Origin of the sequence: Corallococcus macrosporus, from assembly GCF_017302985.1 — a bacterium.
In the GTDB taxonomy this organism is placed as follows: Bacteria; Myxococcota; Myxococcia; order Myxococcales; family Myxococcaceae; genus Corallococcus; species Corallococcus macrosporus_A.
In genome coordinates this window covers 514394-571554 of the sequence record NZ_JAFIMU010000009.1, presented here as the reverse complement: position 1 = coordinate 571554, position 57161 = coordinate 514394, and the positions used below count along the sequence as shown (strand labels likewise).

Annotated in this window: 47 protein-coding genes (2 of these 47 running past the window's edge); 33 read left to right on the top strand and 14 right to left on the bottom strand. The window is 70.5% G+C overall.

Features of this window, described 5'->3' with window-relative positions:
• The 3 genes from JYK02_RS30405 to JYK02_RS30395 form a co-directional block, all read right to left on the bottom strand.
• Positions 1–174, bottom strand: the 5' portion of a protein-coding gene (locus JYK02_RS30405; protein WP_207056227.1) for a hypothetical protein. It extends 135 nt beyond the left edge of the window; the window shows 174 of its 309 coding nt (coding positions 1–174); it begins with the start codon at positions 172–174; its stop codon lies off the left edge, out of view.
• A 205-nt stretch (positions 175–379) separates the two neighbouring features.
• Entirely contained in the window at positions 380–3334 is a 2955-nt protein-coding gene (locus JYK02_RS30400) for a choice-of-anchor D domain-containing protein (protein WP_207056226.1), read from the bottom strand.
• A gap of 206 nt (positions 3335–3540) precedes the next feature.
• Positions 3541–4194 (bottom strand): CDP-alcohol phosphatidyltransferase family protein, encoded by a 654-nt coding sequence (locus JYK02_RS30395; RefSeq protein ID WP_207056225.1) that lies wholly within the window; start codon positions 4192–4194, stop codon positions 3541–3543.
• A 140-nt stretch (positions 4195–4334) separates the two neighbouring features.
• Here JYK02_RS30395 and JYK02_RS30390 point away from each other — a divergent pair, with 140 nt between their 5' ends.
• Positions 4335–6899, top strand: coding sequence for an acylase (locus tag JYK02_RS30390; protein ID WP_207056224.1), 2565 nt, complete (start codon positions 4335–4337; stop codon positions 6897–6899).
• A gap of 369 nt (positions 6900–7268) precedes the next feature.
• Positions 7269–7721, top strand: a complete 453-nt coding sequence (locus tag JYK02_RS30385) for a DofA protein (protein WP_207056223.1) — start codon at positions 7269–7271, stop codon at positions 7719–7721.
• 67 nt (positions 7722–7788) lie between these two features.
• On the opposite strand, the gene JYK02_RS30380 is transcribed toward JYK02_RS30385, so the two are convergent.
• The gene (locus JYK02_RS30380; protein ID WP_207056222.1) at positions 7789–8622 is read right to left on the bottom strand and encodes a ThiF family adenylyltransferase; all 834 of its coding nucleotides are present in this window, start codon (positions 8620–8622) and stop codon (positions 7789–7791) included.
• Between the two features lie 11 nt (positions 8623–8633).
• Complete coding sequence (locus JYK02_RS30375; RefSeq protein WP_207056221.1) at positions 8634–9350, bottom strand: class I SAM-dependent methyltransferase; 717 nt, start codon at positions 9348–9350, stop codon at positions 8634–8636.
• Positions 9351–9786: 436 nt separating this feature from the next.
• Between JYK02_RS30375 and JYK02_RS30370 the strand changes: the two genes are divergently transcribed.
• Positions 9787–11157 carry an alpha/beta hydrolase gene (locus tag JYK02_RS30370; RefSeq protein ID WP_207056220.1) on the top strand — a complete coding sequence of 457 codons (1371 nt, stop codon included), beginning with the start codon at positions 9787–9789 and terminating at the stop codon, positions 11155–11157.
• A gap of 12 nt (positions 11158–11169) precedes the next feature.
• On the opposite strand, the gene JYK02_RS30365 is transcribed toward JYK02_RS30370, so the two are convergent.
• Positions 11170–12963, bottom strand: coding sequence for a sigma 54-interacting transcriptional regulator (locus tag JYK02_RS30365; RefSeq protein ID WP_207056211.1), 1794 nt, complete (start codon positions 12961–12963; stop codon positions 11170–11172).
• A gap of 621 nt (positions 12964–13584) precedes the next feature.
• Here JYK02_RS30365 and JYK02_RS30360 point away from each other — a divergent pair.
• The gene (locus JYK02_RS30360) at positions 13585–14805 is read left to right on the top strand and encodes a heparin lyase I family protein (RefSeq protein WP_207056210.1); all 1221 of its coding nucleotides are present in this window, start codon (positions 13585–13587) and stop codon (positions 14803–14805) included.
• 81 nt (positions 14806–14886) lie between these two features.
• On the top strand, positions 14887–15453 hold the full coding sequence (locus JYK02_RS30355; protein WP_207056209.1) for a hypothetical protein: 567 nt from the start codon (positions 14887–14889) through the stop codon (positions 15451–15453).
• Positions 15454–15462: 9 nt separating this feature from the next.
• Here the strand turns inward: JYK02_RS30355 and tesB are convergent, their stop codons facing one another.
• On the bottom strand, positions 15463–16332 hold the full coding sequence (gene tesB / locus JYK02_RS30350) for an acyl-CoA thioesterase II (RefSeq protein ID WP_207056208.1): 870 nt from the start codon (positions 16330–16332) through the stop codon (positions 15463–15465).
• A gap of 160 nt (positions 16333–16492) precedes the next feature.
• Between tesB and JYK02_RS30345 the strand changes: the two genes are divergently transcribed.
• Both JYK02_RS30345 and JYK02_RS30340 read left to right on the top strand, forming a co-directional pair.
• Positions 16493–17962, top strand: a complete 1470-nt coding sequence (locus JYK02_RS30345; RefSeq protein WP_207056357.1) for an ArnT family glycosyltransferase — start codon at positions 16493–16495, stop codon at positions 17960–17962.
• Positions 17963–18100: 138 nt separating this feature from the next.
• Entirely contained in the window at positions 18101–21673 is a 3573-nt protein-coding gene (locus tag JYK02_RS30340) for an endopeptidase (RefSeq protein ID WP_207056207.1), read from the top strand.
• 68 nt (positions 21674–21741) lie between these two features.
• Here JYK02_RS30340 and JYK02_RS30335 read toward each other — a convergent pair whose 3' ends face one another.
• Entirely contained in the window at positions 21742–22143 is a 402-nt protein-coding gene (locus JYK02_RS30335; protein ID WP_207056206.1) for a VOC family protein, read from the bottom strand.
• A 220-nt stretch (positions 22144–22363) separates the two neighbouring features.
• Here JYK02_RS30335 and JYK02_RS30330 point away from each other — a divergent pair, with 220 nt between their 5' ends.
• Both JYK02_RS30330 and JYK02_RS30325 read left to right on the top strand, forming a co-directional pair.
• Positions 22364–22687, top strand: a complete 324-nt coding sequence (locus tag JYK02_RS30330; protein ID WP_207056204.1) for a hypothetical protein — start codon at positions 22364–22366, stop codon at positions 22685–22687.
• Between the two features lie 299 nt (positions 22688–22986).
• The gene (locus tag JYK02_RS30325; protein WP_207056203.1) at positions 22987–25020 is read left to right on the top strand and encodes a M20/M25/M40 family metallo-hydrolase; all 2034 of its coding nucleotides are present in this window, start codon (positions 22987–22989) and stop codon (positions 25018–25020) included.
• 3 nt (positions 25021–25023) lie between these two features.
• On the opposite strand, the gene JYK02_RS30320 is transcribed toward JYK02_RS30325, so the two are convergent.
• On the bottom strand, positions 25024–28023 hold the full coding sequence (locus JYK02_RS30320; protein ID WP_207056202.1) for a hybrid sensor histidine kinase/response regulator: 3000 nt from the start codon (positions 28021–28023) through the stop codon (positions 25024–25026).
• 239 nt (positions 28024–28262) lie between these two features.
• Between JYK02_RS30320 and JYK02_RS30315 the strand changes: the two genes are divergently transcribed.
• From JYK02_RS30315 to JYK02_RS30260, 12 genes are all read left to right on the top strand, one after another.
• Entirely contained in the window at positions 28263–29330 is a 1068-nt protein-coding gene (locus JYK02_RS30315; protein ID WP_242589336.1) for a putative zinc-binding metallopeptidase, read from the top strand.
• A gap of 2 nt (positions 29331–29332) precedes the next feature.
• The gene (locus JYK02_RS30310) at positions 29333–30370 is read left to right on the top strand and encodes a D-alanine--D-alanine ligase family protein (RefSeq protein ID WP_207056201.1); all 1038 of its coding nucleotides are present in this window, start codon (positions 29333–29335) and stop codon (positions 30368–30370) included.
• A 106-nt stretch (positions 30371–30476) separates the two neighbouring features.
• Positions 30477–32699, top strand: a complete 2223-nt coding sequence (locus JYK02_RS30305) for an FUSC family protein (protein ID WP_347402620.1) — start codon at positions 30477–30479, stop codon at positions 32697–32699.
• A gap of 49 nt (positions 32700–32748) precedes the next feature.
• Positions 32749–34641, top strand: a complete 1893-nt coding sequence (locus JYK02_RS30300; protein WP_207056200.1) for an RICIN domain-containing protein — start codon at positions 32749–32751, stop codon at positions 34639–34641.
• 210 nt (positions 34642–34851) lie between these two features.
• Entirely contained in the window at positions 34852–35979 is a 1128-nt protein-coding gene (locus JYK02_RS30295; protein WP_347402619.1) for an ATP-binding response regulator, read from the top strand.
• A 22-nt stretch (positions 35980–36001) separates the two neighbouring features.
• A complete protein-coding gene (locus JYK02_RS40815; RefSeq protein ID WP_207056198.1) occupies positions 36002–37627 on the top strand; it encodes an ATPase domain-containing protein in 1626 nt (541 codons plus the stop codon).
• Positions 37624–37980: a response regulator gene (locus tag JYK02_RS30285; RefSeq protein ID WP_207056197.1), complete on the top strand. Its 357-nt coding sequence runs from the start codon at positions 37624–37626 to the stop codon at positions 37978–37980. Before JYK02_RS40815 ends, JYK02_RS30285 begins: the two co-directional genes overlap by 4 nt.
• A gap of 120 nt (positions 37981–38100) precedes the next feature.
• The gene (locus JYK02_RS30280) at positions 38101–39483 is read left to right on the top strand and encodes an MATE family efflux transporter (protein ID WP_207056196.1); all 1383 of its coding nucleotides are present in this window, start codon (positions 38101–38103) and stop codon (positions 39481–39483) included.
• 162 nt (positions 39484–39645) lie between these two features.
• A complete protein-coding gene (locus JYK02_RS30275) occupies positions 39646–40869 on the top strand; it encodes a glutathione-independent formaldehyde dehydrogenase (protein ID WP_207056195.1) in 1224 nt (407 codons plus the stop codon).
• Between the two features lie 56 nt (positions 40870–40925).
• Entirely contained in the window at positions 40926–41309 is a 384-nt protein-coding gene (locus tag JYK02_RS30270) for a response regulator (protein WP_207056193.1), read from the top strand.
• A 112-nt stretch (positions 41310–41421) separates the two neighbouring features.
• Positions 41422–42447, top strand: coding sequence for a hypothetical protein (locus JYK02_RS30265; protein WP_207056192.1), 1026 nt, complete (start codon positions 41422–41424; stop codon positions 42445–42447).
• A gap of 76 nt (positions 42448–42523) precedes the next feature.
• Positions 42524–42916, top strand: coding sequence for a hypothetical protein (locus JYK02_RS30260; protein ID WP_207056191.1), 393 nt, complete (start codon positions 42524–42526; stop codon positions 42914–42916).
• Positions 42917–42987: 71 nt separating this feature from the next.
• Here JYK02_RS30260 and JYK02_RS30255 read toward each other — a convergent pair whose 3' ends face one another.
• Both JYK02_RS30255 and JYK02_RS30250 read right to left on the bottom strand, forming a co-directional pair.
• A complete protein-coding gene (locus tag JYK02_RS30255) occupies positions 42988–44553 on the bottom strand; it encodes a carboxylesterase/lipase family protein (protein WP_207056190.1) in 1566 nt (521 codons plus the stop codon).
• Positions 44554–44691: 138 nt separating this feature from the next.
• Positions 44692–44919 carry an AcvB/VirJ family lysyl-phosphatidylglycerol hydrolase gene (locus JYK02_RS30250; RefSeq protein WP_347402618.1) on the bottom strand — a complete coding sequence of 76 codons (228 nt, stop codon included), beginning with the start codon at positions 44917–44919 and terminating at the stop codon, positions 44692–44694.
• A gap of 318 nt (positions 44920–45237) precedes the next feature.
• On the opposite strand from JYK02_RS30250, the gene JYK02_RS30245 reads away from it, so the two are divergent.
• The 5 genes from JYK02_RS30245 to JYK02_RS30225 all read left to right on the top strand — a co-directional run bounded on the left by JYK02_RS30245 (position 45238) and on the right by JYK02_RS30225 (position 50006).
• Entirely contained in the window at positions 45238–47418 is a 2181-nt protein-coding gene (locus JYK02_RS30245; protein WP_207056188.1) for a methyl-accepting chemotaxis protein, read from the top strand.
• Between the two features lie 28 nt (positions 47419–47446).
• Complete coding sequence (locus JYK02_RS30240) at positions 47447–47665, top strand: hypothetical protein (protein WP_207056187.1); 219 nt, start codon at positions 47447–47449, stop codon at positions 47663–47665.
• A 24-nt stretch (positions 47666–47689) separates the two neighbouring features.
• Positions 47690–47833 carry a hypothetical protein gene (locus JYK02_RS30235; protein ID WP_207056185.1) on the top strand — a complete coding sequence of 48 codons (144 nt, stop codon included), beginning with the start codon at positions 47690–47692 and terminating at the stop codon, positions 47831–47833.
• A 108-nt stretch (positions 47834–47941) separates the two neighbouring features.
• Positions 47942–48580, top strand: a complete 639-nt coding sequence (gene trhA / locus JYK02_RS30230; RefSeq protein ID WP_207056184.1) for a PAQR family membrane homeostasis protein TrhA — start codon at positions 47942–47944, stop codon at positions 48578–48580.
• Between the two features lie 115 nt (positions 48581–48695).
• Positions 48696–50006: a PQQ-dependent sugar dehydrogenase gene (locus JYK02_RS30225; protein WP_207056182.1), complete on the top strand. Its 1311-nt coding sequence runs from the start codon at positions 48696–48698 to the stop codon at positions 50004–50006.
• Between the two features lie 10 nt (positions 50007–50016).
• Here the strand turns inward: JYK02_RS30225 and JYK02_RS30220 are convergent, their stop codons facing one another.
• Positions 50017–50352, bottom strand: coding sequence for a hypothetical protein (locus tag JYK02_RS30220; protein ID WP_207056180.1), 336 nt, complete (start codon positions 50350–50352; stop codon positions 50017–50019).
• Between the two features lie 253 nt (positions 50353–50605).
• Here JYK02_RS30220 and JYK02_RS30215 point away from each other — a divergent pair, with 253 nt between their 5' ends.
• The gene (locus JYK02_RS30215; protein WP_207056178.1) at positions 50606–51031 is read left to right on the top strand and encodes an OsmC family protein; all 426 of its coding nucleotides are present in this window, start codon (positions 50606–50608) and stop codon (positions 51029–51031) included.
• A gap of 16 nt (positions 51032–51047) precedes the next feature.
• On the opposite strand, the gene JYK02_RS30210 is transcribed toward JYK02_RS30215, so the two are convergent.
• Entirely contained in the window at positions 51048–51293 is a 246-nt protein-coding gene (locus JYK02_RS30210) for a hypothetical protein (RefSeq protein ID WP_207056177.1), read from the bottom strand.
• Between the two features lie 103 nt (positions 51294–51396).
• On the opposite strand from JYK02_RS30210, the gene JYK02_RS30205 reads away from it, so the two are divergent.
• The 6 genes from JYK02_RS30205 (at position 51397) to JYK02_RS30180 (ending at position 56820) form a co-directional block, all read left to right on the top strand.
• Positions 51397–51972, top strand: a complete 576-nt coding sequence (locus JYK02_RS30205) for a sigma-70 family RNA polymerase sigma factor (protein WP_207056175.1) — start codon at positions 51397–51399, stop codon at positions 51970–51972.
• Between the two features lie 3 nt (positions 51973–51975).
• The gene (locus tag JYK02_RS30200) at positions 51976–52770 is read left to right on the top strand and encodes a hypothetical protein (RefSeq protein ID WP_207056173.1); all 795 of its coding nucleotides are present in this window, start codon (positions 51976–51978) and stop codon (positions 52768–52770) included.
• Positions 52767–54413, top strand: coding sequence for a caspase family protein (locus tag JYK02_RS30195; RefSeq protein ID WP_207056172.1), 1647 nt, complete (start codon positions 52767–52769; stop codon positions 54411–54413). The genes JYK02_RS30200 and JYK02_RS30195 overlap by 4 nt, the downstream gene beginning before the upstream one ends.
• Positions 54413–55135 carry a hypothetical protein gene (locus JYK02_RS30190; protein ID WP_207056170.1) on the top strand — a complete coding sequence of 241 codons (723 nt, stop codon included), beginning with the start codon at positions 54413–54415 and terminating at the stop codon, positions 55133–55135. Before JYK02_RS30195 ends, JYK02_RS30190 begins: the two co-directional genes overlap by 1 nt.
• 170 nt (positions 55136–55305) lie before the next feature.
• Positions 55306–55803: a hypothetical protein gene (locus JYK02_RS30185; protein ID WP_207056169.1), complete on the top strand. Its 498-nt coding sequence runs from the start codon at positions 55306–55308 to the stop codon at positions 55801–55803.
• Positions 55804–55878: 75 nt separating this feature from the next.
• Complete coding sequence (locus JYK02_RS30180) at positions 55879–56820, top strand: DUF4382 domain-containing protein (RefSeq protein WP_207056168.1); 942 nt, start codon at positions 55879–55881, stop codon at positions 56818–56820.
• A gap of 19 nt (positions 56821–56839) precedes the next feature.
• Here JYK02_RS30180 and JYK02_RS30175 read toward each other — a convergent pair whose 3' ends face one another.
• Positions 56840–57161, bottom strand: partial view of a YceI family protein gene (locus JYK02_RS30175; protein WP_207056167.1) — the 3' portion only. The gene runs 224 nt beyond the window's last position; only the last 322 of its 546 coding nucleotides appear in the window; its start codon lies off the right edge, out of view; it ends in the stop codon at positions 56840–56842.

The following is a 57161-nucleotide window of genomic DNA, read 5'->3' as shown; positions in this document are numbered from 1 at the left end:
GCGCTCGATCTCCTGCGCCCTCACGGTGCTGATGCGCTTGAGCAGGAGGTCCGCTCCGGCCTCCATCAGGACCCGGGCCACCGCGTTGCGGTCCGCCAGGGGCTCTTGCTTGCGCTGGCCCTCGCCACGGATGACCCGCAGCCCCGGCGCACCGGCGCGCGGAGGGGACTTCATGGGCTCATCAGGGGTCCAGGTGCTCACAGCGCCTCCAGGGCAACAGCGTGCAGACGCTCCGCAGGGTACACACCGAGGGAGCGCCTCCAATTTTCTGGTCATCCGCACAGGCAGATGCAGTGCTGTAGCACCGGGGTCTGACACCCCCGTTCGGGGCCGGATGGCCGGCCCGTCACGAGGTCCACAACCACGGGTTTCCCACCGTTCAGTCGTTGGCGCAGGCGCGGCGGTAGGTGATGGCCACCTTGCTGCCGGGCGGCGGCACCGTGGTGAACACCACGCTGTTGGACGCCGCGTCGTAGGTCCACCCGCTGGTGGTGGCGTTGCCGTTGACGGACACCACCACCGTGCCCGCGTCGGGCTCCTCGCTCAGCGGGAAGCGGTCCTGCGCGCTGAACGCCTTGTTGGCCACCTGGCGGAGGAGCGGCGCGTAGTCAGACGCGCAGACGTTGAGGACCTCGCCGCCCGTCTGGGCCGCCGCGTCCGCGTACCGGGTGCCGGTGCCGCCCGCCGTGGCGCAGGACGTCTTCGTGGGCGCGATGGCGAAGAACGTGGCCCGCTGCGGCTGGTTCTCACCCTTGCGCGCCTGGGCCCACTGCACGTACGTGGAGACCGCGTCCGGCGAGTGGTCATCCTCGTCGCCCACGAACACCACCACCAGCGCCGCGGAGTCGCGCAGGAAGCCCGCGTTGCCGTCGTTGGCCAGCGCCGTGCGCGGATCATCCACGTTGTTCACCAGCGGCGAGGTGAGCGCGCGGCGCATCGCCTCGAAGCCCTGCTCCACCTGGGCGCACTGGCCCACCTGCACGTTCTGCTGGAGCAGCCCCGTCACGTTGGGCGTGCCCAGCGTGAGGATGCGCTGGCGGCTGTTGTCCGCCGGGAAGAAGCGGCCGGCCTCGCCGCCCAGCGCGCCGCCCGGGCACGCGCCGGACACCGCGGAGATGCCCGTCGTCGTCACCGCCATGTTCACGTCCACCGCCTTGTTGCGCGCGGCGTCCACGAAGGACGGGATGGCGGACACGAGCTTCGGGTGCTCCTCCACCATGGAGGCCGTGTTGTCCACGACGAAGAGCACGTCCACCTTGCTCACGTCCTGCTGCACGAAGGTGTCCGTCTTGTCCGTCTTCTTCGACGACTCACCGATGAGCGGCACCATCAGCGGGATGGGCAGGTCGCTGGAGTCCACGTAGAGCGGCGACAGGTTCATGCCCGTCACCTGCGCCAGGTAGTCCACGCCCACCGTGAAGGACTCGCCCGGCTGGAGCTGGAAGGCGGGCGGCGCCGGGTGATCCAGCAGCTCGAACTCGGAGTCCGTCGTGCCCGGCCCGATGAAGACGTTGGACACCGTGACGGGCGTGGTGCACGCGTTGAGGTAGTTCACCTCGCGCGGCGCCGGGCGGCAGTCCTTGCGGCCCAGGCCGAAGTCCAGGTACCAGGGCGACGCGACCAGGCACGTCTCCTGCGAGTTCGCCAGGAGCGGCACCTGCCGCACCGGCGTCACCGGGTTGTACTGCTCCACCTGCAGCTCACCCGTGAAGCCGCCACCGGTGAAGGGCGCCTGGAAGGCGACCTGGAAGCTGAACCAGTCCCCCGGGTAGATGATGCCGCCGAAGAGCTCGCCGCCGGGCATCTTGAAGACGCCGCCGCCGTCGTTGGCGATGCGGATGTTCTTCACGGGGCACAGGTCCGTGCCCTTGTTCTCCAGCTTCACGCCCAGCACCGCGCCGCGGCCCGGCGGGATGGTGCCGAAGTCCACCAGCTCCGGGGTGACGGTCAAATCACAGGGCGCGTGCGCCTTCGCGTTGCCGAAGAAGTCCAGTTGCACGGTGGCCGCGGAGAACGCGCTCGTGGTCATCACCAGCGCGCCGGACGCGCTGCCCTCGCGCATGGGCTCGTAGAAGACCTCCAGGTTCAGCTCGCCGTTGGCCGGCAGGGTGAACGGCAGCGTCACGGGCTTGTGGTTGAACTGGAGCTGGGCGCCCGTCGCGTCCGGCGTCCAGTCCAGCGTGTTGATGGTGAGCGGGCCCGCGTTGTCCGTGCCGCAGTTCTTCACGTTCACCACCACGCGCACCTTGGAGCCCAGCGGCTGCTCGCCGAAGTCCCACATCATGGGCGACACGCACAGCTCCGACGCGCCACCGAAGCCGCGCAGCGGCACGGGCAGCGTGGGGTGGCGCTTGCTCACCACGGAGTAGACGGCGCGGTCCGTCGCCGCGCCCATGTGGCTGGGGCTGTAGCGGATCTCGAAGGCGCGCACCTCGCCGGGCTGGAGCACCAGCGGCAGGCCGGTGTTGGCCTGGCTGAAGGACGCGTCCGTGCCGTCCAGCATGAGCGACGTCACCGTCACCGGCTCCGTGCTGATGTTGCGCAGGCTGGAGGCCTTGATGGCGTCGCGGTCCACCGGCACCGCGCCAAAGTCCACCACCTCCGGCTCCGCCACCACCGCGCGGTCCAGCGCCTCCGCGGTCAGTTGCACCGGCACGTCCGCGCACCCGTTGCAGGGCGAGATGGCCAGGGCGATCTGCTTCTTGCCCACGCGCACCGGGTTGAAGGTGACGGGCAGTTCCACGCGCTCGCCCGGGTTCACCGTCAGCGGCGCCGCGACGAACTCATCCTTGTCCGCGCCCACCAGCTTGGGCGTCACCATCACCGGCAGCTCGGTGGGGTTGTCCAGCGTCACGCCCAGCGTCTTGGTGGAGTCCGCTTCGATGCGGCCGAAGTCCAGCGCGCGCGGCGTCACCCGGGCCCACGCGTCCACGCCGGCGCCGTTGAGCGGAATGCGCATCAGCGGCTCGATGCGCGTGTCCGAGCGCACCACCAGCACCGCGGGCAGCCCGCCCTGCGCCAGTGGCGCGAAGCGCACCTTCAGCGTGCACTCGCTGCCCGGCACCAGGCTGTGCGGACCTTCGTGGGTGAACTCGGCCTTGTAGGCGCCTTCCGGCCCCTCCACCCAGGCCTCGTCCACCGTGATGCGCGCGCGGCCCACGTTGCGCAGCGTCACCGTGGATTCCCGAGCGTCGAAGACGGCGACCCGTGCGAAGTCGACGCCGCCTGGCGTCGCCGTCAGCCGGCCATCCGCGAGCGACGAACGCTCCCGGTCCGCGCATCCCGACAGCAGCCCCACCACCACCAAACCCAGCAGGCCCCAGCGCCCCGTCATGGCACCCACCCTTCCCTCCCGCCTCGCCCAAAAGCCTTGAAGCCGCGGACCTGGCCACACCTTCGTGTGTGGCCCTCGCGGATCAGGTGGCGAAGCTAGGCACCCACCCCGGGACTGCCAACCGCCTCACCGTGGGAAAAACAGTGGAACTGCCCTCCAGAACGTCCACTGGATGGCACCTGCCCTGCCCACGGCGGCGGAAGACTTCAGAATTTCGGAATCCGCAACGTCTTGCTGATCATCGCGCTGCCGCTGGCCACATAGAGCAGCGCCAGCGGGTGCAGCGTGAGGGGCCCCAGGTTCCACACCCCGCCCCACAGCGCGTCGCCAATGCGGCCCTGCCAGGTGGCCGCCGCCAGCACCATCACCAGCAAGAGGCTGGTGGGGATGGGGGTGCCCTCGAAGTACTTCACCTTGCCGGTGCCGTCGGACAGCTCCGCGGAGGTGACGTTGAAGCGCGCCAGGCGGCTGATGCCGCACGCGACGAAGTAGAGCAGCGCCGCCACGTCCAGGTTGCCGCGCAGGCCCACCGCGAACGCCAGCGCCGCGGGCGCCATGCCAAAGGAGATGACGTCCGCCAGCGAGTCCAGGTCCGCCCCCAGCGGCGACTTGCGGAAGCGCCACCGCGCGATGCGGCCGTCCGCCACGTCCATCACCAGCGCCACCGGCATCAGGCAGAAAGCCACCCACAGCCAGCGTGGGTTGCCCGTCGCCAGGGACTGCATGGCCGCCAGGATGGCGCCCGCCCCGGAGAAGCCGTTGCCGAGCGTGACGAAGTCCGCCAGCACGAAGGTGCGAATCATGGAGAAGTGGCGGCGCTGGCGGCGGGCCGCGGGCGGCGACGAGGGCTCGGGCGTCATGGCTCCCGTGTAACACACAGCGTCTTTCCGGCTTTCCCAAACCCACGACGCAATGCATCCGCACGTTCCAGCTCCGTGGAAAAGTCAAATCCCAGAAACATTGACCGGCGAATCGCCACCTTCCTAGTCTCCGGGCCGCCATGCCCGAGCACATCCCCGAGATTCTTCCTCCCCGCGGAGGGTTCCGTGCTGTCCGGACCCGCCGTCTTTCACTCACCCTCCTCGCCTCCCTGGCGCTCTTCGCCGGATGTGACGACAAGGAGGATCCGAAGCCCACGGATCCGCCTCCCGCCGCGCCGAAGTACACGGCGAAGATCAAGCGCACCTCCTTCGGCATCCCGCACATCACCGCGGACAACTACGGCAGCCTGGGCTTTGGCCAGGGCTATGCCTTCGCGCAGGACCACGTCTGCACGCTGGCGGACCAGGTCCTGAAGGTGCGCAGCGAGCGCGCGCGCTTCCTGGGCCAGGGCACCGGCAACAGGAACGTGGGCTCCGACCTGGCGTACCTGGCCATGGACGTGATGGGACGCGCGCAGGCGGCCTTCCCCACGCTGTCCCAGGAAGTTCAGGACATGCTCACCGGCTACGCGGCCGGCTACAACAAGTACCTGGAGGACACGGCCCCGGAGGCCCGTCCCGCCGAGTGCGCCAACGCCCCCTGGGTGCGCCCCATCACCCCGGTGGAGCTGCTGGCGTACAACACGGACCTGACGCTCATCGCGGGCATCAACGCGCTGGCGCTCACCATCCCCGTGGCCACGCCTCCCACCGTGAGCGCGCAGTCCGTGGACCCGAAGCAGGCCGCGCTGCGTCCCCAGATGCCCGCCCTGGAGGAGCTCCAGAAGCTCAAGACGGCGGACTTCGGCAGCAACGGCTGGGCCATTGGCGCCGAGCGCACCGACAACGGCAAGGGCATGGTGATGGCCAACCCGCACTTCCCCTGGGAAGGCGAGCTGCGCCTGTGGGAGAGCCAGCTGACGGTGCCGGGCCAGATGAACGTCTACGGCGTGGGCCTCATGGGCGTGCCGGCGGTGCTCATCGGCTTCAATGAGAACCTGGGCTGGACGCACACGTTCTCCGCAGGCCAGCGCGCGACCATCTACCAGCTGCAGCTCGTGGAGGGGAAGCCGACCGTCTACAAGTACGGCAACGAAGAGCGCGCCATGACCTCCAAGACCTTCACCATCCTGGTGAAGCTGCCGGAGGGCTCGCTGACGAACTACTCGCAGACGCTCTACTTCAGCCACTACGGCCCGATGATGGCCATCCCGGATTCCAACCTGCCGCAGGGCGTTCCCCCGGGCACGCTGGGCTGGAACACCAAGACGGCGCTCACCATCCGCGACGCCAACATCGACAACACGAAGTTCCTGGACCAGTTCCACGGCATGAACAAGGCCAGGTCCCTGGCCGAGTTCAAGGACGTCTACGCCACCCAGCAGGGCCTGCCCTGGGTGAACACGATGTACGCCGACAAGGAGGGCAACGCCTGGTACACGGACGCCACGCCCACGCCCAACCTCACCCCGGACGCGTACAAGAAGTGGTTCACCGACGCGAACACGCCCGGCCTGAGCGCTTCCTACCTCATCTACCAGGCCCTGGGCTTCGTGGCGCTCAACGGCAGCGACCCGGCCAATGAGTGGCAGCCGTCCCCCAACCCGGCGCGCAGCCCGGGCCTGGTGGGCTTCAAGGACGTGCCGCAGCTGGACCGCAAGGACTTCGTCTTCAACGCGAACGACAGCTACTGGCTGGCCAACCCCGCGGCGCCCATCACCGGGAAGTCCCCGCTGCACGGCCTGGAGGGCGTGCCCCAGTCGCCGCGCACGCGCATGAACGCCAAGGTCCTCACGGAGGTCTCCGAGACGGGCGCCTCCGGCGCGGACGGCAAGTTCACCTTCGAGGAGCTGAAGGCCGCCGTGTTCAGCAACCGCAGCAGCCTGGAGGAGCTGCTGCGCGCGGGGATCGTGGAGCGCTGCACGGGCAAGACGACGGTGACCTACAACAACACCGCCGTGGACATCAGCCAGGCGTGCGCCGTGCTGGCCGGCTGGAGCGGCCGCTACGACGTGGACCAGAAGGGCGCGTTCGTCTTCCGCGAGTTCCTGGGCGCCTACCCCGGCGCGAACCTGCTCAACGCGGGCGCGCTGTTCTCCGTCCCGTTCGACCCGGCCAACCCCATCGCCACGCCCAACACCCTGACCCCGGCCCCGGCCACCGGTGACGACCCGGTGCTCACGAAGCTGGCGCAGGCCGTGGCCACCATCGGCCGCTCCGGCAACGCGGTGGACAAGACGCTGGGCGAGGTGCAGTTCACCACCCGCACCGGCGCCCCCATCCCCCTGCAGGGCGGCATGAGCCGCGAGGGCGTCACCAACGTGCTGTCCTTCGGCGTCGCCAAGTCGACGCTGTTCGACTTCTCCCAGCCCCACACGGCCGCCTTCAACAGCACCACCCTGCTGGCGAAGGAGGGCTACCCCATCAACAACGGCAGCTCCTTCGTCATGGCGCTCCAGTTCACCGACGCGGGCCCCAACGCCAACGCCGTGCTGACCTACAGCCAGTCCGGCGACCGCAAGTCCCCGCACTACGCGGACCAGACCCAGCTGTTCTCGCAGAAGAAGTGGCGCCCCATCCTCTTCACGGACGCCCAGATTGCCGGCGACGCGAACCTGGCGGAGACCACCGTCTCCGGCGGGTAATCCCCACCGTCTGACGGCCTGAAGCCGCTTGAAGGCCCCGGGAGCCGCCGTGCTCCCGGGGCCTTCTTGTTTTCATGGGGAGTCACCGTTGAAAAGTGTCATTGGCATTGGAATAGGCAGACAGGGGTGCCGGCCCTGGCGTCTGGGTTCAGCATCCGCTAGCGGACATCCAACGGGCCTGTGAGGCGAACACACAGTCCGTGACGCCGTCAGGCGTCAACGGATGTGTCGTCTCAGCAATGTCAGCCTTCAGGGCTAGTTTCTTGACCGCGGCTGAAGAGCAGGATGTCCCCCAGGCCCAGGGAGAACGCCCGGACGCGTACCGACCGGGACGGCCGCTGGGTCCGACACGAAGGAGTCGCGAACGCCATGGCACTTCCGGTCTACAAGACAGACGTCATCGACAAGGTGTTCTTCCTGCGCTGGGACGCTCCCCCCACGCCGGATGAGATTCAGGCGGTGTTCCAGAAGATGCAGACCGCCTACCAGCAGCACCAGCAGCAGCAGCTGGTGCTCGTCACGAGCGCGGGAGCGAAGTCCGCGGTCCCCAACAGCGAGCAGCGCCGGCACCTGTCCAACATGCTGTCGGACGCGCGGGCGCTGTTCTCGGAGATCCACGTCGTCATCGAGGGCAACGAGCTGCAGCACAACCTCCAGCGCGTCATCGTGTCGGGGATGCTCATCGTCACGCGCACGTATGACGACCAGTTCATCCGCGTGCACAAGAACGCGGATGGGGCGGCGGGCTTCATCGCCCGGCGGCTGGGCGTGGATGGCACGCAGGTGGTGAACGAAGCGCGGTCGCGCGGCGTGGTGATGTAGTCCCCGGGGGGATTCGGGGGCCCTGTGAAGGGCCCCCGGCCCCGGAAGCGTGGCGAGCGGGCTTTTTTCAGCCCCGGGCGCCCTGCCCCACCGGCCGGACCGGGCGGGCGGCGCTGACGGAGCCGCGCACGTAGCGGTGGTCGAAGAGGTCCACGTAGAGGTACTCGGGCCAGGACACCATCGCGCGGGTGCCCAGCATCACGCCCCGCATGATTTCACTCACCATCAGCCCCGCGGCGGTGGTGGCGCCAATCACGCACGTGGGGGCGTGGCCCTTTCCCCGGTAGCAGGCGTCCATGTACTCCTGGAGCATGTAGCTGCCCAGGTGCGGGATGATCTTCGGCAGGTCGATGCGGCCGTCCGGGAGGATGAAGAGCTCCTCGTAGAGCGGCGCGTCCGGCTGGAAGACGTGGAGCGCGGCGCCAAAGCCCAGCATCAGCCCGGTCATGATGGGGATGCCCAGCTGCCGGCACGTCTGGTGGAGCGACTCCTTGGCGCGCGCCCCCGCGATGTCGATGACCTCCACCACGTAGTCCACCGGCGGCAGGCCGCCCAGGCCCTTGAGCACGTCCGCCACGTTGGCGTCGGTGATGCCCTCCTTCACCTTGTTCACGCGCAGGTCCGGGTGGATGTCCCGGCACATGCGCTCCACCACGTCCACCTTGTGCTGGCCCAGCGTGCTCTCGAAGCAGCCAATCTGCCGGTTGATGTTGTGGCGCTCGTAGACGTCGAAGTCCGCGAGCGTCAGGCAGCCGAAACCCAGACGCGCCAGGTCCACCGCGCACTGGCCGCCGGCGCCGCCCACGCCGGCGACGAGCACGTGGGTGGTGGCGAGCTTGTCCATCGTCTGCGGGTGGAGGACGCCCAGGTTGCGCTGGAAACGGGGGTTCACGTTCGTCATTGGAGGGCTCCCTACTTGCGCATGCAGACGTAGAAGTTCTCGCCGTAGTAGTCGTCACCGTCGGCCACCAGCGCCTCGCTGAAGCCCACCTTCTTCAGCAGCTTCACCGCCTGGTCCGTGTCCAGGAAGGTGACCATCTCGTTGGGGTCCGTGGTGAGCCGCTGGGCACAGGTGCGGTGGTGGTTCACCGCGCGCTGGAGGGTCTCCGACCACCGGCCCTGGGACTCCCACTCCCGGATGGAGTTCTTCAGCACCTTCTCCAGGTCCGGCCGGGGGCGCTTGTTGCTCGTCATGCACAGCACGCCGCCGGGCTTCAGGTGCGTCCAGGCCTCGCGCAGCACGGCCTCCGGGTCCCTCACGTAGAAGAGGACGTTGTTCATCACCACCGCGTCCGCGCCCTCCTCCACCTCCACGGGGAACTGCGTCACGTCCCCCGGCAACAGCGTCCAGCGGGCGCGCACCGCCTCCGGCTCCCGGGCGCGGCGGCGCACCGCCAGGGCGAGCATGGCCTCGTTGTTGTCGAAGCCCACGACGCGCTGTCCCCGGCGCACCAGCGGCTCGCTCACCAGCCCCGTGCCGCACCCCGCGTCGATGACGTAGGCCCGGTCCCGGGTGTCTCGGAGGATCTTCTCGCGCTGCCGCTGGTAGCACGGCAGTTCGGGGATCATCTGGTCGTAGCTGTGCGCGAAGTCGTTCCAGATGTTGTCGACAAAGACGGTTTCGGGCATGGGTCCCCCTCTTGGGGAGTCAGGGTGAGACCCGGTGTTTTCCCCCGTCCCACCCTCTTCCCGCGATTGCCCCGCCGTCTTCCCCTACCATTCAGGACTTGCCTGTTTCAGATGTATGTGTTGGATTGAGTGAACAAATACACCCTGGCGGGCCGGAGGGGTGTTCGTTCAGTCGGGAAGGTCCCGCGCCATCCGTGGTGCGCATGTCTCAGCATTGAAGCACGCCCGGGGATGCGTGTTTTTCACTCGGGGCCGGCCGGGAGTGTCTTCTGGCGGCCTTCACCGTTGAAGCCTGCCCTGCGGGGCAGAACCAATGAAATCAATGGCTTGGACCCTGGCGCGGAAGGTGCTGTTGGGGAGGCCTGCATCGGAAGCGCGGGATGTCAGGGCCGTGCGCTTCTCTGCGTGGGGGACCCTCATGCGAGTCGAGGTCGGTATGCGTAGGACGTGGGTGGTGATGGTGGCGTTGTTCGTGATGCTGAGCGCGAATTCGGGGGAAGCGCGCGAGGTGTCGTTGCAGGCGGAGCAGTGGACGCGCGCGGTGGTGGCGGCGGGGCTGACCGCGTCCAGCACGACGCGCGAGGCGCTGGGCGGCGGGCTGGCGCACTACACCTGGAAGGTGCGGGTGGGGACGGGGAAGTACGACGCCATCACGGTGCACCGCGTGGTGCGCGAGGCGCGCCCGTGGCTCCCGGCGCGCAGCAGCCGGGCGGTGTTCATGGTGCACGGGGACCTGTGGGGCTTCGCGCCCGCGTTCCTCACCAACACGTGCGTGTCCACGATGCCGGAGGACCGCTCGCTGGCGGCGTTCCTGGCCAGCCAGGACGTGGACGTCTGGGGCCTGGACCTGCGGTGGGTGGGCGTGCCGGAGTCCGAGACGGACTTCAGCTACATGGCGGACTGGAGCCTCCAGACGCACGTGAAGGACGTGGGCACGGGCCTGGCGCTGGCGGACGTGGTGCGGCGACTGTCCGGCAACGGCGGCGGCGACCGGATGTTCCTCCTGGGCTGGAGCCGCGGCGCCACCATCGGGTACGCGTACCTGGACGCGGAGTCGCAGCGGCCGCGCGGGCTGCGGCGGGTGGACGGCTTCGTGCCCATGGACATGGTGCTGCGCTTCGGGCCGGACGCGACGGAGCAGCGCCAGTGGGCCTGCGACCGCTATGAGGCGCTCCAGGCCGCCCGCGACGAGGGGCGCACGGAGGGCGGCCTCCTGGGCCCCGCGCCGGGCACGCCCGTGAAGCTCATCGGTCAGCTGGCGACCCAGGCACCCAACTCGCCCTCCCCGCTCGCGCCGACGGGGCTCGCGGCGCCGACCCGGCCCACCAACCGGCAGTTCGCGGTCATCGCCGCCGGCAAGACGGCGGCGCTCTTCGTGCCGCTCCAGCCGCTGACGCCGGGCTACCACCTGGCGGGCAGCGTGCCGGACGCCGCGGGCCTGCCCACCAGGACGGCCTTCACGCCGGAGCCCACCCTGTTCGACTACCTCCAGCTGGCGGTGCCCTACCAGAGCCTCAACGAGGTGGTGGAGACGGAGAAGCAGCTGTGCGGCCTGGACGTGCCCTACGACGACCACCTGCAGGACGTGAAGGTGCCCGTGCTGTACGTGGGCGCGGCGGGCGGCGTGGGGCGCTACGGGGAGTACTCCACGCGCCTGCTGGGCAGCACGGACGTCACCCGCATCATCGTGCGCAGCCGGCCGGAGTCGGAGCGCGCGCTGGACTTCGGGCACGCGGACCTGTTCCTCGCCCGGGACGCGCGCGTGCGCGTGTGGCAGCCCATCCTCCAGTGGCTGCGGGCGCACTGAGGAAGGCGGGGGCTACTCCGGCTTCCACAGCCCGTGGCGCCGGGCCCTGCGGCCCAGCGTCACGGGGTCCATGCCCAGGGCCACGGCCGCGCGGCGCAGGACGCCGCCGTGGCGCTCCAGGGCCTCGCGGATGAGGTCGCGCTCCACCTGGTGGAGCCGGGCCCGGAGCGAGCCGTCCCCCGTGGGGTCCGCGCGGGGCACGGTGTTGTTGAGGAGCGCGGGCGGCAGCAGGCGCCGGGTGAGCATCTCCCCGGGCCTGGACAGCAGCACCGCCCGCTCCACCACGTTGCGCAGCTCGCGCACGTTGCCCGGCCAGCCGTAGCCGTGCAGCACCTCGTCCGCGTCCGGCGCCACGCCCGTGGCGGAGCGCTTGAGGGTGCGGTTGAACTGCTCCACGAACGCGCGCGCCAGCTCCGGGATGTCCTCCGGGCGCTCGCGCAGGGGCGGGATGTCGATGGTGAAGCTGTTGAGCCGGTAGAAGAGGTCCGCGCGGAAGCGGCCGGCGCGCACCTCCTCGCCCAGGTCCCGGTTGCTCGCGGCCACCACGCGCACGTCCACGTGGCGCACCTGGGTGCCGCCCACCGGGCGGATGTCGCCCGTCTCCAGCACGCGCAGGAGCTTCGCCTGGAGGTTGGGCGTGGTGTTCTCAATCTCGTCCAGGAAGATGGTGCCGCCGTTGGCCAGCACGAAGAGGCCCGGGTGGTCCGACACCGCGCCGGTGAAGGCGCCCTTCACGTGGCCGAACAGCTCGCTCTCCAGCAGCGTCTCCGTGAGCGCGCCGCAGTCCTGCACCACGAGCGGCAGGTCCCCCCGGCCGGAGAGCCGGTGGAGGATGCGCGCCAGCACCTCCTTGCCGGTGCCCGTCTCGCCCTGCAGCAGCACCGCCACCCGGTGGGGGGCCACCAGGCGCACCATCTCCATCACGCGCTGCATGGGCGGGCTGCGGAAGCCCACGTCCTCCCCGTGGCGGCCCGGGCCGCCCACCGGGGCCTGGGCCAGGGCGCGCTCGCGCATGAGGTTGCGCTCCAGCTCCAGCGCCATGCGCCACTGCTCCGTGCGGAAGCCGTGCTCGCGCCCGGCCTGGAGCACCGCCTCGCGCATGACGTCCGGATCCGGCCACGGCCCCAGCGCCCGGTAGATGCGGCCGGTGTTGAAGAGGGCCACCAGCCGCTCCGGGGCCGCCGGGGCGCAGTAGACGATGCGCGAGGCCAGGTCGCTGGGCGGCCCCGCCCCCGTGGGGTCCACCTCCGCGCGCAGCTCCGCCAGGGACTCCACCAGCGCGAGCGCCCGCGACTCGTCCTGGCCGCACACCAGCAGCGCCGCCATGTCCCCGCGCGTGAGCAGCGCGTGCACGTCCTCCGCGGTGGCGGCGAAGTGCGGCGTGGCCACGCCGTCCAGGGACTGGCGCACCGCGCGGGACTCGTCCTCCGACGCGAAGGCGGTCACCACCTGCAGGTGGGACGTGGCCAGGTAGCGCGCCAGCTTCACGCCATCCGCGGCGTCGAAGGCGCCGAAGCTGATGCCCAGCGCCGCGACGGTGCCCCCGCCGCTCGCCGTGTCATGACGCCAGCGCACCACCCCGTGGACGCGCACGTGGGCGCCCGTGTCCGGCAGCGAGAAGGCCATCTCCACCGGCTCGTTCTCGTGCGGGCCCTCCGACGGCCGGCGCGGCGTGGCGATGAGCCCGATGCCCGTCTCGCTGATGTTGACGGACCAGCAGCCATGCAGCGCCGGCTGGGTCACCACCTTCACGTACAGCGGCTTGCGCTCGCTCCGAGGCACCTGCTCGGACCCGGGGCGCGTCATGGGGTGCGTCACTCGACCGGCCTCATGGCCGCGGCGCGGCGGGCTTCCTGGCAGTCCACGGACATTTCAGGAGGGGTTCTGCCTGATTCTTCCGTCATCGCAAGTCGGCGGCAAAGGGGGTGTCCGCCACTCACGTCGCCACCGGACACGGGTCCGAATTGCCCTGCCCGTAACACAGCGTGCGTGTCCCCACACCGCACCACAAGCCGCGGCGTGAAACGGGCCCGCGCTCCGCCGGTACGCCTCCCACGCGACGCGCCGTATCGCCCCTGCCGGTGGGTTGAAGGATTCCAACCGGGCCGTCTGAAATTGATGTCTGTCTTTGGGCGCTGAACCTGCCCGGCATGCAAGCGGGCTCAACGTCGCTTGTGTTCGAAATAAAACTTCGCTATTCCGATTGTCACCTTGGAGCACGGCAGCCTTCCCCGCTGCCGGATGGAGCAAAACCCACACACGTCACGCTGTCTTTCTCCTCCCGTCGACACGGCCCTGTCGCACAGGTCCGGAAGCACGCGAGGGGACTGCCCCGCCGTAAAGCCAGACATTTCCCGGCCACGCCCCCGTCTCCTGTCCTGGGAGCATGGCTTTTTTCTGCCTGTCCTTTCCCCCTGGGCCTCCCCCTTGAAGAAAACCCTCCTCCTGGTTGAAACGTTGTTCGTCCTGGGCGCCGTCGGTTGTGGCGCCGCGGACGGTTCGCTTCCGGATGAAGACCGCACGCCGGCGCTCGAGTCCTCCGGCGAAGACCTCGCCACCACGAGCTGCACGCAGCTCACCCCCAGCAGCGTGAAGGCCAGCGGCGACGACGGCACCGGCAGCGTCGCGGCGAACACGCTGGACGACCTGCTCACCACGCGCTGGAGCAGCCTGGGCAAGGGCCAGTGGATTGACTACGACCTGGGCGCCACGAAGACGGTGGGCGCCATGGCGGTGGCCTGGCACCAGGGCGACACGCGGGTGAACACGTTCACCATCTCCGTGTCTCCGGACGGCTACACCTACACGCAGGTGTACAGCGGCAAGAGCAAGGGCACGACGGCCGCGGCGGAGACGTATGCCTTCACGGCGGTGAGCGCGCGCCGCATCCGCGTCACCGTGCAGGGCAACACCCTCAACGACTGGGCCAGCATCTCGGAGGCGCGTCCGTGCGCCGGCACGACGCCGTCCCCCGCCCCCAGCGGCATCGTGTGGCGCGGCGACTTCGAGTCCGGCGACCGCAGCCAGTGGGACGGCACGCAGATGATGTCGTCGGACCGGCTGCAGGTGATTCCGTCGCCGGTGCGCGAGGGCGGCTACGCGCTCAAGGCCACGGTGAAGCAGGGCGACGACCCCATCAACTCCAGCGGCAACCGGAACGAAATCTTCAAGCAGACGAAGGAGGCGGCGGGCTCCGAGTACTGGTACCGCTGGAGCACGCGCTTCGCGTCGGACTTCCCCAGCGTGAACACCTGGCAGCTCTTCACCCAGTGGCACCACGACGGCTGCTGCGGCTCACCGCCGGTGGAGTTCTACGTCTACGGCGAGGAGATGCGGCTCAACATCGGCGGGGACCCGGGCGTCATCGTCTGGAAGACGCCGCTGGTGCGCAACGCGTGGCATGACTTCATCTTCCACGTGAAGTGGTCCCCCAACGCCACCGTGGGCTTCGTGGAGCTGTACTACAATGGCAACCTGGTGCTGCCCAAGCGCTACATCGCGACGCAGTACTCCGGGCAGCTCAACTACCTGAAGATTGGCCTGTACCGGAACGACACCGTCGCGCCGGTGGGCGTCGTCTACCACGACGGCTGGGTGATGGGCCGCTCGAAGGCGGACGTGCTGGATGCCAACTACCAGTTGAAGTGAGACACCTGACCCGCGTGCCCCGGTAGTCGCCGGGGCACGCCCCGGGATAGGCTTTCCGTGCCCATCCCGAGGAGCCGTCTCATGCGCCTGTGCGCCGCGCTGACCGCCGTAGCCCTGCTGGCGTCCTGCACCACGACCTATGCCATTCCCAAGCCGGAGCTCGCGCGGCTGGACGGCTTCAAGGACGAGAACGCGGCGCTGATGGTGGAGCTGGGGGACGTGATGCTCAACCGCCCCACGGAGCGCCGGCGCACGGTGCGGGACGTGGAGGGCAAGGCGCACCAGTTCAGCTCGGACACGCCGCTGGCGCTGGCCCGGGCGGCGCAGGAGGACGCGGAGTTCCAGCGCTTCATCGAGGTGGGCGTGGACGCCGACCGCTTCCGGGGCGTGCCGCTGGAGGGCTCCACCTCCGGCGCCTCCGCGCCCGCGCTCGTGGTGCCGCTGACGGAGGTGGACCACGCCCGGCTGCGCGAGTTCAGCCTGGGCAAGACGCTGCTGTTGACGGGCACCATCGGCGCGGTGGTGCTGGGCTCGCTGGTGGCGGTGAGCATGCTCTTCGAGCCCACCACGGGCTCGGACGACGACAGGCCCGGCGGCGTCATCGACCTGGGCCCCCGTCCCCGGGTCCTCCCGGGGCCGCACTTCTAGGACCTTCTGTCAGCGCGCGTCCGTGCGCTGGCGCAGCAGGCCTTCCTGGGCCACGGAGGCCACGAGCCGCCCGTCCCGGGTGAAGACGTGCCCGCGCGCGAGGCCGCGGGCGTTGCCGGCCCAGGGGCTCTCGATGGTGTAGAGCAGCCAGTCGTTGACCTTCAGGTCGCCGTGGAACCAGAGCGCGTGGTCCAGGCTGGCCATCTGGAAGCCCGGCTTGAGGAACGTCAGCGCGTGCGGCTGGAGCGCGGTGCCCAGCAGGTTGAAGTCGCTGGCGTAGGCGAGCACGTAGCGGTGCACCTGGGGCTCGTCGGGCATGGCGCCGTCGGCGCGGAACCAGACGTGCTTCACGGGCGGCTCGGCGGTGGGCTCGAAGGGGTCCACGTACGTCACCGGGCGCATCTCGATGGGCTTGGGGGAGAGGAACTTCTCCCGGTGCCGCTCGGACATCCGGCCCGCGTGGCGGCCCAGGAGCTCCAGGTCCGTGGGCAGCGACTCCGGGGGCGGCACGTCCGGCATGGTGGCCTGGTGCGTGAAGCCCGGCTCGTCGCCCTGGAAGGACGCCATCAGCGTGAAGATGGGCTGGCCCTTCTGGATGGCCACCACGCGGCGGGTGGTGAAGCTGCCGCCGTCGCGCACGCGGTCCACGGTGTAGACGACGGGGAGGCCCGCGTCGCCGGGGCGCAGGAAGTAGCCGTGCAGCGAGTGCACTGTGCGCTTCTCCTCCACCGTCTGGCTGGCGGCGGAGACGGACTGCCCCAGCACCTGCCCTCCGAAGAGCTGCCGGAAGCCCAGGTCCTGGCTGGCGCCGCGGAAGAGGTTCTCCTCGATGGGCTCCAGCTTCAAAAGCCCCAACAGCTCGTCCAGCACCCGGCTCATGTCCGTCCTCCCGTTTTGACGCACCCCGTCCATACCCCAGCCCCCGGCCGGCGCGCGCGGGCCAATGTAGAGTGCGGCGCCTTTCTCCTCGGAAGGAGCCGAGCCCGTGGCCCTGCGTTCCCTGCCAGACGCCTTCCGGAGGCACCCGGCGGCCTGGGGCATGGCGGCCACGTTCGCCGCCAGCCTGCTGTTGCGCGGGCTGTACCTGGCGGGCGCGCCGGACCGGGACTGGCCCTTCTCCGTCTTCTTCGCGGGTGACGCGCGCTTCTTCCACACCGCCGCGCTGGACCTGGCCCGCGGCCACGAGGGCCCCGCCGCCCTGCCCTACCACCCGCCCCTGTTCCCCGCGCTGCTGGGGTGGCTGTACCGGGTGATGGGGGAGCCCCGGGGCAGCGCGCTGCCGTACAAGCTGGCGCTCGCCTGTCTGGGGGCGGCCACGGTGGCGCTCTGCTTTGGCTTCTGGCGGCGCCTGCTGGGGACGGCGTGGAGCTTCGTGGCGGCGGGGCTGTACGCCGCGAGCTTCGGGTGGCTGGTGCTGTCCACCACGTACAGCAATGAAACATTGTCCGCGCTGTGGCTGTGTTTCACGTGCGCGCTGGGCCTGCGCGTGGGCGGCCGGGCGCCGTCCCGGGGCGAGGTGCTGGCCCTGGGCGCGGTGATGGGGTTGGGCACGCTCACCCGCGCGGAGCACCTGGGGCTGTGGCCATTCCTGCTCGGGTACGCGTGGACCGCGCGCTCGCATCCCTGGGATTGGAAGCCATGGGCCCTGCGCTGGGGCGCGGCGGTGGGCGTGTCCCTGCTGCTGCTCGTGCCTTCCGCCCTGCGCAACCTGGACACGATGCGCGAGTTGAACGCGCGCGCACCGCACCTGGAGCCGCTGCCGGAGTGGGTGCCCGTCACGGTGTACGGGCCGCTCAACTTCGCGATGGCAAACCACGCGCGCGCCACCGGCGGCTTCACGCCCGCGCTGATCAACCAGGGCGGCAGCAACGGCCAGCTGGACCCCTCCCGCCCGGAGCACCGGCGCCTGCTCTTGCACGGCTACGCGGAAGGCCTGCGCTGGATGGTGGAGGCCCCCGGCGACGCGGCCCGGCTCCTGTGGACGAAGCTGGACCTGTGGCTGGACGGCCTGAGCCTGGGCGTCGGCGTGTCGGACGTGCCCGGGGGGCTCACCGGCGAGCGCGCTCCGGTGGACGTGTTCGTCCCCGACGCGGCGTGGCTCAAGTGGCCGCTCGCGGCGCTGCTGCTCGCCGGGATGGCGCTGTCGCTAAGGCCCGCGCACGCGCCCTTCCGGCTGCTGTCGCTGGTGGTGCTGCACCGGGTGCTCGTCACGCTCGCCTTCTTCGGCTACGCGCGTGGGCTGCTCGTCGTCTTCCCCGCGCTCCTGCCGCTCCTGGTGCTGCCGCTGAAGGTCCTGGCGGACCGCCACGCGGCCGTGGCCCGGAGGCTGCCGGTGCTCGCCGGGGCGGTGCTCCTGCTCGTGTGGGTGGAGGCCGCGCTCGTCGCCACGCGCGAGGCGCCCCGCCGCTTCATGGCCAGCGGCACCACCGACGCCGTGAACGGCAAGCTCATCCAGGACGACCGGGTCCGGCTCTGGCCTGGCCCTGTAGTGAACACTTCAAGCCCTTGACTTCCCTTCAAATTCTCTAAATCGAAGATACTCAGGAATAGCCGCAATACACTTTTAAAATGCGTTTGACCTAAGCAGGGAGCGCTCCGCCCCGGAGCCCGCCGGTCCCGTCCGGCGGCATCATCCGAGGAGACGTACATGCGCCCCTTGCGGTCCGCGTTGTGTTGTCTAGCCCTCCTGGTGTCGTCCACGACGTACGCATTCCAACCCTCCCAGCCCGCGCAGCAGGGCGCGGTGGCGAAGAAAGCCTTCTTCAAGCCGGAGCTGTACCTGCCCATCCAGAACATGCCGCTGGAGAAGGCGCGCACGCTGATGCCGCGCGTGGGCGCGGACCGGTGGACGAAGTTCCTGAGCAGCACCGGCGGCAGCGTGCAGGTGTACCTGGATCCGCTGTCCGGCATGCCCACGGGCATCCAGGGCAGCTTCCCGCTGCTGCCCGGTGACGGCTACCGCAACAACGTCAGCCTGGACGACGTCCGTCAGGGGCTGGGCCGCTCGGTGGGCGGCGTGGACGAGTCCGTCGTGGGCGAGCTCGTCTTCAAGTTCGTCGCGGACCACCAGGAAGCGCTGGGCGTGGACCTGCTGCAGTTGGGCGCGCCGCGCGTGACGCAGGTCACGGACTCGCTGTGGCAGGTGCACATCCCGCAGGTCGTGAATGGCGTGCCGGTGCGGCACGGCCGGCTGGCGGCCACCATCAGCCACGGCAACCTCATCCTCCTGGGCACGGAGGCGTGGTCCAACGTGGCCATCGACCTGAAGCCCACGTTCAGCGCGTCGCAGGCGCTGACGGCGGGCAGCTCGTTCCTGGGCCAGACGCTGACGCCCACCAGCCTGTGGCAGCAGCCCACGCTGGAGGTGGCCCCCTACGCGCGCACGGGCGCGGCGTTCGGCCAGGGCTACGGCCACGCGCTGGTGTGGAGCTACGGCTTCTCCAGCCCCGGCGAGCACGAGCGCTGGAAGGTGACGGTGGACGCGAACTCCGGCGAGGTGCTGGCCGTGGAGGACGACAACCACTACTTCGACGCCCAGGTGAAGGGCGGCGTGTACCCGTCCACCAACATCGGCACCTGCACGTCGAAGGAGACGTGCGGCACCATGCAGCCCGGCACCCCCATGCCGTGGGCGAACACCGGCTTCACGTCGCCCAACAACTTCACGGACGGCGCGGGCATCTACAACTACAGCGCCGGCACCGTCACCACGACGCTCGCGGGCAAGTACGTGAAGATCGCCGACAGCTGCGGCGCCGTGAACGTCAGCTCCGCCACGGGCAGCCTGGACCTGGGCGGCGTGAACAACGACCACGACTGCACGGTGCCCGCGGGCACGTCCGCGGGCAACACGCCGGCGGCGCGCTCCAGCTTCTACGAGCTGAACAAGATCAAGGAGGTCGCCCGCGGCTGGCTGCCCTCCAACACCTGGCTGCAGGGCCAGCTCACGTCCAACGTGAACCTGTCCAGCACGTGCAACGCGTTCTGGAACGGCAGCACCGTGAACTTCTACAAGTCCGGTGGCGGCTGCCGGAACACCGGTGAGATTGGCGCGGTGTTCGACCACGAGTGGGGCCACGGCATGGACAACTTCGACGCCAACGGCTCCCTGTCCAACTCCAGCGAGGGCTACGCGGACATCGCGGGCATCCTGCGGCTGCAGACGTCCTGCGTGGGCTACGGCTTCTTCCAGACGACGAACACCGGCTGCGGCCTCACGCCGGACGGCACGGGCTACAACCAGCAGGAGGCCCAGGTGGCGGGCCAGTCCTGGTGCAACCTGCGCTGCTCGGGCGTGCGTGACGCGGACTGGGCGGCGAGCGCGCCGAACATCCCGGCCACCCCGCAGAACTTCACCTGCAAGATGTGCTCGTCCGGCTCCGGCCCGTGCAGCAAGCAGGTGCACTGCGCCGCGTCCCCCGTGCGCCAGGCGGCGTGGGACCTGGTGACGCGCGACCTCACGGCGGCGCCCTTCAACTACAACTCCAACGACGCGTTCCTCCTGGGCAACAAGCTCTTCTACCAGGGCTCCGGCAACATCGGCACGTGGCACGCCTGCAACTGCACCGCGGGCACGTCCGACGGCTGCGGCGCGACGAACGGCTACATGCAGTGGCTGGCCGCGGACGACGACAACGGCAACCTGGCGGACGGCACGCCGCACATGACGGCCATCTACGCCGCGTACAACCGCCACAACATCGCCTGCTCCACGCCCGCGCCCACCAACGGCGGCTGCGCGGCGGGCCCCACGGCGGCCCCCACCACCACGGCCACCCCGGGCGACAGCCAGGTGAGCCTGTCCTGGACGGCCTCCGCGGGCGCCAGCCAGTACTGGGTGATGAAGACGGAGGGCTTCGCGGGCTGTGACTTCGGCAAGGCGCGCGTCGCCACCGTCACCGGCACCAGCTACACGGACCCGGAGGTCGCCAACGGCCGCCAGTACTGCTACTCGGTGGTCCCCGCCAGCAGCAACGCGTGCTTCGGCCAGGCGTCCGCGTGCACCTGCACCACGCCCACCTGCGCGGCGCCCGGCGCGCCCTCGCTGTCCACCCCCGCCTCCGGCGCCACCGGCGTGGAGCTGCTCGCGGCGCTGGACTGGGCGGACGTGACGGGCGTGTCCGGCTACGAGGTCCAGGTGGCCACCGACAGCGCCTTCACCAACGTGGTGCGCAGCGCCAACTCGCTGGTGGCCAGCGCCTGGACGGTGTCCCCGGGCCTGACGGCGAACACGGCCTACTACTGGCGCGTGCGCGCGCTCAACTCGTGCGGCGGCACCAGCGCCTGGAGCGCGGCGCGAAGCTTCACCACGCGCGGCTGCGTCACCCTGGCGGCCCCCACGCTGTCCTCGCCCGCCTCCGGCGCCACCGGCGTCGCGCTGGCCCCGGCGCTGGACTGGTCCGACGTGACGAGCGCGGCCGGCTACGACGTGCAGGTGGCCACCGACAGCGCATTCACCAACGTGGTGCGCAGCGCCACCGGCCTGTCCTCCAGCGCGTGGAACGTGACGCCCGGCCTGTCCAACCTGACGACGTACCACTGGCGCGCGCGGGCCACGGACAGCTGCGGCGCGAGCGCGTACAGCGCCGCGTCCAGCTTCACCACCACCAACGTGTGCACGCCCGCCGTGGCCACGTACAACTCCACCCTGCGCACCCCGGCGTGCGGCTCCGTGTGCGGCTGCGACACCGGCCCCACGCTGGTCAACGGCCGCGGCACGGTGTCCGGCGGCGTGGAGCCCAACCAGCCCAACACGCTGGGCGCCACCTGCGCGGACGGCTCCACCGGCGTCTACCACTCGGATGAGAGCATCGACCGCATCGTGCTCAAGACGGTGGACCAGGGCATCATCGCCCCGGGCAAGCAGCTCACCGTGGACGTGACGGTGTGGTGCTACGGCACCAGCGACCAGCTGGACCTGTATTACACGACGAACACCACCACCCCGTCGTGGACGGCCATCTCCACCGCCCAGGCCTGCACCGCGGTGGGGCTGAAGACGTTCTCCTTCCCCGTCACCGTGGGCAGCACCACCGGCAACCACGCCGTGCGCGCGCAGTTCCGCTTCAGCAGCACCCCGACCAGCGCGTGCGTGGCGGGCAGCTACAACGACCGTGACGACCTGGTCTTCAGCGTCACGTCCGCGGTGGCCGCCAACCCCGCCAGCCCCACCGCTCCGGCCGCGAAGCAGGTGCGCGGCCGGGCCGTGACGGCGCGCTAGCCGTCCCGCCGTTCCACGGGGGCTCCCGGTACGACGCCGGGGGCCCCCGTGCCTTTTTCACGCGGCCGTCACCAGGTGTAGACGACGGACGGCGCCGAGCGCTTCGCCGGCCCGTGGTGGACCATCTCGATGTTGTTGCCGTCCGGGTCCAGCACGAAGGCCGCGTAGTAGCCCGGGTGGTACGAGCGCTCCCCGGGGCCGCCGTTGTCACGGCCTCCCGCGGCCACCGCCGCCTGGTGGAAGCGGTGCACCATCTCCCGGTCCTTCGCCTGGAAGGCCAGGTGCACGCGCGCGGTGGGCTCGCGGTCGTTGCTGAGGAAGAGCTCGTCCGCGGCCAGGTGCCGCTCGCTCTCGTTGAAAACGGGGATGCCCATCACCTCCAGCACCGCGCGGTAGAAGCGCTTGCTCGCCTCCAGGTCCCGGACCTGGAGATGGACGTGGTCGAACATGCGGCCGTGGTGCAGTTCCATGGTCTGCCCTCTGTGATTTCGCTGCTGCGTTTCTGTCCGACAACACGCGGACCGGCGACCTTCAGAACGGCAATTCACGCATGTCAAGGCGCATGCGCCCGGGAAGTCGTGAAAGCGGCAGCAACCCACCACAAAAGCATGGGCACCCGGCGGCGGGACGACGCAGCTTCATGCGATAGTCCGCGCACTTCGCTGTTCTTGCCTTCAGGAGGGTGCCGCGATGTTCCTCGAAATCATCGTCCTGCCCCGTGAAGACCGGTCCCCGAAGCGGCGCACGGTCAAGGCCTCCAAGGCCCCCCAGGCTCCGGAGCCGCGCAACCGCGCGGAGCTGGCCCAGGAGTGGCGCGAGGAGGGCAAGGCCTTCCATGGCGCCGTGCTGGAGTTCATCAAGGCCCAGCACCTGCTGGGCGCGGTGAAGTGGATGAGCGAGCCGGGCCTGCTTCCCCAGGTGACGCTCGTCGCCTCGGACCGCGTGCTGGAGAAGCTCCAGTCAGAACCCCGGTTCGCGGCCGGCCGCTCGCTGTCCATGAACCTGCAGACCTGAAGCACGCGCCGCTCCCCCTCGCGGCGACCTTCCTCTTCTCATCCTCTTGTTTTCCAACACCTGTTCGTGACCCGCGTGAGCCCTTCCGCGGTGCGTCCAGGCGTGGCCGGGGTGCGTCAATCGTAACGGCTTAGCCTGTCTCATCCTGTTTCACGCTGCTCTCCGCCTTGACGGCCTCGTCTTGAATTCCACAGGATGCGCTCCCGACCCACGAGGTCTGGACACCTGGTCCGGACCGGACGTGGGAGGTCCCCGCCGTGCCCCGCCAGCGCGCCCCTCGCCTGGAATCGGAGCGGAACATGCGTTTGAAGAGATTGGCCCCCGTCGTCGTGTCGCTGTGCTGCGCCACTGCTTCCGCCGAGTCGCGTGACAAGGAGGTCTACATCACCATCGGTTCGGAGGCGGTGACGGCGGTGCGCTCGTCGTTCCGCGCGGCCGGGAGCGCGCCCACGCTGGTGCGTGAGGCGAACGGGGTGAGCGTGCTCAAGCTCACCGAGTCGCAGCTGGGCGACGTGTCCGCCATCATGCATGACCAGTATCACCGCTGCGCGGGCTTCATGGCGCACGACACGCAGGAGGCGGCGCTCGCGGCGCTCTCGCCCGCGCAGCCCACGCAGTCGCTGGTGAGCTACACGCTGGACAACGCGGCGGTGGTCAACGGCCTGTTCTCCGGGCTCGAGGAGGCCAGCCTGCGCAGCACCATCATCCAGTTGGCCAGCTACACGAACCGCTACTACAACAACTCCACGGGCGGCACGCAGTCCGCCAGCTGGCTCAAGAGCGCCTGGGAGTCCTACGCCGCCGGGCGGCCCGACGTGAGCGTGCAGCTGTACACGCACTCGGGCTGGAGCCAGCCCTCCGTCATCGCCACCGTCACCGGCACCGTCTTCCCGGACGAGGTGGTCGTGATTGGCGGCCACCTGGACTCCATCAACATCACCGTCGGCTCCTCCAGCCGCCCCTCCGCGCCGGCGCCGGGCGCGGATGACGACGCCTCCGGTGTCGCCACGCTGTCGGAGGTCTTCCGCGTGGCGATGGCCAAGGGCTACAAGCCGGCGCGCACGGTGAAGTTCATGGCGTACGCGGCGGAGGAGGTGGGCCTCTACGGCTCGCAGGCCATCGCGCAGGCGCACAAGTCCGCGGGCACCAACGTGGTGGGCGTGCTCCAACTGGACATGACCAACTACCGTGGCTCGTCGTGGGACGTGACGCTCGTCACGGACAACACCAATGCGGCGCAGAACGCGTTCCTCGGTAGCCTCATCGACACGTACACGGGCTACTCGCGCACGAACATCACGTGCGGCTACGGGTGCTCGGACCACGCGTCGTGGACCGCGCAGGGCTACCCGGCGTCCATCCCGTTCGAAGCGCAGATGAGCAACGACAACCCCAACATCCACACGGCCAACGACACGCTGGCCAACAGCACGAACGGCAACGCCAGCAACGCGCTGAAGTTCGCGCGCATCGGCGCCGCGTACCTGGCGGAGCTGGGCAAGGGCACGCTGCCGGGCCAGCCCACGGACACCCAGCCCCCCACGGTGTCGCTCACCGCACCGGCGAGCGGCGCGACCGTGAACGGCACCACCAACATCACGGCGTCGGCCACCGACAACGTGGGCGTCAGCAAGGTGGAGTTCCTGGTGGACGGCGTGGTGAAGGGCACGTCCTTCTCCTCGCCGTACAGCCTCGCGTGGGACAGCCGCACGGTGGCCAACGGCAGCCACACGGTGGCGGCGAAGGCGCACGACAGCGCGGGCAACAACGCCACCACGACGGCGCGGACGGTGACGGTGGCCAACGTGTCCACGAGCGGCACCTACGACACCACGCTCCGGACGGTGCGTTGCAGCGCGGCGGCCGCCACCTGCGACAGCGGCACGCTGTTCAACGGCCGTGGCTCCATGGGCCCGGAGAAGAACACGCCCAACACGCTGCGCGGCACGTGCGGTGACGGCAGCTCCGGCACCTACAAGAGCGACGAGTCCGTGGAGGTCCTCAAGGTGTCCACCGTGGACGGCTCCAACTTCGCCGCGGGCAAGCAGGTGAAGGTGGAGGCCTCCATCTGGGCCTACGCCAGCCCGTCGTCGGACCGGCTGGACCTGTACTACACGGCCAACGCCACGGCGACGACGCCGGTCTGGACGCTGCTCACCACCATCACCCCGACGGCCGCGGGTGCCCAGACGCTGTCGTACACGTACACGCTGCCCGCCGGCGCCAACCAGGCCGTGCGCGCGCAGTTCCGCTACGGCAGCGGCAGCCCGTCCAGCGCGTGCGTCTCCGGCGAGTACAACGACCGCGACGACCTGGTGTTCGCCGTCCAGTAAGGCTCAGGCCGCCTGGAGCCCTTCGATGGGCAGCTCCACCACGAAGGTGGAGCCCAGGCCCGGCTTGCTGTCCACGGTGATGCGTCCGCCGTGGGCCTCCACCACCTGGCGGGCGATCCACAGCCCCAGGCCCAGGCCCCCGTAGTTGCGTCCGGGGACCGCGCGCTCGAAGCGCTCGAAGATGCGCGCGCGGTCCTCCTCGCTGATGCCAATGCCCTCGTCGCGCACGGAAAGGCGCGCGGTGCCGTCCTCGGCGGCCACGCGCACCGCGATGGGGCGGCCCTGGCCGTACTTCGCCGCGTTCGTCAGCAGGTGCGTCACCACCTGGTCGATGCGCAGCTTGTCGTAGCGGCCGACGAGCGGCATGCCCGCCTCCAGCGTCACCGTCACGCCCATGCGCGCCACCTCCTCGCGCAGGCGGGCCACCGCGTTGCCCACCACGGCGGTGAGGTCCACGTCGTTCAGGTCCAGCGCCAGCCGGCCCGTGGTGAGCTGCGACACGTCCAGCAGCGTCTCCATCAGCGCGTGCAGCCGCTGCACCTGCCGGCCCGCGGACTCCAGCGGACTCCGGGCGCGGCCCAGCGCGTCCTCCCCCAGGCTGCGCTCCAGCCGCTCCAGGTGCAGGCGGAAGGCGGCCAGCGGCGTCTTGAGCTCGTGGCTCGCCACCGCGAGGAAGTCGTCCCGGGCCTGGAGGCTCTCGCGCAGCGACTGGGCGAGCAGGTCCTGGCGGATGACCTCCCGGCGCATGCGCGACAGCTCCAGCATGGAGCGCACGCGCGCCACCAGCTCCCGGGCGCTGAAGGGCTTCACCAGGTAGTCATCCGCGCCCGCCTCCAGCCCCTCCACCGCGGCCTCCTCACCGGCGCGAGCGGACAACATCACCACGGGCACGGCGCGCGTGGACGGCAGCTCGCGCAGCGCACGCAGCAGGCCGAAGCCTCCCAGCCTCGGCATCATCACGTCCGTCAGCACCAGGTCCGGCGCGTGCGCGCGCGCGGCCTCCAGCGCGGCCTGTCCGTCCGTCGCCAGCGTCACGTCGAACGACGGCGACAGCACGCGCTCCACGTACTCGCGCATGTCCGCGTTGTCGTCCGCCACCAGCACGTGCGGCCGGGGCAGCTCCTGGCCCGCGCCCTCCCCTTCCGCTGGCGGAGGCACGAGTTCCAACGCGCGGGGCGCGGACTCTTCGTCCGTCCAGCGCTCGGCCTCCTGGAGGAAGGGGCGCGCGCCCAGGGCGGTGGACTGCTGCTGACGCGGAGCGAGGAGGCGGTCCGCGGGCAGGTGCGCGTGGCCCCGGGGGATCCGGACGGTGAAGGTGCTGCCCCGTCCCTCCTCGCTCTCCACGGTCACGTCGCCGCCGTGCAGCGCCACCAGCTCCCGCACCAGCGCCAGGCCGATGCCGGTGCCCTCGTGGGTGCGGCTGCGCGCGTTGCGCACGCGGTGGAAGCGCTCGAAGAGGTGGGGCAGCTCCGCCGCGGGGATGCCCGTGCCCGTGTCCTGCACGCGCAGGAGGACGTCGTTGCCCCGGACCTCCTGCCGGACGGAGATGCCGCCCTGGAAGGTGAACTTGAGGGCGTTGGAGAGCAGGTTGAAGACAACCTTCTCCCACATCTGCCGGTCCACGTAGGCGGGTTCCGGCAGCGGCTCGCAGTCCACGTGGAAGGACAGGCCGGTGCGCTCGATGGCGGAGCGGAAGTGGCCGGTGAGGTCGCGCGTGAAGGCGGTCAGGTCCGTGGGCTCGAAGCTGGAGTCGATGCGGCCCGCTTCCAACCGGCTGAAGTCCAGGAGCGTGTTCACCAGCCGCAGCAGGCGGCCCGCGTTGCGGTGGACCAGCTCCAGGTCCTTGCGCGCGGCTTCCGTCACCGGCACCTGCGCGAGCACGTCCTCCAGCGGCCCCAGCATCAGCGTGAGCGGCGTGCGGAACTCGTGGGAGATGTTGTGGAAGAAGGTTGTCTTCGCGCGGTCCAGCTCCGCCAGCGCCTCCGCCCGCTGCCGCTCCTCCTCGTAGGCCCGCGCGTTGCGCAGCGCCACCGCCACCTGCGCGCTCAACAGTTCGAAGAAGGAGGCATAGCCCTCATCCAGCGCGCGGTTGGGCGACAGCGCGGTGACGAGCACCCCCAGCGGCGCGGCCGTGCCCGCGCCCGCGAGCGGCTGGAAGAAGAGCGTCCCGACCGAGTCCCCGAACGGCCCACCCTGGAGCGCCAGGAGCGCCTCCAGCCCGTCGCGCCGCACGCGCTCACCGTCGAGCGCGCGCAGGTACGGGGCCGCCTCCCGCAAGCCCGCGTCCAGTACGATGGTCTCCGGGCTCAGCGGTCCGCCGCGCGCAAGGCCCACGGCCCCGCTCAGCGTCAGCGTCCGGCCGTCCTCCGCGCGCAGGTAGAGCAGCGCGCACGGCACGTCCAGCGGATGATCCGCCAGGGCGGTCATCAGGTCGCCGCACGTCTTGGCCACGCTGCGCGTGTCGGACGCCTGGGCGGACAGGTCGCGCAACAGCCGCATGCGCCGCTCGCTCAGGACCTGGGACGTCACCTCCGCGCACACCGCGAGCATGCCGCCGATGGCGCCCGTGTCGTCGTAGGCGGGCGCGTGGCTGACGTCGAAGTAGGACTCCTCGCGGTAGCCGCTGCGGTTGAGCAGCAGCCGGAGCGCGGGCACCCAGCTGGCGACGCCCGTCGTCATCGCCTCCGACACCAGCGGCTCCAGCGAGTCCCACGCCTCCGCCAGCGTGTCGCGGATGTCCGTGCCCAGCGCGGCCGGGTGCTTGTCGCCAATCACCAGCGAATAGGCGTCGTTGTAGAACTGGGTGAGCCGTGGACCCCAGGTGAGGATCATCGGGTAGCGAGACCCGAGCATCGTCTTCACGAGCATCTTGAGGCTCGTGGGCCAGGAGGCCACCGGCCCCACCGGCGACGCGTCCCAGTCATGCGTGCGCACCAGCGCGTGCATCTGGCTGCCGCCGGTGAAGAGGGTTTCCGGAGTCTGGGGAGGGACGTCCTGGCTCATCTCGGGCGCTGCTCCTCGGGTCAGCGAGCCATGTCCCTATGTCGGGTCCTGGTGGCTTCCCACTGGAAAAATGCCCATCCGTCGGGAGCGGAGCACGCGGCCCGCCGCATGGCCGCTGGCCCTGCCACCACGGGGTGTGAAGCCCTCGCATCCCGTGCGTCCGGGCGCCTGACTGACTGCCTGCTGGGGCCCGGCTGGCGGGCTGTCCATCCCCGGCCGCACGCCTTACCTCGGTAGGGATGATGCCATCTCCCCAGGCCGAATCCCGGGTGCTGCGCGAGAAACATCCCACCGAGGGCGCCGAGCGTGGCCGGCTGTCACCCCGGCGTGAAGCGCTCCTCCAGGCGCGCATCAAGGACCTGTCGCTGCGGCTGGGGGGCACGCCCCTGGAGCGCTACATCGCGCAGCTCCACTCCGAGCTGGAGGCGAAGGGACTGTCCTTCAAGCCCCAGTGCTACCTCTCCGACGAGTGGGGCTGCCCCTCCGGCGTGCCCGTCATCGGGCTGCCCTTCTACCTGGCGGATCCGGACCTGCTGTCCATCGAGGCGGAGCTGGGCGGCAGCGCGGAGACGGAAGCCGAAATCCTCATGTACCTGCGCCACGAGGCGGGCCACGCGTTCAACTACGCGTACCGCCTCTATGACACGGACGAGTGGCGCCGCGTCTTCGGCGACTGGGGCCGGCCGTACCAGGACGACTACAAGCCGCGGCCCTTCTCGCGCCGGTACGTCTTCCACATCTCCGGCTGGTACGCGCAGAAGCACCCGGACGAGGACTTCGCGGAGACCTTCGCCGTGTGGCTCACGCCGGGCAGCGACTGGGCGAAGCGCTACCAGGGCTGGGGCGCGCTCAAGAAGCTCCAGTACGTGGAGGACATCGCGAAGCGCCTGGGCCGCACGACGCCGCTCGTGCAACTGGCCGAGCCGGACTTCACCACCGAGGAGATGGAGGGCACCGTCCAGGACCACTACCGCCAGCGAGAGCTGGACGAGAAGGTGGACGTGGAGCTGCGCAACGCCTTCGACCACGCGCTGGAGGACATCTTCTGGGGCCCGGGCGAGGCGCCCGTGAGCGCCGCGACGCTGGTGCAGGCCGAGCGCCAGCGCCTGCTGTCCACCGTGGGCCACTACGCGGGGGTGAGCCGGGGCGTGGTGCGCGCGCTCGTGGACCACCTGGCGGAGCGCACCGCCGCGCTGAACCTCACGCTGCATCCGGACGACAGCCGCGAGGCGGCGATGCAGCTGGCGTCGCTCGTCACCGTCCTGGCCATGAACTACCTGCACACCGACCGCTTCTTCGAGGACTGACCATGCCCCTGAAGTCCCTTCGCATCGCCGTCCTCCACTACCAGGCCAAGGACGATCCGCCCGACCCCGTCGTGAAGCAGGTGAGCGAAGCGCTGCGCGCCGCCGGACACGAGCCCCTGGACGTGCGCGTGGACGAGAGCGTCTCCGACCTGGTGCGCAGCATCACCCGCGCCCGCGCGGACCTGGTGTTCAACCTCTGTGAGACGTTCGCGGAGGACTACCGGCTGGAGGTCAACGTCGCGGCGGTGCTGGAGCTGGCGCGCGTGCCCTTCACGGGCTCTGGCACCGCGGGCCTGCTGCTCGCGCAGGACAAGGTGCTGACGAAGCAACTGCTCCAGTTCCACGGCGTGCTCACGCCCCGCTTCGCCACCTTCGACGGCATCTCCTTCCAGGCGAACGGCGACCTGTCCTTCCCGCTGGTGGTGAAGCCCGCGCGCTCGGACGCGTCGCTGGGCCTGGGCGTGGAGAAGGACATGGAGGGGCTGGCGCGGCGGGTGAAGAAGATCCGCGAGGAGTACGACGACGAGGCGCTGGCGGAGGAGTTCATCGAGGGGCGCGAGCTGTACGTCGGCGTGGTGGGCGACGCGGCGAAGCCGGAGGTGCTGCCGGTGGTGGAGCTGGACTTCGGCTCGCGGTGGAACCGCAAGCGCATGAAGATCGCCAACCGCGAGGTGAAGTTCGGTCCGGAGACGCCGGGCAGTCCGCACCTGGTGCTGCCCACGGACCTGTCGGATGAGCTCCAGGGCCGCATCAGCCGCGCGGCCATCACCGCGTTCCGCGCGCTCAAGCTGCGCGACTACGCGCGCATCGACTTCCGCGTGTCCAGCCGCACCAACGAGCCCTACCTCCTGGAGGTGAACCCCAACCCCTACCTGGAGGCGCAGTGCGAGGTGGCCATGGGGGCGAAGAAGGTCGGCGTGAGCTACGAGGCGCTCGTGCAGCGCATCGTGGAGACCGCGGCCCGGCGTCACGGCCTGGGGGTGGCGTCCAGGACCACGCACGGTGCGCCCGCCCGGGACGCGGCGCCCGCCCCGCACTGAGGCGACGGCTCGGCGCGCGCGACGCCCTGTCGCACCCGTGACGCCCTTGAGGCGCGGGCCCGGATTTCCGGTGGCCCGGCCCGGGGCGTTGGCCTATGGGGGATGGGTGATTCGCCGTCAGTTGCTGGACCATGCCAGGGCCGTGGCCCGCTTCGCGCCCGTGCGGCCCGCGGTGAAGGCGGGCCTCCGGGCCGCGCTCGCGTTCTTCGTCCCCACCGTCGTGGGCACCGCGCTGCACCTGCCCGGTGCACTGTGGCTCGCGGTGGGCGGCTTCAACACGTCCTTCGTGGACAAGGGCGGCTCCTACCACGCCCGCTTCCGCGCCATGGGCGGCACGGCGCTGGCGGCGGCGGCGTCCGCGGTGCTGGGCGGCCTGGCGGGAATGCACCCGGCCCTGGCCATTCCCGCCACGCTGCTGTGGGTGACGGCGTGGAGCTTCGCGGGTGTGTACGGCGCCGCGGCGAACCTCACCGGCAACATCGCCGCCACCACGTTCGTCATCGCCCTGGGCCTGCCCTCGGGCGGCGCGCTGGCCGCGCTGGAGTCCGGGCTGGCGGTGCTGGGCGGCTCCGCGTGGGCCATGGTGCTGTCGCTGGTGCTCTGGCCCATCCGCCCCTACCGGCCCGCGCGCAAGGCGGTGGCGGCGTGCTTCGGCGCGGTGGCGGACTACGCGGAGGGGCTGTCGCGCACGGTCCAGGGCGCGCGCGAGGAGGCGTGGCAGGCGCTCATCCAGGAGCAGCACGGCCGCATCCGCGAACACCTGGAGGTCGCGCGCACCACGCTGGCCGCCACGCGCCATGGCCGGGGCGAGCGAGGCCGCGGCGAGCGGCTGCTGGTGCTGCTGGAGTCCGCGGACGCGATGTTCATGGGGCTCATCGCCCTGGGTGAACAACTGGAGAGCCTGGGCCCGCCGGTGAGCGGCCCCGTGGGCGACCCTCGCGCGGCGGTGGCCGTGGCGCTGCTGGAGTGCGCGAACACGGCGCGGGACCTGGTGCGGCTGGTGGAGCAGGAGGGACGCAGCCGCAGGCCCCAGCCGGAGTGGGACGGACGCGCGCTGCGCGACGCGCTGGGAGACCTGGACGCGCGCGGCCTCATCACGCGCCTGGAGCGGGCGCGGCTGTCGGACATCGCTCGGCTGCTCACGGAGCTGCGCGAGCGCGCGGATGTGGCGCTGGACACCGCGTGCCGGCTGCCCGGCCCGCTCACGGAAGCCCCGCCCCCCGCGCGCGAGCTGGCGGAGGAGTCCCACGCGTCGCTGATGGATCCCGTGCGCGCGCACCTCACGCTGGACTCGGAGGTGCTGCGGCACGCGCTGCGCGTGGGCGTCACCACCACGGCGGCGGTGTGGATCGCCAGCGTCTTCCGGCCGAACCACGGCTACTGGGTGACCATCACCGTCCTCACCATCATGCAGCCGTACACCGGGCCCACCTTCCTCAAGGCGCTCCAGCGCGTGCTGGGGACCGTGGTGGGCGGGCTGCTCGCCATCGCCGTCGCGTCGTGGCTCCAGAACCCGTACGCGATGATGGGCCTCCTGTTCTGCACCGCGGCCCTGTGCGTGAGCCTCATCCCGCTCAACTACGGGCTGTTCACCGTCTTCGCCACCGTCACCTTCGTGCTGCTCGCGGAGCTGGGCAGCGGGGACTGGACGCTCGCTCCGGTACGCATCGTCAATACGCTCATCGGCGGCGCGCTGGCGCTCGCGGGCACCTTCTTCCTGTGGCAGCGCTCGGAGGAGACGCGCTTCCCGGCGCAACTGGCGGATGCGCTGCGCGCGGACCGCGCGTTCTTCGCCGGGCTGGCGGAGGCGTGGCGGCACGGCCTGCCTCCGGACACGGCGGCGCTCACGGCCGCACGACGCAAGCTGGGGCTGGCCACCATCAACGCGGAGACATCCTTCCAGCGCCTGCTCAACGAGCCCCGCTGGCGCACGGAGGCGGTGGAGCCGCTGATGACGCTGCTCGCCTTCACGCGGAGGTTCGCCGCCGTCTGCACCCTGCTCGCGTCGCGGCGCTCCGCGCCCTCCACGCCGGAGGTGCGCGAGGCCCTGTCCCGCTACGCGCAGGCCATGGACGCCAGCATGGAGGACCTGGCGGACGCGGTGCTCCACGGCCGCCAGCCCAAGCCCCTGCCCGCCTTCGACGAACTCATCGGCTGGAACGTCCCCCACCCGGACGGACCCGGCGCCGCGCTGGGCGCCGAGGCGCCCCTGCTCCAGTCCCAGTTGGAACGGCTCACGCGGCAACTGCGCGTGCTCCACACCGCCGCCACCCGCCGCCTGGAGGCCCTGCCCCTCGCGACGCATTCGAGATTAAAGGGCCTTAACTGAACACCTGGAATAGGCTGTGGGGCTCCCCCTTGGCTGTCTGGAGCCCCGCATGTCCCCCTGGTGGTCCCGTGTCCCCCTGCATGGCCTGCTGCTGGCCGCCTCCGCGCTGCTTCCCCCCGCCGCGAGCGCGGCGAACGAGACCGTGCGGGTGTGGCTGACGACGACGTCGGGCAGCGCGCTGTCGAAGAAGCTCAGCGTGGAGGCGAACAAGGTCTTCGGCGCGGAAGCCGGCAGCGCGACGGCCATCGACGTGAACGACGCGGTGACGTACCAGACGGTGGACGGGTTCGGCGGCGCGCTCACGGATGCCTCCGCGTGGCTCATCTTCAACTCGCCGCAGCGCACGGCCATCATGAACGACCTGTTCAGCGTGAGCGCGGGCGCGGGCCAGAGCGCCATCCGCCTGCCCATGGGCGCGTCGGACTTCTCGCGCAACAACTACACGTACGACGACACCTGCTGTGACTTGAATGACTTCTCCGTGGGCCACGACGCGGCGTACATCCTGCCGCTGCTCCAGCAGGCGCGCGCCATCAACCCGGAGGTGAAGGTGTTCGCGCTGCCGTGGAGCGCGCCCGCGTGGATGAAGTTCAACAACTCGCTCACCGGCGGCGGCTACCTGCGCAACGACCTGTACGGCCTGTACGCGAACTACTTCGTGCGCTTCGTGCAGGCGTACCAGGCGAACGGCGTGCCCATCCACGCGCTCAGCCCGCAGAACGAGCCGCACAACGCCAACGGCAGCTACCCGACGATGCAGATGGAGTCCAACGACCAGTCCGTCTTCACGGCCCAGCACCTGCGGCCCGCGCTCAACGCCGCGGGCTTCAGCGGCGTGAAGCTGCTGGCGTGGGACCACAACTGGTACGACGGCTCCGGCCCCGCGGGCTATCCGCATGAGGTGATGGCCTACAACGGCGGTCAGGCGCAGGGCGCCGTCGCGGGCGTGGCGTACCACTGCTACGAGAGCCCCGAGGGCAGCTACAGCGTCCAGTCCGCCTTCCACGACGCGTACCCCGCCAAGGAGGTGCACTTCACGGAGTGCACCGGCGGCTTCTGGGCCACCAACGCCGCCGCGAACCTGGAGTGGGCGCTGCAGAACAACCTCTTCGGGCCGCTGCGCAACTGGTCCCGCACGTCCTTCTACTGGAACCTCGCGCTGGACCCGAACCACGGGCCGCGCGTGGGCGGCTGCGCGGACTGCCGGGGCATGTTCACCGTGAACAACGCCAACGGCACGTACACGCGCAACGAGGAGTACTACGCGTGGGCGCACCTGGCGAAGGTGGTGCGTCCGGGCGCGGTGCGCGTGGGCGCGACGTCGCTGGGCAACAACAACATCGAGACGCTCGCCTTCAAGAACCCGGACGGCTCGCACGCGCTGGTGGCGCTGAACTCCAACGACGGCGCCACGCTGTCGTTCAAGGTCCGCTGGGCCGGCCAGTCCTTCGAGTACACGCTGCCGCCGCGCTCGGTGGCGTCCTTCCAGTGGGGCGGGACGCCCGGCACGCAGGGCCCCTGGTACCGGCTGGTGAACAAGGCCACGGGGAAGTGCGTGGACATCGTGGGCCCGTCCGCGGCGGACGGCACCGGGCTGCACCAGTGGACCTGCCACACGGGTGCGAGCCAGCAGTGGTCCCTGGTGGCCACCGACAGCGGCTACTCGCGGCTGGTGTCGCGCTACAGCGGCAAGGCCGTGGACGTGGCGGACGTCAGCGCCGCGGACGGTGCGCGCGTGCACCAGTGGTCGTGGGTGGGCGGCGCCAACCAGCAGTTCAAGCCGGTGGCCACCTCCGGGGGCTACACCCGCTTCGAGGCCCGCCACAGCGGCAAGGTGCTGGACGTGAGCAACTGCTGGAGCAGCGGTGACGGCGCCGCCCTCCAGCAGTGGGTCTGGTCCAACAACGACTGCCAGCAGTTCCGCCTGGAAGCCATGCCCTGATCATCCGCTCCAGAGCCGGAATTCTGGCTCCGCATCAGTGTCCGGCAGCCAGCGTCCGGCGGCCTGCCTGGGCGAAGTCGGACGTCTCCCGTGCGCGAACCGTCTGGCGGCCAACACCCGCCAGGATGCCGGGCACACTGCCACGCGCGTTTTTCGATGCGAGTGGTTCCATTCGCCGCGCCAGCCCCCACTGTTGGCGCTGCACTGCCCGTGAACACCTCCGACACCCAGAATGCCCAGGCGCCCCGCCCCGCCGCACTCACGGTCCTCAACGTCAACGACGACCCGGCGACGCTGTACCTGCTGAGCCTCACGCTGAAGCAGGGCGGCTACCAGGTGCTCGAGGCCACCGGCGGACGCGAGGCGCTCCGGCTCGCCCAGGGGCGGCCGGACCTGGTGCTGCTGGACGTGCACATGCCGGACATCGACGGCTACGAGGTGTGCCGCCGCCTGCGGGCGAGTGAAGCGACGCACGACCTGCTCATCGCCCACCTGTCGTCCGTGTCCGTGCGCCGCGAGGACCGCGTGCGGGGACTGGCCCAGGGTGCGGACGCGTACTGGACGCGGCCGCTGGCGGAGGACGAGCTGCTCGCGAACATCGAAGCGCTCCTGCGCCTCCAGACCCGCGCCCGGGACGCCGTGCGCGCGCGCGACCGCTTCCTCAGCATCGCCGCGCATGAGCTGAAGACGCCTCTCACCGTGCTGCGCCTCAACCTGGAGCGCGCGGTGGAGATGGTGGTGGGCGACATGGAAGCGCACGGCCCCATGGAGAAGCGTCTCACCCCGGCGGTGCGCCACCTCACGCGGCTGCAGAACCTGGTGGACAGCCTGCTGGACGTGTCGCGCCTGTCCGCGCAGGGCATCGCCCTCCAGGTGGACACCGTGGATTTCTCCCAACTGGTGCGCGAGCAGGTGGAGCGCTTCCAGGCCCCGGCGCGCAGCGCGAACGTGGAGCTGGAGGCCGTCCTTCCCGACGCGCCCGTCACGCTCTTCGGCGACCCACGCATGCTGGAGCAGGCCGTGGGCCACCTGCTCTCCAACGCCGTCAAGTTCGGTCAGGGCCGGCCCGCGAAGGCGCGCCTGTCCACGCAGGACGGCCAGGCGGTGCTGGCGGTGGAGGACCAGGGCGTGGGCATCGCACCCCAGGACCACGCGCGCATCTTCCGCCGCTTCGAGCGCGTGCAGTCCGACGGCCGCTTCGAGGGGCTGGGCCTGGGGCTCTACCTGGCCCAGGAAATCACCGCCGCGCACGACGGCACGCTGACCGTGAAGAGCGCCCTGGGCCAGGGCGCGTGCTTCGAGCTGAGGCTCCCCTTGCATCGCACCCAGCGGTACTGACGTCTCCACAGGAGAACGATTCGTGGCGAAGAGCAATGACTCGGATGGGAACAACCCGTCTGACGAAGGAAAGAGTCCGGCGAAGCGGCTCGTCACCAACGTGCCCCGCCTGGACTTCATCACCAAGGGCGGCCTCATCCTGGGCTCGTCCTACGCCATCATCGGTCCTCCGGGCTCCGGCAAGACGGTGCTGGCCAACCAGATCGCCTTCCAGCACGTGAAGAACGGCGGCAAGGCGCTCTACGTGACGCTCCTGTCGGAGTCTCACGGGCGCATGCTGGAGAACCTGTCGCAGATGACGTTCTACGACGACAGCGTCATCCCGGACCGCCTGCAGTACATCAGCGGCTACCGCGACCTGGAGCGCGAGGGGCTCAAGGGCCTCCTGGAGCTCTTGCGCAAGAACGCCCAGGCGCACGGCACCACCCTGCTCATCATCGACGGCATGGACGCGGCGAAGGAGTTCGCCCGCTCGGACCTGAGCTTCAAGCGCTTCCTGCAGGACCTGCAGACCTTCAGCAGCATCCTGGGCTGCACCACGCTGCTGCTCGCCCCGCACCACGAGGGGGAGATCCACCCGGAGAACACCGCGGTGGACGGCATCTTCGAGTTGTCCCTGTGGCTGCATGGCCCCCGCGCGGTGCGCGAGCTCATCGCCATCAAGTTCCGTGGCGGGCCGTCGCTGCTGGGCCGCCACGAGGTGGAGATCTCCAACCAGGGCATGGTCATCCACCCGCGCACGGAGGTGCAGTTCGCGCACCCCGCCGCGGAGGGGCGCGAGGACCGCATCCGCATGTCCTTCGGCATCCCCCGCCTGGACGAAGCGCTGCATGGGGGCGTGCTCTCCGGCTCCACCACGCTGCTCCTGGGCGCGCCCGGCACCGGCAAGACGCTGCTGGGACTGCACTTCCTCTTGCAGGGCGCGCGCGAGGGCCAGCCGGGCGTCTACTTCGGCTTCTTCGAGACCCCTCCCCGCCTCATCGAGAAGGCGGAGGGCACCGGCATGGGGGACCTCCAGAAGTACGTGGACGAGGGCCTCATCGAGATCCAGTGGCAGCCGCCGCTGGAGCACAACCTGGACTCGCTGGCGGAGAAGCTGCTGGAGCGTATTGAAGAGCGCAAGGTGGACCGCCTGCGCCTGTTCATCGACGGCGTGTCCGGCTTCCGCTCCGCCGCCGTGTACCCGGACCGCATGGGCCGCTTCTTCTCCGCGCTCACCCACCAGCTGCGGATGATGGACGTCACCACGCTGTACTCGGATGAGACGCCCCTGTTCAGCCCCGGCGTGGACATGCCCCAGCCGGAGGCCGCGTCCACCGTGGAGAACGTCATCCTGGTGCGCTACGTGGAGCTGCGCTCGCAGCTCTACCGCCTGCTCTCCATCATGAAGATGCGCGAGAGCGCCTACGACAGCGCCATCCGCGAGTTCTCCATCAGCGGGGACGGCATCCAGGTCGCGGAGACCTTCGAGAGCGCGGAGAGCATCCTCACCGGCCACGCGCGCATCTCCGGCGGCGACTCCGCCCGGCCCGCCAGCGTGAAGGCCCCCCTGGGCGCGCGCAAGAAGCAGGGCCAGAAGGCCTCCGCGAAGAAGAAGCCGGCCGCGAAGAAGGCCCCGGCGGGCGCGTCCCGGCGGAGGCGGTCATGAAGACGGTGCTCGTCGTCGACGACGAACAGGACATCGCGGAAGCCATCCAGGCCATCCTGGAGGAGGAGGCGCTGCGCGTCGTCATCTGCGGCAACGGCCGCGAGGCGCTGGCCAGGCTCAAGGAGGAGAAGCCCGACCTGGCCATCATCGACGTGATGATGCCGGTGATGAACGGCTACGAGACCATCGACGCCATCCGCAAGGACGGCACCCATCACTTCCCCATCCTCGTCATGAGCGCCATCCAGCCGCCCCGCGCGAAGGCCGAGGAACAGAAGTGGGCCGGCTTCCTCAAGAAGCCCTTCTCCCTGCGGGACCTGGTGGACACCGTGGCCCGGCTGACGGCGTCGTAGGTCCGGCTCTCACTTTTTCAGCGCAAAGCACCCGCGGCGGGCAGGCAGCCGTCGCGGGTGCGGCCGGTTGAAATCGGCATCCCGCGCGCGCACAGTGGGCCCTCCTGACGCGACGCATCCATGCCCACTGAAGTCGAGCCGCAGTCCCCGCCAGCGCCCGGCCTGTTCCGGCTGACCTGGCCCATCTTCTTCGAAATCTTCCTCTTCATGCTGATGGGCACGGCGGACACGCTGATGCTCAGCGGCGTGTCGGACGCCGCCGTCTCCGCGGTGGGCGTCGTCAACCAGTACGTCTTCATCTGCATCCTGGTGATGGAGGTGGTGAGCCACGGCGCGTCCATCGTCGTGTCCCAGTACCTGGGCGCGAAGCGGAGCGCGGAGGCGGCGCGCATCGCGGCGCAGGCCATCACGATGAACTTCCTCCTGGGGCTCGCGGTGAGCGGCGGGCTGCTCCTGGCCGCGGACCCCGTGCTGGCGCGGATGAACCTGGAGCCCCAGACGCGGGAGTACGCGAGCACCTACTGGCACATCGCGGGCGGCTTCCTGTTCCTGCAGGCGCTCATCAACGTCTTCTCCAGCCTCATCCGCACGTACGGCTTCACGCGCCAGTCCATGTACGTGGCGCTGGGCATGAACGTCGTGCACGTGGTGGGCAACTGGGTGCTCATCTTCGGCCACTTCGGCATGCCGGCGCACGGCGTGGCGGGCGCCGCGATGTCCACCGTCTTCAGCCGCGCCATGGCCGTCGGCGTCTTCGCGTGGATGCTCTGGCGCGTGATGGACGTGCGCATGCGGCCCGCGAACTTCGTGGCGCTCACGCGCGAGTACGTGCGGAAGATATTGCGCGTGGGCGTGCCGTCCGCGGTGGAGCAGCTGACGTATCACGCGTGCCAGACGGTGTTCCTGTACTACGTGACGTACCTGGGCCCGGTGGCGCTCGCGTCGCGGCAGTACGCCAACGCGATGTCCCAGTACGTGTTCCTGTGCAGCCTGGCCATCGGCATGGGCACGGCCATCCTCGTGGGGCGGCTGGTGGGCGCGCGGCGCTCCCAGGACGCGTACGCGCGCGTGCTCCAGAGTCTCAAGTGGAGCGTCGGCATCACCGTCGCGGTGGACGTCATGGCCATCCTCTTCCGCGAGCCGCTCATCCGCCTCTTCACCCAGGACGGCGACATCCTGCGGCTCACGTCGCAGGTGCTGGTGCTGAGCCTGCTCCTGGAGACGGGCCGCTCGTTCAACCTGGTGCTGGTGAACGCGCTGCGCGCCGCGGGTGACGCCACCTTCCCGGTGATGATGGGGATGCTGTCCATGGTCTGCATGAGCCTGCCCCTGGGGTACTTCCTCGTGTTCCACCTGCAGCTGGGCCTGGCGGGCGTGTGGCTCGCGGTGGCCGCGGACGAGTGGACGCGCGGCCTGGCCATGTGGCTGCGCTGGCGCAGCCGTGCGTGGGAGCGCCAGTCGCTGGTGTCCCCGGCGGAGGCGCCGGGGGTGCTGGCGCACTGAGCAACACGGCATTCCGCTGACGGACGCGAGGGTTTGGCCACGCGCCCGCCCTGCACTCCTGCACGGGGCGGACGGGCGTGACGCTTCCCCCGGCCGCTTCCCGTGGACGCGCCACGTCCCACTTTTGGTGGGCCGCGTTATGGCCCAACCCGGGAGAGGCCCATGCTCGCCGTCGTCTACAAGCAGAACAGCCAGGTGCAGGTGGAGGAGGTGGAGGACCCCAAGCTGGAGGCGCCCACCGACTGCGTCATCCGCGTCACGTCCGCCGGCATCTGTGGCAGCGACCTGCACATGTACGAGGGCCGCACCGCGTCCAAGGCCGGACAGGTGTTCGGCCACGAGAACATGGGCGTCGTGGAGCAGGTGGGCCCCGGCGTCGTGAGCATCAAGAAGGGCGACCGCGTGGTGCTGCCCTTCAACATCGCCTGCGGCACGTGCTTCGACTGCGTGCGCGGCCGCACGGAGGCCTGCCTCGTCGCCAACCCGGATGCGCCTCACGCGGGCTACGGCTACGCGGGAATGGGTCCGTACCGGGGCGGACAGGCGGAGCTGCTCCGGGTGCCCTGGGCGGACTTCAACTGCCTGAAGGTGCCCGGGCAGCCGGGCGACGAGCTGGAGGACGACTTCCTCCTCTTGTCCGACGTCTTCCCCACCGCCTACCACGGCACGGAGCTGGCGAACGTGCGGCCCGGGGCCACGGTGGCCGTCTTCGGCGCGGGGCCGGTGGGCCTGCTCGCCGGCTACTGCGCGCTCCTGCGCGGCGCCTCGGAGGTCTACGTGGTGGACAGCGTCCCGGAGCGCCTGGCCAAGGTGAAGGAGATGGGCGCCATCCCCATCGACTTCACGAAGGGCGACCCGGTGAAGCAGATTGTCGACCTGCGCCGCGGCAACCCGCTCATCATGGGCGCGCTGCGCCCCGGTGAGGAGAAGGCCCTGGGCGTGATGTGCGGCATCGACGCCGTGGGCTACCAGTCGCGCGACATCCGGGGCGCGGACGCGCACGGCGGCCGGGAGAAGCCCACCCAGGTGCTGGAGCAGCTGGTGGAGCTGGTGAACCCCACGGGCGCCATCGGCGTCATCGGCGTCTACATCGCCCCGGACCCCGGCGCGCCGGATGAGAACGCGAAGCAGGGCATCTACCCGCTGCCGTGGGCCAAGGTGTTCGACAAGGGCATCACCGTGGGCACCGGCCAGACGCCGGTGAAGCGCTACAACCACTTCCTGCGCGACCTCATCATCGCGGGCCGCGCGAAGCCGAGCATGATCGTCAGCCACCGCCTGCCGCTGCGGGACGCGCCGGACGCCTACCAGAAGTTCGACGCGCGCAAGGACGGCTACACCAAGGTCATCCTCAAGCCCCAGCTCAGCCCCAAGGCCCGCGCCTAGCCTCGGCCCCGCCGGCCCCGGGGTGCACTCCCCCGGGGTTCGGCGTATAAGGTTGGATGGTGGACGCCCTGGACAAACCTTCGACCTTGCTGGTGGTCGAGAGCTATGACGACCTGCGTGAGGCCCTGGCGGCCCTGCTGGTGCTGGAGGGCTACACGGTGCTGTCCGTGGCCACCGCCACGCAGGCGCTGGACGTGCTGACCCAGTTGTCCCGCGTCCCCTCCCTGGTGCTGCTCAGCCTGATGCTGCGCAACCCGGAGGACCAGCGCTTCCTCTCCCGGCTGCGGAACCTGGACCTCGCGTCGCGGCTGCCGGTGCTGGCGCTCACCGCGGACCCGGACCTCCAGGCGGCTCCGGCCGGGACGGTGGCCCTGCTGGGCAAGCCGGTGCGCACGGAGGTGCTCCTGGCCGCCGTGGACCGCTACCGGACCCGGCACTGAGGGGCCCCGCTCCAGGCGCTGATGTAGGCGTGAAAACGCCGCAACTCCGGGCGCCAAGGGTCGATAATCCATCAACGTCCACCGTCTCGGTGGTTCGAGGGGGAGACCCGACATGACCAGAATCGGCGAGTCCATTGGCGGCGCCATCGCGGCGCGAGTGAAGCAGGCCCTGACCCCGGAGGTCCGTCCGCCCCCGCCGCCCCCCGCCCCGGCCGTCGCGCGGCGCCCCTCCGACGGCTTCGAGTCCGCCCCGGCCGCCCGCCGTGGCGGACCCGCGCTGGGAGGCCCCACGGCCACGGCCACGCCCACCCCGGTGGGGACGCCCGGCACGTCGGTGGCGACGAACGGCGGCACGGTGGCGGACTACCAGGTGGGTCCTCCGCGCCGTCCGGACATCCACCACGACAACGGCTTCCTGCAGAACCCCAACGACCCCAACGACCCGAACCCCATCCCCACGGAGAGCCCGGGGCTGGGTGACTACGCGGCGCGGGCCGAGTGGGAGCTGAAGCTCACGGCCGCGCGCGCCGCCCAGGGCATCCCGGGCGTGCCGCACAACAACATCCCGGACGGCCTGGACACCTACGACCACTTCCTGCACGGCAACGGCGCGGACCGGCACTTCGACTACGAGCGCTTCGTCAGCACGGACCCCGCCGGCCAGGCGGTGCTCACCAACTCCACGCGCGACACGCAGCAGGCGGCGGAGGCGGCCTACAACCAGATGATCGCCCAGGACCCGTCGCTGGCCGGCAAGCCGGTGACGTTCCAGATCACCGGCTCGCAGATTGGCGTGGGCTCCAGTGAGCAGTTCCCCTATCCGGAGACGGAGAACTGGCAGAAGGCCATTGGCGGCCACTCCGTCTGGAACAGCGCGACGGTGACCGTGTACCCGCCGGAGACGCCGGGCGGGAAGCCCCGCTTCGAGATGGACATGACCCTCCACGCGGAGGACCGCTACAACTTCAACCCGGGCCAGGCGGACATCAACACCGGCACGCCGGACGCGGCCAACGGCCGGCTGGAGCGCACGGGCCTGGGGCACCAGTACACCAACTACGGCACGCTCCAGCGCCACGTGACGTGGAACCAGGGGAGCCCGGAGAATGCGACGTCGCGTCCCATCGGTGGCCGGTAGGCGCACGCTGGCTACCACCCTGCTGCTGGGGTGTGTTTCGCTGGCCTGCGACAAGCCCTCAGGGGGGAGTGCATCCATGACGACACAGACGGCCGCGCCGGCGGCGAAGACGGGAACGGACCTGGAGACGCTGGAGAAGACCGTGACGCTGCCGCGCCGCCCCCAGGCGGTGCAGTGGCGCCAGTCTCCGCGCGGCGTCCCCGGGGGCCTGGGCCCCACGGACACGCAGTTCCTCGCGGTGCTGGAGTACCCGGCCGCCGAAGGCCAGGCGCTCCAGGCCGCGCTGAAGCCCACGCGGCTGACGGTGAAGGTGGACGACGGCGGCTGGCTGCCGGCGGCCACCCGTGACGCCCTCAAGGGCGCCACCGCCTACGACGCGGCGCCCTTCTTCAAGGGCTCGCTGCGCCAGGGCACGGTGTTCCAGCTGCCGGACTCCAGCACCTTCGTGCTGGTGCTCTTCAGCAGCTAGGCCGCCCGCCGCGAAGGCGGCGACGAGGGGCCCGGCCGCGAAGGCCCGGGCCCCTTTGCTTTTCTAGCGCGCTACGGCGTCCCTTCTGGCCGGGACTTCTTCTGGGGCGTGGCGCCGTGGTGGCTGCTGCCGCGCTGGGGGCCCGTCTTCCCGCGCGTGCCGCTGTCCGCGCCGTTGATGATGCCGCTGGCGAGCAGGAAGGCGTTGAGGCGCAGCTGCATGAAGTTGTGCTCCACCTTCGGCGGCTGCTGCATGCGCAGGGTGCGGTCCTCGCCCTGCTGGTGCCGGGGCCACTCCGTCGCGGACGCGGGCGCGCCGGTGCGGGCGAACTCCAGCATCCAGCCGCTCACCTGGCGCGAGTACGCGCGGTCCTCCTCGGTGACCCCGGCCTGCGTGGGCGGGCAGCGGGCCACCGTGTCCAGGAAGTACACGATGTCCGAGCCGTGCGGGACGCCGTGGGGGTGCAGCGGGCGCAGCGCGGTGGCGGTGTAGTCGAAGTAGAAGCGCCACGCGTCGGAGACCTTGGAGTGCAGGTCCGCGATCTGCCGGGGGATGAGCGTGAAGACGATGTCGCGGCACACCTGCCGGGCCAGCTCCTCGTCGGGCGTCACCCCCGGGTAGAGCAGGCCGATGGGCACGTTGTTGTCGCGCAGCGCCTGGAGGACCTCCATGGGGTCGCGGCCCATGGCCCTGATGACGCTCACGTCGTCGCTGGTGCTGCCCAGGATGAGCGGCACGCGCGCCTGCTGCTGCGCCTTGAAGGTGGACAGGATGGACTGGGGCATCACCGTGTCGCCGGACACGGCCACGGGCGCCAGCGAGTGCTCCGGCGGCTGCTGCCAGAAGGCGTCCGCGGGCAACTGGCGCATGCGCTCCGGCGTCGCCTCCGCGTCCGTCACGCCCATGCCGCGGATGAGCGCCTCGCCCTTGAGCATCGCCTTCTCCAGCGGCATCTCGTCCAGGCCGTACACGCTCAGCGCCACGCCCCGGTGGAAGAGCGGCCGCGCGGCCTCCATGCAGAACAGGGACAGCACGCTCTTGGCGCCCGCGGACTGGCCCATGAGGGTGACGTTGCCCGGGTCCCCGCCGAACTTCGCGATGTTGCGGTTCACCCACTGGAGCGCGGCGAGCTGATCCAGCAGGCCGAAGTTCGCGGCGCCGCCGCCTGGCTCCTGCAGGAGCGCCGGGTGGGCCAGGAAGCCCAGGTGGCCCAGCCGGTAGTTCAGCGTGACGAGGATGGCGTCCCGGGACGCCAGGGGCACGCCGTTGTACGGGGGCAGGCCGCCCGCGCCAATCACATACGCGCCGCCGTGGATCCACACGATGACGGGCAGCTTCGCCTGCGGGTCCACCCGGGGCGTCCAGACGTTGAGGTAGAGGCAGTCCTCGCCCATGGGCACCGGGTCGCCGCCTCCGCCCGCGATACAATCCTCGCGCGACTGGAGCGAGGATTGGCCACACTTCGAGGCCTGACGGATGTGCTTCCAGGGCATGACCGGAGCGGGCGGGCGCCAGCGCAGGGGGCCCACGGGGGGCTGGGCGTATGGAATGCCTTTGAAGGCATACATCCCTTCCTCGACCACGCCTTGGAGCTGTCCTTCGACGGTGCTGACGACGGGAGCGGACTGCTGGACCATGTTTGGAACCCCCCACGAAACCCGGCACGCCAGAACCGGGGGCAAGCGAAGTAGAGGTTCAGGCCATGCGAGTCAATGCGGTGGGACCCAAAGACAGTCACGCGTCCGCAAGGCGACGGACACCCCGACCCGGGAGCATCAGGGCAATGCCATACCGAGTTCCCGCAGCACGAGGCGCGCGATGGCGTCGTAGTCCCCGTCGAAGTGGTGCCCGCCCCTGAGCAGCACCGCGCGGGTGCCGGCCACGCCGGACAGCGTGGGACAGAGGCTGTCGGCCAGCTCCTCGTCGCCGTAAAGGCAGAGCACGGGCAGCCCCTTCAGGGCCCGCAGCTCCTCCGGCAGGCGCGCGGCGGTAGCCGGCACCACGTCCGCGCCGCCCTCCAATGACTTTCAACCCGGAGTGATACGGATCCGCCACCGCCCCGACCGCGGGTGCAGGCAGCGCGGATCCACGCCGGGCCCTCGCAGGCCCGCTCTCCTTGACTCCCAGAGGAGGACTGGACCCAAGGGGTAGTCTCTTTCACTCCGACTCACGCACGCCATGTCCGCCCTTGATTCCATGTTTTGCCTTGTTATCTTGGCGTTCAGAGACAACATGGTGAGGCGCTGCCCGGAGGCACGGCGGGCGAGGCATCACGGACCCATTTTACTTTGACCCCCCTGGCGCTGGAGCATGTGTCTTGAATGTGTCGCTCTTGCGTCTCCGCTCTCGACGTCCAGTCCCAGCTTTTCTTCCGCGGCCCCCGGAAGACCCTCTCCGCCTCGCGGCTCGCGGCGGTGGGGTCCGTGCTGCTGATGCTCCTTGCGTTCGCGTCCACCGCGCACGCGGAGCCGGTCCGGGCGGCGGCACAGCCCGCGCTCGACGGGTGGCGCTTCCGCTGGGGCGACTCGCCGCTGGGGGCTGACGGCGTTCCCACGTGGGCGACGGAGCCGGCGGGCGCCGAGGGCTGGCAGCACATGGAGGCGCTCAAGGAGCCACCCGGCCGCGGGACGAACACGTTCCTCTGGGTGAGCATCCCCCTGCCCAACGGCCCCTGGCTGGAGCCCGCCCTCTTCCTGGGCAACGTCGCCAACGCCTTCGAAATCTACGCCGGCGGCCGGCGCGTCTACTCGAGCGGGACCATCGCCCCCTCCGGCCAGGAGGTGATGGAGAACCTGGCCTGGCACCTGGTGCCCGTGCCGCCCGCCTCGCTGGGGCACCCGGTGCTGCTGCGCATCCAGGCCCACGGCCCCGCCATCGGCGTGACACGCGACGCGAAGGTCGGCTCGCACGCGCAGTTGCTCGCGACGATGACCCGCCAGGGCCTCGCGCCCTTCGTCATGGGGACGCTGCTGGTCTCCGTCGGCGTGGTGGCGCTGGGCGCCGCCCTGCTGCGCCGCCAGTGGCGCCTGCTCGCGTCGCTGACCGTGTTCGCCGCGGGCTCCGGCGCGCTGCTGCTCGGCTCCAGCGGCCTGTGCGCGGCGCTCTGGGACGCGACGGTCGTCAGCAGCGTGCTCACGCTGGTGGGCTCGTACGCCATCGTGCCCAGCCTGGCGTGGTTCATCTCCGATACCATCGGCGCGGACCGGCTGCGCTGGTTCCGCTGGGGCGCGGCCTTCGTCTCCGTCCTGGCGCTCGTGCAGAGCGTGATCGCCGTGGTGAGCCTGAGCACCGCGTGGAAGCTGCTGCCCGCCTTCGCGCTCTACTCGCTGCCCGGGCTGCTCGTCTGCGTGGGCGTCGCGGTGGTCCAGGCCTGGAAGGGAGACCGGGACGCGCGCATCTTCGTCGCGGGCCTGGGCGGGCTCACGCTCGTGTCCCTGCTCGCCACGCTGCCGGTGGTGGGCATGATGGATGAGGCCACCGACAGCCAGATGCACTGGGGCTTCTTCACCGTCACCCTGTCGCTCGTGGCCATCGTGGCGCGCCGCTCGTCGGAGGTGATGCGCTCGCTGGCGGAGTACACGCACCAGCTGGAGGCCCGCCGCAAGGACGTGCGCCTGCTGGCCCAGGGCATGGGACAGGGAGCGGACGAGCTGGCGGCCGTCGTGCAGCAGCTGCACACCTCCAGTGAAGAGCAGACCGTGGGCATCAGCCGTCAGGCGGCCGCACTGCGGGAGCTGGAGCAGACGGTGGAGGAGATCCGCCAGGGCTCGCACCTGACGGCGGACAAGGCGCGCCTGCTCGCGGCGTCCGCGGAGAGCGCGGAGGCGGTGGGACGTCAGGGTGGCGAGGCGCTGGAGCGCACGCTGACGGACCTGGCCGCCATCCGCACCGAGGTGTCGGACATGGCCGCGCGCATCCTCGCGCTCGACGAGCGCACCCGCGAGGTGTCCAGCATCGTCGACGACGTGAAGACGCTGGCGGATCAGTCCAACATGCTGGCCATCAACGCCGCCATCGAGGCGGTGCGCAACGGCGACAGCGGCAAGGGCTTTGGCGTGGTGGCCAAGGAGATGCGCCGGCTGGCGGACCAGTCCATCCGCGCCACCGAGCGCATCCGCGACGTGCTCGACGGCGTGAGCATGAGCATGCGCGAGGCCGCGCAGATGAGCGAGCAGGGCCAGGGGCGCGTGCAGGTGAGCCTGGACGCGGTCCGCAACTCCGGCGCGCAGCTGCAGAAGCTGGCGGGCATCATCGGCGACACCAGCGGCAGCGTGCGGCAGATCACCCAGGCCGTGGCCCAGCAGGACTCGGGGACGCACCAGATTGCCCAGGCCATCCAGGAGCTGTCCGGCCAGATGCAGCGCACGCTGATGGCGGTGGAGGAGACGCGCACCGTCACCCGCTCCGTGCAGACGCTGGCGGAGGTCATGTCGGGGGCCGCGACCAAGGCGCTGCGCTCCGGCACGCTTTCGGACGAAGGGCAGAAGCCCGCTGCCGCGTGAGGCCCGGGCCCGGCTACACTGCCGGGCCATGGTGCCCCTGACCGACCATTCCGGACTGCCGTCCGAGCGGAGGACCGCCCTGGCGCGGGAGCTGGCGCCGCTCACCCTGCTCCAGGACGTGGTGCGCTGGGGCTTCGCCAGCACCCCGCCGCGCGACGTGGCGGCGGTGGTGGTCCAGGACGAGTTCACCCACGACGTGGTGCTGCCCTGGGAAGAGACGCGCTACCTCGTCTTCGACACCACGTGACTGGGCGGAGTCACCTCGGTCTCCGTGTGGGACCACTGCCCTACCGCCGATGAGCTCCTGGATGCGCGGCTGCGCGCCGGGTGGACGCCCACGCCGACGAGCACCGTCGACGGGGACGTCGTGCTGGGCCATGCCGCGTGCCGGCTGCCGCCCGGGGCCGCGCGCTGACGTCCCGAGGACACTCCACCGGGGCGATGCGTGGACCACGCGACGTCCCGGGCGAGTTGGCGCACGGACGCTGACGAAGCCGTGACGTGCCGGAAGTACGAGCACCGCATGGAAGAGAGTCTGAAGCCCCGGTTGCGCGGCCTGTCGCACGTCATCGCGTTCGTGGCGGCGCTGGTGGGGTGCGTGCGGATGGCGCTGGTGCCGGTGCAGGGGGCGCAGTACGTGGCGAACCTGGTGTTCGGCGGCAGCCTGGTCCTGATGTTCGGCGTGAGCGGGGGCTACCACTGGCCCACGTGGAGCGCCGCGACGTACCAGCGGATCCGGCGGTTCGACCACGCCGCCATCTTCATCCTCATCGCGGGCAGCTTCACGCCCATGGCGACGCTGGCCCCCATGGGCGGCTGGAGCCAGCGGCTGCTCTGGGTGATGTGGGGCGCGGCGCTGACGGGCGCCACGCTGACGCTCGCGGGCATCTCCGCGTCGCGGGGGCTGCGCTCCGGGCTCTACGTGGCGCTGGGCTGCGTGGCGGCCCCGGTGATGTGGCACCTGCCGGGGGTGATGGGCCCCAGCCGGGTCTGGTGGCTGTTCTTCGGCGCGGTGCTCTACGCCGTGGGCGCGGTGGTGTACGCGCGCCGCTGGCCCGACCCCGTGCCCCGCGTGTTCGGCTACCACGAGGTCTTCCACATCATGGTCGTCGCAGCGGCCGCCACGCACTACGCCGTGCTGATGGACTTCGTGGGGCGCTAGGCATTGTCGGGCACCGCACGCCAACCCGCCCCCCTTCCCACAACTCAACACCCGTGCGAGCCGCGGGACAGCCTCTCATCGCGGGACGGGGGGGCGGGCCCATACACCCGGGGGCATGACCGTTTTCTCCCGAGCCTCCATCTGCCTGGGTGCCGCGCTGCTGCTGACGGACTGCGCGCACCGCTCCACCCCTGAAGCCTCCACAGCGTCCGCGAAGGTGCCTTCGCTGCCCGCGCCCGACCCGGCCTTCAAGGTGGAGCGCTACAGCCAGGTCATCGGCTGGCCCGAGGGCAAGCGCCCCACGGCCCCGGAAGGCTTCGAGGTGACGCGCTACGCGGACGGCCTGCGCAACCCGCGCTGGACCTACGTGCTGCCCAACGGCGACGTGCTGGTGGCGGAGGCCAGCTCCGAGTTCAAGAGCGAGCAGGACAAGGAGGAGTCCATCGAGTCCGGCAAGGTGCGCTCGCAGAACCTGGGCCACAGCGCCAACCGCATCACGCTGCTGCGCGACGCGGACCGCGACGGCACGCCAGAGGTCCGTGAGGTGTTCCTCGAGGGCGTGAAGCAGCCGCTGGGCATGCTGCTCCTGGGTGACCGCTTCTACGTGGCCGGCACGGACGCCGTCTGGCGCTACCCGTACACGTCCGGCGCGACGTCCCTCCAGGCTCCGGGTGAGAAGCTCCTGACGCTGCCTGCGGGCGGCTACAACAACCACTGGACGCGCAACCTGCTGGCCAACGCGGACGGCTCGAAGCTCTACGTGTCGGTGGGCTCCGCGAGCAACCTGGCCGAGCATGGACTCAAGGAAGAGGAGCGCCGCGCCAACATCCTGGAGCTCAACCCGGACGGCACGGGCGAGCGCGTCTACGCGAGCGGCCTGCGCAACCCCGTGGGCATGGCCTGGGCCCCCGGCACGCGCACGCTGTGGACGGCGGTGAACGAGCGCGACGACCTGGGCGAGGACCTGGTGCCGGACTACCTCACGCGCGTGGAGGACGGCGGGTTCTACGGCTGGCCCTACGCGTACTTCGGAGCCAACGAGGATCCGCGCATGGCGGGCCAGCGCCCGGACCTGGTGGCGAAGACGCGGGTGCCGGACGTGTCCCTGGGAGCGCACACCGCGTCCCTGGGACTGGCGTTCTACGAAGCACAGGCGTTCCCCCGGAAGTACCAGGGCGGCGCGTTCGTGGGACAGCACGGCTCGTGGAACCGCTCGGAGCTGTCCGGCTACAAGGTCGTGTTCGTGCCGTTCCGGGACGGCAAGCCGTCAGGCCCGCCGGAGGACTTCCTCACGGGGTTCATCGCCAACGCCGAGCAGGCCCAGGTGCACGGCCGGCCCGTGGGCGTCACCGTGCTGCCGGACGGCGCGTTGCTGGTCGCGGATGACGCCAGCAACACGCTGTGGAAGGTGAGCGCGAAACGCTGAAGGCCAATGCCTAGCAGTGGGTGCAGACCGGCCGGATGACCTGCCACGACCCGCAGCCGTTGTCGCCGCAGCACGTCTGGTAGAGCGTGCCGCCGCGGCCGTAGGTACCGTTCGTCCAACTGCCGTCGCCGCCCACCTCGCTGCACGCGGCGCAGGTCGAGGACCAGATGACCTGATCCGCCACGTACTCGCCGACGGCACAGCGGGGCGTCTTGCCGATGCCCTGCTCCACCTGCGAGGCCTCGCCGGCCGGCTGCGACGCGTCCTGCTCCGAGGCCGGACCGCAGGCGGAGAGGAAGCCCACGGAGAAGGTCGTCAAAACCAAGGCGCGGATCATGTTTCGCATGGAGGATGCTCCAGGTGGCGGAGGCGGGAATGCCTCTCAGGCCCCGCAGTCCCGCAGAAACTCGAATCCCGCGCAACCCCGGTGGATGACCTGGAACCGTCCAGAACCCAGGCCTTGGCGCAAGCGAGCGTCCAGTCCACGGCAGAACCCGGCACGGCCCCGGAGACAGGGCGGCCGGGCATCCGCGAGCGCCCTACCCTTGCGCCGCGCGAACGCGGCACGCCGCCGCGACCCGCATGGGGAGACGAACGCCATGGGTATCAGCAAGGGCAGTGCGCAGTGGAATGGTGGGCTGAAGGACGGCAAGGGTTCGATGAAGCCGGGCCACGCCGCGGAGGTGCCCTTCTCGCTCGGCACCCGCTTCGAGGGTCAGCAGGGCAGCAACCCGGAGGAGCTCATCGGCGCGGCGCTCTCCGGGTGCTTCTCCATGGCCCTGTCGCTGGGGCTGGAGAAGGCCGGCCTGAAGCCCACGCGCATCCAGACGAACGCGGACGTGCAGTTGGACAAGCAGGGCGAGGGCTTCGCCATCACCACCATCGCGCTGAGCACCGAGGCCACCGTCCCCGGTGCCGACGACGCCCGCTTCCAGCAGATCGCCGAGGAGACCAAGAAGGGCTGCCCCGTCTCCAAGGCGCTCGCGGGCGTGAACATCACGCTCAAGGCGAAGCTCGCGACCTGATGGACTTGCGCCGGCCTCAGCCGCCGGCGCACGCGTCACGGCAGTCCTGCCGGCACGCGACGACCTCGGGCGTGTTGCCCACGCAGGTCGCGTAGCACTGGGACAGGCACGGCGTGAGCTCATGCTCCGCCGGGCCTGGATCCTCCCCGGTCGGCTCCTCCACCTCCTCGGAAGGGCTGTCCGGCGAAGGGGCGTCCGCGGCGCCACAGGCCAACGCCAGGAGCCATCCCACCGAGGCCAGCCCCACCAGGTAGCGCCGCATGCCTTCTCCTCTCACCAGATGAGAAAGACTCACTCTAGCCGCGAATGCCTGTGGAAGAATGCGCGCCCGTGGCCGATTCGTGCCCGGGAGGTCTTCTTCGCAGGTGGGTGAGACGGACGACGTGACGGACGCGGTTCGGCGCGCGACGCAGGGGGAGCCGTCCGCCTTCAGCGAGCTTTACCGTCGCACCCGCCCCCTGGTAGCCCGCCTGGTCGCGGGCTTCGGCACATTGGATCCCGACGAAGCGGAGGACATCCTCCAGGAATCCTACGTGCGGGCGTTTCGGGGGTTGTCCCAGCTGAAGTCGCCTGGGGCCTTCACCCCGTGGTTGTTGACCATCGCGCGCAACCGGGCGCGCACGCGGCTGGAGCGTCGCAGCCTGCTCCAGCGGATGGAGGAAGAACGGGTGGACCCGACACCGGAGACGGTGCCGGCCCTGCCACCCACGCTCCAGGTGGAGCGGGACATCGAGGTGGTGCGGCAGCTCATCGCGGAGCTGCCCGAAGGCGAGGAGAAGAAGACCGTGCAGCTCTTCTACATCGAGGGTCAGCTCTCCGCGCGGGAGATCGCCGAGCAGCTCGGCGTGGGCAAGAGCACGGTCACCATGCGGCTGGAGCGGTTTCGTGGGCGCATCAAGCGCGAGCTCCTCCTGCGGGTGCTCGCCGGACGGTGGGATTGAGTCATGAGACACCTGGATGCCACCGCGATGTCGGAGCTCGCAGCGCGCGATCCCCAGGCCGTGGCCTGGTTCCGCGAACACCTGGCCTCGCCCTGCGAGGTCTGTGAGACGTTCCTCGCCACACACTCGGATGCGCTCGACGGGCCGACGGACGCCCTCCTCCTCGCGCTCGCGCCGCCCAGGAAGGCCGTTGAGGACGACGCCAAGGTCGTCCCGCTGCGCGCCCCGCCCCGCGCCCGCCGCTTCGCCCCGCCGCCCGCCCGGTACTGGGGCTGGATGGCCGGCGCGCTCGCGGCCTCCGTGCTGATGGTCGTGCTGGTGCCGCGGGTGAAGGGCCCCCACCGCGACGACACCGGGTGGACCGGGGAGAAGGGCCCGGGCCGCATCACCCTGGAGCTGGCCGTGGTCGCCCGGGGCACTGACGGCGGCCTGCGCCGGCTGGACTCCGGGGCGGACGTCGCCAGTGACGAGGTGCTGCTCCTGCGCTACCACGCGACGGAGTCCGGCACCGCGCTGCTCTACCAGCAGCGGGGGGACCAGCCTCCGGAGCTGCTCGGCCGCTTCGCCGTGGACGCGGGAACGCACGACCTGCAGGGGCCGGACGGGCTGACGGGCGTGAGCCTGGAGCCGGACGACGGCCAGCTTTCGCTGGCGCTGGTTGCCTTCGCGCCAGGTGAGCGCGCGTCGGAGCAGGACGCACTCGCCGCCCTCGAGGCGGACGGAGGCCCGGATGCACGCCCGGGAACCGTGGTGAGGTTCGACGTGCGGGTCCAATCCGGTCAGACTCTGGCCCCGTGAAGCGCCTCCTTCCCCTGCTGCTCGTCCTCCTCTGCGCCTGCGCGGGTCCATCCGCCACGGCCGGAGACAAGGGCGGGCTCGTGCCGCTGCGGCTCGACGCGGCGGACCTTTCGCGTGCGTACACGCCCCGGCGGCTCGCGCTGCTCGTGGGCATCTCGTCGTTCGACGATCCCCAGTGGCGTGCCCTGCGCTACTCGTCCAAGGACGCCATCGACCTCGCGGCGGCGCTGATGGACCCCGCGCGGGGCCACTTCGACCAGGTGCGCGTCCTCACGCGCCCGGAGGAGACGACGCGCGACGCCATCCTCGCGGCGCTGCGGCAGCTGCGGCGTGAGGCCACCCGCCCGGATGACGTGGTGATGGTGTACCTGTCCGCGCACGGCACGCTCGCGCGCGACGGCCGGGGGGAGCTCACGCGCTACCTCGTCACGCGCGACGCGTCCTTCCGCTCCATCCCCCAGACGGCGCTCTCCATGGACGCCCTGAAGGCGGAGTTCGAACAGCTGCCCAGCCGGCGGCGGCTGCTGGTGCTGGCCACCTGCCACAGCGGCAGCGGCAAGTCGCTCCTGCCCCGCGAGCTGGAGGTGGAGCTGGCTGGCATCAAGTCCGGCTTCTACGCGCGGCCGATGGAGGAGTCGTCCCGCGCGTCCATGGTGTTCGCCGCCAGCGACTGGGGCGAGACGGCGCGCGAGGACGAGGGCCTGCGCAACGACATCTACACGTACTTCCTCATCGAGGGCCTGGGCGGCGCCGCGGACCGCAACGCGGACGGCGCCGTCACCGCCACGGAGGCCCACGACTATTCACGCCGCCGCACCTTCGCCTTCACGGAAGGCCGTCAGCGCCCGTCCGCTGAAATCATGGAGGTGGGCGCGGATCCGGTCATCCTCGCCGGCCGTATCGACCGCACGGGGCAGCCGGAGCTGTTCTCCTACAACCCGCGCCTGGACGGCTTCCTGCTCAAGGTGGACGGCGAGCCGCGTCTGGAATTGCCGGGCGGCGCCGCGGTGGGCCCGGGCCGCCGCACGGTGGAGCTCACCAAGGGAGACTCCGTCCTCGTGCGGCGCGAAGTGGACGTGGGCCGGGGCGAGCGGCTGCCCCTGGAGCAACTGCTGGCGGACGCCATCCCGCGCCGCGCGCTGTCGCTGGTGGGCGGCATGATGTCCTTCACGGATGGCCAGAGCCGCCGCGAGCTGTTGCCCGCCGCGCCGCAGGTGGGCGTCGTGCTGCGGCTGGAGGACCTTCCGCTCCCGAACCTGGGCCTGCTCCTGGACATGGGACTGGGGCACGGACGGCAGAAGCTCCAGATGGCGCCGGGCAGCGAGGTGCCCTTTGGCTACACCACGCTCACCCTGGGTGCGGCGGTGCCATACCTCTGGCGCTGGGAGCGGCTGACGCTGTTCGCGGGCCCGCGTGTGGCCGCGCTGTACCTGGGAAGGTCATTTGACGTGGAGGCCTTCTCCGGTGGCCAGCGCTACTTCACCGTCAGCCCCGGTGTGGTGGGTGGACTGGCGTGGCGCCTGGGCGAGCGGTTGGAGCTCACCGCCCAGGGTCACGGGATGTTGACGTACGTGGTGGTGGACGGTCAGGGACAGGCTGTGGGCTTCATCGGCGGAAACGCCGGCGTGGGGTACCGCTTCTGATGCGTCGCCATTGCCTGCTCTTGACCCTGTCGTCGCTCGGCCTGGGCCTGGGCGCGTGCGGAAACCTGGACAACGAGCCCTTCCGCGCGGGCACCGTGCGCGGCCGGCTCACGGAGTTCGACCCCACCGTCGCGCTGGTGTCCGTCGTGGGCGCGCCCGACCTGCGCAGCGGCGTGGACGCGCAGGGCCGCTTCACGCTGGAGGACGTGCCCGCGGGGCCCGCGGAGCTCTTCGTCCTGGCCACCACGGACAAGGGCGTGCGCGTGCCGCTCATCGTGCAGGGCGGCCAGTCCGTGGACGTCCCGGCCGTGGCCCCCCGTCCCGTCGGCACCTTCTTCGTGAAGATCCACGCCCGGGGCAACCTGAAGGTGTCGCAGGCGCACGCGTCCGTGGACGGCACGCCCATCGAAGCCTCCGGGCTCGACGACCAGTCCCCCCGCTACGTGGGGCCGCTGCCGGAAGGCTGCTACGGCCTCAGCGTGTCCGCGCCCCGCTTCCTCACCACGGCCGTCCAGGGCTGTGTGGATGCTGGCAAGCAGACGGTGCTGAACGTGGAGCTCGTCCCGGAGGACTCCTATGTCCAGGAGGGCTGCGCGCGGACCGGCTGTAACAGTGAGAGTCATTGCGCGTCGGACGGCTGTTGCGTGCAGTGCCTCCAAGACAGCCATTGCGTGTCGCCGCTCGGGTGCAAGGCGTTCCGCTGCGAAGAGAGTCTTCCGTAAAGCAACGCATTTGAAGACGCGGGGTGCCCGCGCGCTTCGCCACCCGTATGAAACTGCGTCCGCGGTACGAGGCCCTGTGGCCATCCCGCAAGCAGCCGGGTCTTCCTGACAACGAGGCACTCCGCTTCCCGAGCGGCCCCCCAACCGCCTCGTCTCACAGGAGGATGACCATGCGTATCCCGACCGCTCCCTCTTCCGCGGCATGGATGGTGTTGTGCGCGACGCTGCTGTCCATGGGCTGCGGCGGCCCCACGGTGTCGGAGGATCCTTCGCTCGCCACGGGTGGTGACAACCTGGGCGGCGCCGCGAGCGAGGTGCCCCTGGCGGACGGCGGCACCGCGCCTGACGGCCGCGTCACCATTTGCCACATCCCCCCGGGCAATCCCGCCAACGCGCACAGCATCACGGTGGGCGCGCCCGCGGCGACGGCGCACCTGCGCCACGGCGACCGGCTGGGCGCGTGCGACGGCGAAGAGCCGACCTCGGATGGCGGCACCTCCGAGCCCGACGGCGGCAGCACCACGGACGGGGGCTCGAGCGGCGACGTCGACGCCGGTCCCGGTCCCGTGTGCATCCCCGAGGGCGGCGAGTGCTCCACCGAGAGCGAGACGGCCTGCTGCGATTCGCTGTCCTGCCTGGAAGGTCAGTGCTGGCCGACCGTCGGCTGATCAATCGCCGTGGCCACCTCGTGCCGGGGCGGGTCTTCCCCGGCGTTCAATCCTGATTCACCCAAAGGCTTCCCCATGAATACCTTGCGACACCTCACCTCTTCCCTGCTGCTGGCCACCGGCCTGTTGTTCCTCGCGGCCTGCGGCGATGGCACTTCCCGCGTCACCCTGAAGCTCACCGACGCCCCCGGCGACGGCATCGAGAAGGCCGTGGTGACCATCTCGAAGGTCTACCTCAAGGGCAGCGTCGAGGGAGACAAGGAGGGCAAGGACGGCAAGGGCGACGTGGTGCTCCTGAGCGAGCCCGTCACCACCGACCTGCTCACGCTGGCCAACGACACCGCGGACCTGGTGAAGGACGCGGAGGTTCCGGCGGGCACGTACAAGGAGCTGCGCTTCGTCATCACCGGCGGCTACATCCAGGTGAAGCAGGACGGCGCGACCCGCATCTTCGCCACCTCGCGCGACTACGAGGGCCTGCCCGAGGGTGCCCAGGTGGACGGCGACCTGCACATGCCCAGCGCCAGCAGCTCTGGCCTCAAGGTGAAGTTCGACAAGGACGCCGACGTCACCATCACCAGCGATGGCGAGCAGAAGGTCATCCTGGTGGACTTCGACGTCGCGCAGAGCTTCGGCAAGGAGGCCGGTGGCTCCGGCCGCTGGGTGATGCGTCCCATCATCAAGGGCGCGGACCTGGAGTTCTCCGGCAACGTGGAGGTGTCGCTGGAGGCGGGCGACGTGTCGCTGCCCCTGGGCCCCACGCAGCTGGGCCTCTTCTCCGCGGTGCTCATCAACGCCGACGGCAGCCGTGAGCCGATGGCCTTCACCGCCAGCACGGCCACCCGCTACGTGGCGGACTTCAAGTACCTGCTGCCGGGCACCTACCAGGTGGACCTGGTGGGCCCGGAGGGTGTGACGTTCAGCACGAACATCACGCGCCCGGCGACCGCCACGGTCGGCTCAGGCGCGGAAGCCAACGTCGACTTCGTCCTGACGTCCTTCGAAGTCGCCGAGTAGTACGCCGGACCTCGGGGGTTCAGGCCGCCTTCTCGCCCGACGCCTGGGCGGCCTGGACCTCGAGGGCAATTTCAATCTTCTCACCCACCAGCACGCCGCCCGCCTCCAGCGCCTGGTTCCACGTCAGGCCGAAGTCGCTGCGGTTGATGGTCGTCTTGGCCTCGAACGCGGCCTTGGTGTTGCCCCAGGGGTCCTTGGCGATACCCAGCTGCTCGGCCTCCAGGACGACCTCGCGGCTGATGCCGCGGATGGTGAGCTGACCCGTCACCTTCAGGTGCTTGCCGGAGGGCTCCACCTTCGTGCTCTGGAAGGTGAGCGCCGGGAACTTCGCCACGTCGAAG

What these genes read in the sequence shown, in the direction of transcription:
- JYK02_RS30245 (WP_207056188.1), top strand. Translation starts at nt 45,238, where the DNA reads ATGTGTCGCTCTTGCGTCTCCGCTCTCGACGTCCAGTCCCAGCTTTTC.
- JYK02_RS30225 (WP_207056182.1), top strand. Translation starts at nt 48,696, where the DNA reads ATGACCGTTTTCTCCCGAGCCTCCATCTGCCTGGGTGCCGCGCTGCTG.
- JYK02_RS30380 (WP_207056222.1), bottom strand. Translation starts at nt 8,622, where the DNA reads ATGACGAACGTGAACCCCCGTTTCCAGCGCAACCTGGGCGTCCTCCAC.
- JYK02_RS30275 (WP_207056195.1), top strand. Translation starts at nt 39,646, where the DNA reads ATGCTCGCCGTCGTCTACAAGCAGAACAGCCAGGTGCAGGTGGAGGAG.
- JYK02_RS30335 (WP_207056206.1), bottom strand. Translation starts at nt 22,143, where the DNA reads ATGGAACTGCACCACGGCCGCATGTTCGACCACGTCCATCTCCAGGTC.
- JYK02_RS30395 (WP_207056225.1), bottom strand. Translation starts at nt 4,194, where the DNA reads ATGACGCCCGAGCCCTCGTCGCCGCCCGCGGCCCGCCGCCAGCGCCGC.
- JYK02_RS30215 (WP_207056178.1), top strand. Translation starts at nt 50,606, where the DNA reads ATGGGTATCAGCAAGGGCAGTGCGCAGTGGAATGGTGGGCTGAAGGAC.
- JYK02_RS30285 (WP_207056197.1), top strand. Translation starts at nt 37,624, where the DNA reads ATGAAGACGGTGCTCGTCGTCGACGACGAACAGGACATCGCGGAAGCC.
- JYK02_RS30260 (WP_207056191.1), top strand. Translation starts at nt 42,524, where the DNA reads ATGACGACACAGACGGCCGCGCCGGCGGCGAAGACGGGAACGGACCTG.
- JYK02_RS30355 (WP_207056209.1), top strand. Translation starts at nt 14,887, where the DNA reads ATGCGCCTGTGCGCCGCGCTGACCGCCGTAGCCCTGCTGGCGTCCTGC.
- tesB (WP_207056208.1), bottom strand. Translation starts at nt 16,332, where the DNA reads ATGAGCCGGGTGCTGGACGAGCTGTTGGGGCTTTTGAAGCTGGAGCCC.
- JYK02_RS30280 (WP_207056196.1), top strand. Translation starts at nt 38,101, where the DNA reads ATGCCCACTGAAGTCGAGCCGCAGTCCCCGCCAGCGCCCGGCCTGTTC.
- JYK02_RS30400 (WP_207056226.1), bottom strand. Translation starts at nt 3,334, where the DNA reads ATGACGGGGCGCTGGGGCCTGCTGGGTTTGGTGGTGGTGGGGCTGCTG.
- JYK02_RS30270 (WP_207056193.1), top strand. Translation starts at nt 40,926, where the DNA reads ATGGTGGACGCCCTGGACAAACCTTCGACCTTGCTGGTGGTCGAGAGC.
- JYK02_RS30375 (WP_207056221.1), bottom strand. Translation starts at nt 9,350, where the DNA reads ATGCCCGAAACCGTCTTTGTCGACAACATCTGGAACGACTTCGCGCAC.
- JYK02_RS30190 (WP_207056170.1), top strand. Translation starts at nt 54,413, where the DNA reads ATGCGTCGCCATTGCCTGCTCTTGACCCTGTCGTCGCTCGGCCTGGGC.
- JYK02_RS30315 (WP_242589336.1), top strand. Translation starts at nt 28,263, where the DNA reads ATGATGCCATCTCCCCAGGCCGAATCCCGGGTGCTGCGCGAGAAACAT.
- JYK02_RS30345 (WP_207056357.1), top strand. Translation starts at nt 16,493, where the DNA reads ATGGCGGCCACGTTCGCCGCCAGCCTGCTGTTGCGCGGGCTGTACCTG.
- JYK02_RS30370 (WP_207056220.1), top strand. Translation starts at nt 9,787, where the DNA reads ATGCGTAGGACGTGGGTGGTGATGGTGGCGTTGTTCGTGATGCTGAGC.
- JYK02_RS30220 (WP_207056180.1), bottom strand. Translation starts at nt 50,352, where the DNA reads ATGCGAAACATGATCCGCGCCTTGGTTTTGACGACCTTCTCCGTGGGC.
- JYK02_RS30365 (WP_207056211.1), bottom strand. Translation starts at nt 12,963, where the DNA reads ATGACGCGCCCCGGGTCCGAGCAGGTGCCTCGGAGCGAGCGCAAGCCG.
- JYK02_RS30300 (WP_207056200.1), top strand. Translation starts at nt 32,749, where the DNA reads ATGTCCCCCTGGTGGTCCCGTGTCCCCCTGCATGGCCTGCTGCTGGCC.
- JYK02_RS30340 (WP_207056207.1), top strand. Translation starts at nt 18,101, where the DNA reads ATGCGCCCCTTGCGGTCCGCGTTGTGTTGTCTAGCCCTCCTGGTGTCG.
- JYK02_RS30330 (WP_207056204.1), top strand. Translation starts at nt 22,364, where the DNA reads ATGTTCCTCGAAATCATCGTCCTGCCCCGTGAAGACCGGTCCCCGAAG.
- JYK02_RS30325 (WP_207056203.1), top strand. Translation starts at nt 22,987, where the DNA reads ATGCGTTTGAAGAGATTGGCCCCCGTCGTCGTGTCGCTGTGCTGCGCC.
- JYK02_RS30255 (WP_207056190.1), bottom strand. Translation starts at nt 44,553, where the DNA reads ATGGTCCAGCAGTCCGCTCCCGTCGTCAGCACCGTCGAAGGACAGCTC.
- JYK02_RS30210 (WP_207056177.1), bottom strand. Translation starts at nt 51,293, where the DNA reads ATGCGGCGCTACCTGGTGGGGCTGGCCTCGGTGGGATGGCTCCTGGCG.
- JYK02_RS30310 (WP_207056201.1), top strand. Translation starts at nt 29,333, where the DNA reads ATGCCCCTGAAGTCCCTTCGCATCGCCGTCCTCCACTACCAGGCCAAG.
- JYK02_RS30240 (WP_207056187.1), top strand. Translation starts at nt 47,447, where the DNA reads ATGGTGCCCCTGACCGACCATTCCGGACTGCCGTCCGAGCGGAGGACC.
- JYK02_RS30185 (WP_207056169.1), top strand. Translation starts at nt 55,306, where the DNA reads ATGCGTATCCCGACCGCTCCCTCTTCCGCGGCATGGATGGTGTTGTGC.
- JYK02_RS30320 (WP_207056202.1), bottom strand. Translation starts at nt 28,023, where the DNA reads ATGAGCCAGGACGTCCCTCCCCAGACTCCGGAAACCCTCTTCACCGGC.
- JYK02_RS30200 (WP_207056173.1), top strand. Translation starts at nt 51,976, where the DNA reads ATGAGACACCTGGATGCCACCGCGATGTCGGAGCTCGCAGCGCGCGAT.
- JYK02_RS30390 (WP_207056224.1), top strand. Translation starts at nt 4,335, where the DNA reads ATGCCCGAGCACATCCCCGAGATTCTTCCTCCCCGCGGAGGGTTCCGT.
- JYK02_RS30265 (WP_207056192.1), top strand. Translation starts at nt 41,422, where the DNA reads ATGACCAGAATCGGCGAGTCCATTGGCGGCGCCATCGCGGCGCGAGTG.
- JYK02_RS30385 (WP_207056223.1), top strand. Translation starts at nt 7,269, where the DNA reads ATGGCACTTCCGGTCTACAAGACAGACGTCATCGACAAGGTGTTCTTC.
- JYK02_RS30180 (WP_207056168.1), top strand. Translation starts at nt 55,879, where the DNA reads ATGAATACCTTGCGACACCTCACCTCTTCCCTGCTGCTGGCCACCGGC.
- trhA (WP_207056184.1), top strand. Translation starts at nt 47,942, where the DNA reads ATGGAAGAGAGTCTGAAGCCCCGGTTGCGCGGCCTGTCGCACGTCATC.